Source organism: Streptomyces sp. NPDC085927 (assembly GCF_044540975.1).
GTDB classification, from domain to species: Bacteria; Actinomycetota; Actinomycetes; order Streptomycetales; family Streptomycetaceae; genus Streptomyces; species Streptomyces hirsutus.
Genome location: NZ_JBITSN010000018.1, coordinates 55,794 through 113,464 on the forward strand (window position 1 = coordinate 55,794; position 57,671 = coordinate 113,464).

The following is a 57,671-nucleotide window of genomic DNA, read 5'->3' on the forward strand; positions in this document are numbered from 1 at the left end:
CCGTCATCACGGAGTCGACTCCGAGCTCGACGAGGGGGCGCTTGACCTCCACTTCCGCGGGGTCGAAGTTGAGCACTCCGGCCACCTGTTCGCGCACGTCGGCGGTGATCCTCTCGCGTGCCTCCTGCTCCGGAAGGCCTTCCAGAGCAGTGGTGAAGAGCTGGTCGCCCGTGGGGCCGCCCGTCTCGCCGGAGACGGGCAGGTCACGGAACACCGGCAGGCGCGGCGTGTGCGCGGGGGTCGGCACCACCCGGAGTATGGCCTGGTAGTCGGACTGGAACCGGTCGCCGAAGGACCACGCGCCGAACGCCTCGGACGCGGAGACGGCCTCCAGGCCCCGCGAGTTGGCCTCGAACATCGTGGTGTCGATGTTCGAGGACATGCCCAGCCCCCGCCAGGCCGTCCAGCCCAGGCTGACGGTCTCGGTGTGCTCTCCCGCGTTGCGGTGGCTCGAGAGCGTGTCGAGGAACGAGTTGGCCGCGGCGTAACTGGCCTGGCCCGACAGACGGGCGAACTGGCCGCAGGAGGAGAACAACACGAAGAAGTCGAGGTCACCGGGCGGGAAGAGCCGGTGCAGCACCATGGCGCCACGGACCTTGGGCGCCAGCACCTCCCGCAGTCCCTCCAGGTCGACCTTGTCCACCAGGGCGTTGTTGACGACACCTGCCGCGTGCACGACTCCCCGCACCGGCGGCAGACCGAGCGCTCCCGGTGCCAGCGCCGCCGACACCTGGTCGACGTCCGTGATGTCCAGCGCGAGCACCCGGACCGTGACGCCGAGTGCCTCGAGCGCCAGCACGCCTTCGATCCTGCGCCTGGTCTCGGCGTCGGTGACGGCAGGCCACTGGGCACGGTCGGGCAGGGCACGGCGGCTGACGAGCACGAGCCGGCGGGCGCCCCGGTCCACCAGCCACCTCGCGACCTCCAGCCCCAGAGCGCCCAGGCCGCCGGTGATCAGGACGGTGCCCGAGGGCGAACACTGCAGCGGCGTACCGTCCGCACTGCGGTCGATGCGGCTCAGCCGGGCGACCTCGGCTCCCTCGCCCGTCAGCGAGATGACGTCCTCCGAACCGGCGGCACCGTCCAGCAGCGCGACCAGACGCGCGCCGATGCCGTCGGCCGACGGCCCGATGTCGACGGCCCCGCCCCACAGTTCGGGATGGTCTCCCGCGACGATGCGAGCCAGACCCCACAGCGGCCCGTGCGCCACGGACCGCTCGTCCCGGGCCCCGCGGACGTCGCCGGTGACGCACCACACCCGCTGCGCCGCTGTGTCCCCGGCGACCTCGGCCCGGATCTCGGCCACACGTTGCACGGTCCGTACGAGCAGCCACGACACGCGCTCCGCCTCCTCCTCCGGCGCCGTGCCCGAACCGGCCAGGGCGGGCGCGACGACCACCGCGCCCGGCCGGGCGAACAGGTCGGGCCGCAGCCCCGTCTCCGGTGAGCCGCCCACCTGTACGCAGGTCATGCCGGCCGACTCGAGGTGTTCGGCGAGAGGAACGGTGGCCTCGGGATCCCCGACGAGGATCACCTGCTCCACGGGCGCCTCCCCGGCGCTCCCGTGGCCCTCCGGGTCCCAGGGGCGCCACACGATCTCGTGCACCAGTTCGCTGGGCAGTACCGCGGCGCCGATGTGCTCGACGGCCGCGAATCGCAGCCCGACGACCTCGCAGACGACCTCCCCCCGTTCGTCGGCGACCCGCACGTCGACCGTGTCGTGCGGTGACCGGGGCGAACGGGTGCTGTGCACGATGAGCCTGGCGGGGGGCTCACCCGACCACGTCACCTGCTCGATGGACCGGGACATCCACAGCACGGTGGCGTCCCCCGGGGAGACCACCATCGCACTGATGGTCAGCGCGCCGTCGATGACATGCGCCCAGCTGGTCGCTCGCCGGGCCGGCGAAGGCTCGATCCGCAGCACGGCGAGCTGCTCACGGTGGTCGTGGCGCAGCTCCTCCAGGTCCCAGGGGAAGGCGTAGCCCTCGACCCCCATGCGCTCGAACATCTCGTCGGCCCGGGTGAGCGATCCCTCCGGGAGCCGGGAGCGGACGGCTTGCGTGTCCAGCCGCCCGCCGGCCGGGCGGACCCCCGGCGTGACGGCGGCCGTGGTGTGCGTGATCCACTCGCTCCCGTCGGCGTCGGCGTCGGCGTCGTCGGCCACACGGGTGGCGAGCGACAGCGACCTGCCTTCGCGTACCACCTGGACCACCCGAGGCGGTTCCACCGCCAGGGGCGTACGCAGCACGATGTCCGTCAGAGCCGACGGACCGTCCTCCTCCACGGCTGCGGCGAAGGTGTTGATGATGGACGCCGCAGGGGTGACCTCGACGCCGACGAGCCCGTGGCTCTGCGGGTAGGGCCGGCTGTCCATGTCGAGCCGTGTCTGCCACACCTGCCGGGTCGGTGAGCCGCTGACGGTCATCCGGCCGCCCAGCAGGCTGTGGCTCGCGGGGTCGTGCCCACGGCCCAGACCCGCGTCGGCGGTGGTCTCGGGGAAGATCCAGTAGGGCCGGTGCTGCCACACGGCCGCCGGCAGTCCCACCAGCCCGCCGTCGGTGTGGTGGCGCGCCCAGTCGACGGCCATGCCGTGGCAGTGCAGTTCGGCGAGGTTCTCCAGCAGCGACTCCACCTCGTCGGTGTCGCGCCGCAGCGTCCCGGCCACCGCGGCGTCCTCGATGCCGAGGTCCAGAAGCGTCTCGCTGACCGAATGGGCCACCACCGGGTGGCTGGACACCTCGAGGAACAGCCGGTGGCCGTCCTCGGCGGCCGCGCGGACGGCCTCGGTGAAGCGGACCGGCCTGCGCAGGTTCGCCGTCCAGTAGCCGCTGTCGCGCGAAGCCCGCGACCGCGGGTCGCTCAGCGCCGTCGTGTACAGGGGGACGGCCGGCGGCCGGGGCGTGAGCCGGCGTGCGGCCGACTCGATGTCGCCGGTCACCTCGTCGACGTGGACGCTGTGGAAAGCGATGTCGGAGTCGACGGTCCGCGTCCACACGTCCGAGGCCCGCCACTCCTCGGCGACGCGCAGGACCGCCGAACGGTCACCGGACAGGACCGTGGAGTGCGGTCCCGCCGAGATGGCGGCCTCCACGTCCCGCCTGCCGTCAAGGCGCACGGCCGCCTCCTCGAACGCAAGCCCGACCATGACCATGGCGCCCCGCCCGTCGAGCCGCTGGAGCGCCGACGCACGGCGGCACGCGAACCGGGCGGCCTCCTCACGGTCGAGGGCCCCGGCAACCACCGCGGCCGCGATCTCACCGACGGAGTGCCCGATGACCGCGCCCGGCCGCAGGCCCTTGCTGCGCCACACGTCGGCCAGCCCGATCTGGACGGCGAAGGTCAGTGCCTGGACATGGGCGGCGGTCCACGGTCCGCCCTCGGTGACCGCCTCCCGGGGAGTCCAGCCGAGTTCGTCGCGGAACACCTCGCCCAGCGCGTCGAGGGCCGCGGCGAAGACCGGCTCGCTCGCCAGCAGCCGGCGGCCCATCCCGGACCACTGGGCACCGTGCCCGGAGAAGACCCAGACGGCGTCGTCGGCGCGTCCGGCACCGGTGCGTGCCGACGCGATGCCGGGGCCGTTGCGTCCCTCGGCGACCTCGCGCAGCCGGTCGACGAGCTGCCCGGCCGAGTCCGCGACGACCGCGGCACGCTGGGCGAGGTGCGAGCGCCGTTGAGCCAGGGTGTGTCCGACCGACGGCAGCGGGGTGTCAGGACGAGAGGCCACCCAGCCGGCGGCCCCGTCCGCCAGCGCGCGCAGTCCCGCCTCCGAGGCGGCCGAGAGCGGGAAGAGGGCGGGCGTCCCCACGCCGGCGGAGGCGTCGGCGGACGAGGCCGCCGCCGGCACCGGGCTCTCCTCCAGGATCACGTGGGAGATCGTGCCCCCGACGCCGTAGCTGGAGACTCCCGCGCGCCGGGGCCGCCCGCAGGAGGGCCACTCCTGCACCTGCCCGACCAGGCGCACCCCCCAGGCGTCCCAGTCGACGTCGGTGCGGGGCCGGTCGTGGAGGGTGGGGGGGATCAGCTCGTTCCTCAGCGCGAGAACGGTCTTGATCACACCGGTGATGCCGGAGCCGCCCTCGACGTGACCGACGTTGGGCTTCACCGATCCGATCAGGCACGGGGCATGGGGCGGCCGGCCGGCTCCGAACACCTTGGCGAGGGCGGTGATCTCCTCACGGTCACCGGTGGGTGTTCCCGTGCCGTGCGCCTCGACGTAGTCCACGGTGGCCGGGTCCACCCCCGCCCGGTGGTACGCCCGCCGGAGCATGTGCTCCTGGGCGTCCCCGTCCGGCGCCATCATGCCGTCGGAACGGCCGTCCTGGAAGACACCGCTGCCACGAATGACCGCGTGGACGGGATCGTTGTCGCGCCGTGCGTCGGACAGCCTCTTGAGGACGAGGACCCCTGCCCCCTCACCGCGTCCGTACCCGTCGGCGTCCTCGTCGAAGGCCTTGCTGCGGCCGTCCGGGGACATGGCTCCGGCGTCGTCGAGGGCCACGTTGAGGGAGGGCGTGGACATGATGTTGAGGCCGCCGACGATCGCCAGGGGCGTTTCCCCGGTCAGCAGGCTCTGGCGGGCGAGGTGAAGGGCCGTCAGCGCCCCGGCGCAGGCCGTGTCGACCGCCATGCTGGGGCCGTGGAGGTCCAGGAAGTAGGAGACGCGGTTGGCGATGCCGTACAGCGTCGTGCCGTTCACCGCATAGGCGCCGGTACGCGGGATGTCCTCCAGGAGCCGCCTGCCGTAGTCGTTGGAATTCGCGGCGGCGTACACGCCGGTGTCGGTGCCGCGCAGTGTCAGCGGGGGAACACCGGCGTCGGCCAGGGCCTCCCAGGCGAGCTCGAGCATGAAGCGCTGCTGGGGATCAAGGAAGTCGGCTTCCCTGGGCGAGATTCCGAAGAACTCGGCATCGAAGCCCTCGATGTCCTCGAGGAACGCGCCGCGGCGAACGGTGTCCCGCATCGCCGCGGTCGCCTGCGGGCTGCCCGATGCGTAGGGTTCCCACCGCTTGTCGGGCATGTCACCGACGGTGCTTCTGCCCTTGACGAGGAATTCCCAGAACTTGTCCGGCGAGTCGAGATCGGGGGCATACCTGCAACTCATGCCGATAATGGCGATTGCTTCGTCGGGTGCTGCGTATTCCGTCAAGTCCTCGCTCCTGTTCAGTTCACCGAACGGACACGACACGAATCGGGGCCGACGATCGCCTCGTCCGGCAGCCGTGTCTGCGAAGCCGCTCTGCCCCGCTGCCTCTGCTCGGGAAGAACCCACGCGAGGGTGAGCCGTCCCCATGAGCGACAGATTCGGCCCGTCCGTGACACCCGGACAACTTCTGGCGTGCGGCCTGTGCGGACGTCCCCGCCGCACCGCCTGATCCAGCAATCGGTGAGACGACCTCGGAGCGGGGCGTCCCTAGGCTTCCGGAGCAGGAGTTCAGCGGCCGTGGCGGGTGCCGGCCCCGGCACCGGGCCCAAGGGCCCGGCGGGCGTCAGTCCGCCCGGAGCCGCCGAGGTCGTCATCAGCCGTGTCCGGTACCCCGGCTGGCACAACAGCCTACGGAGCAGTCATGCACGAGACAGCAGCAGCACCGGCCCGCGCAGGATTCGTCCCCTGGCCCGACGACGTGGCAGCCCGCTACACGGCCGCCGGCCACTGGGAGGGACGCTCGCTGGGGACCCATCTGGCCGAGGCCGCACGGAAGGTCCCGGACGCCGTGTGCCTCGTCGACGGACCGGCCCGCATGAACTACCGCGAGTTGATGGCACGCGCGGACGGGGCGGCCGTCCGCATGAGAGGACTCGGCATCCGCGCGGGCGACCGCGTGGTGGTGCAGCTGCCCAACTGCTGGGAGCACGTGGTCGTGACCGTGGCGTGCCTGCGGCTCGGCGCCCTGCCGGTCTGGGCGCTGCCGCAGTACCGCCACCGCGAACTGTCGGGCGTGGTGGCTCACGCCCGGGCCAGTGCCGTCGTCGTGCCCGACGTGTACCGGGAGTTCGACCACCAGGCGCTGGCGCACGAAGTGGCGGGGGAGCAGCCGGCTGTCGGGCACGTCCTCGTGGCGGGGTCCGACGTACGGCCGGACAGCGTCGACCTGCGCGCGCTGTGCGAGCCCCTGGACGCGGACGAGGCCGCGCGGGCCGCGGCCGAGCTCGACCTGTCCGCGCCGCGCGGTGACGAGGTCGCGATGCTCAAGCTGTCCGGCGGAACGACCGGACTGCCCAAGCTCGTGGCCCGCACGCACAACGACCTCAGCTACATGATCAAGCGCGCTGCCCAGGTGTGCGGCTTCGGACGCGACACGGTGTACCTGGCCGTCCTGCCGCTCGGCCACGGCTTCCCCAACACCGGCCCCGGAGTCCTCGGCACGCTCCTGACCGGGGGACGGGTGGTGATGTCCGGATCGCCGGCACCCGAGGCCGCGTTCGCGGCGATCGGGCGGGAACGGGTGACCGCCACGTCCGTGGTGCCGGCCATCGTCGTGCGGTGGCTCCAGTACCGGGACGAGAATCCGGGCGCCGACCTGGGGTCGCTGGAGCTCCTGCAGGTGGGGGCCTCGCGGCTCGAGCCGGAGGTGGCCCGGCAGGTGGGACCGAAACTGGGCTGCAGGCTGCAGCAGGTCTTCGGGATGGCGGAGGGCCTGCTGTGCCTGACCCGCCTGGACGATCCGGACGACGTGGTCCACCACACCCAGGGACGGCCGATCAGCCCGGACGACGAGATCCGGGTGGTGGACCCGGAGGGCAGGACGGTGGGGGTGGGCGAACCCGGGGCGCTGCTCACCCGGGGCCCGTACACGCCGCGCGGCTACTACGACTCGCCCTCCGCGAACGCGCGGGCGTTCACCCCCGACGGCTGGTACCGGACCGGTGACCTGGTACGCCGGACGCCGGACGGCAACCTGGTCGTGGTCGGCAGGGAGAAGGACCTCATCAACAGGGGCGGCGAGAAGATCAACGCCGAGGAGGTGGAGGGCTTCGCCATGCAGGTGGACGGCGTGCTGCAGGCGGCCGCCGTCGGCCTGCCGGACAGCGGACTCGGCGAGCGGATCTGCCTGTTCGTCGTGCTGGCCGACGGCGCGCGGGCGGAACTGGCGGACGTCCGGAAGGTGATGGAGAACGCCGAGACGGCGTCGTTCAAGCTCCCGGAGCGCCTCATCACGCTTCCCGCCCTGCCCACCACACCGATGGGCAAGATCGACAAGAAGGCACTGCGCGCCGCCGCCGGTCGGACCTCCGCAGCCTGACCGGCCGCGCGAAGGGCTCCCCGCCGGCTGCACCGGCGGGGAGCCCTTCGCGTATCGCGGTCACGGTCCGCAGCGATACAGCGCCGCGTCGCTGAACCCCGGTACCGGCAGCTGGGCCTGTTCCTCGTCGAAGGGCTCGCCGCCGTAGGCGCCGGGGTCGACGAGCCGGCAGTTCTCGCGCACCCAGGCCACCCGCTTCTGCTGCACGCTGCCGCCCATCCCGGCCATGCCGCCCAGCCGCGCCTCGCCGGGATGGGCGGTGAGGACGAACCTCAGGTCCCCCCGGTCGACCCACTCGCTGAGCTGGTCGACGGTGGGCGAGTCGTCGGCGCCCAGGAATCCGCCCATGCCCACGACCGGGGCACCGGTCTCGATGATGAACGACGACGAAGCGAGCCCGCCGCCCTCGACGGCGAGTGTGACGCCGGCACCGCCCGAGTGGCGTTCGGCGTACTCGAGGATCCGCCGATTGTCGGCGGACAGGTCGGAGCCGCCGAAGCCCTTCCCGCTCCGGGCGCCGGACGAGGCGGCGTTGTCGGCACCGGACGCCGGGAGTCCATCGGGCAGCTGCATGCCCTCGGGCATCTGCGCACCCCCGGGCAGCTCCAGACCGGGAGGCAGTTCCATGCCCTCGGGCATCCGGCCCCCGCCCGACGGCATGCCGGCGGGCGGCGCCATGCCGTCGGGGAGTTCCCCGCGCAGCAGGGCGCTGAACGCGTTGTTCGGCGGACCCGCCGTGGGGAAGCCGCCGTTGTCGGCGGCCACGGCCGCGGTACCCACGGACCACACGCCGGGGCCCAGCAGCACCGCTGCCGCCCCGACGACCAGCCCGGCGTGCCCCAGGGGACGCCGCCCCGGCGACAGTTTGGCCACCACCAGGACGACGACCGCGAAGGCGGCGAGCCCCAGGGCCGCCCACCTGGTCCAGCCGTGCCACGAGGTGTCCCTGGAGACCAGGACGAAAGCCCAGAGCGTCGTGAGCGCGACCGCGGCCGGCAGGAGCAACCACTGCCGGCCGGAGGGCCGGCAGTATGTCCGCCAGAGCAGGGCGATACCCGCCGCGGAGACCGCGGCGACGGCCGGCGCCAGCATCGTCGTGTAGTACGTGTTGAAGATGCCCTGAGTGAAACTGAAGACCCCGCCGACGAGCACCAGCCATCCGCCCCACAGGAGCCAGCCCGCCCGCTGCACGGGATCACCCGGGGTTCGGAACCACAGGCGGCGGTAGCCGGCGGCTCCCACGACGGCCAGCACCAGCAGGCTGAGCGGGAGCAGCCAGGAGATCTGGTCCCCGACCTCGGCGGAGAACATGCGGGTGACCCCGGGCATTCCGCCGGAGAGCCCGACCATCGCGAGGGGCACGTTGATCCCGGAGCCGCCGGGCTGCTGGCCGGTGCCGAACAGCGCGCCGAACCCGTTGTAGCCGAAGACGAGCTGGAACGCGCTTCCGTCCGTGCTGCCGCCCATGTAGGGCTTGTCACCCGGCCACAGATCGTGCAGCGCGGGCCACCAGAACGAGGAGACGACCAGGACGGCACCGGCGGCCAGGACATCGTTGATCCTGCGCCTCACCGGGCTGGTGCTGCTGAGCAGGAACGCGAGAGCCAGTACCGGCACGATGATCCAGGCCTGCAGCATCTTCGCCGTGAATCCGCAGCCCACGAAGAAGGCGCACAGCAGCAGCCACGTGGTGCGGCCGCGGTCCGTCCCGGCGTGGATCGAGCGGGTGAACGCGTACGCCGCCGCGACCAGCAGCATCATCAGGAGGGAATCGGTGTTGTTGTCGCGGTTGATGGCGACGGTGATGGGGGTCAGCGAGAGGATCAGTGCCGCGAGCAGCGCGACGCGTTCCCCCGCCCACGGGCGGACCGCGCGGTGCAGCAGGAACACGGTGACCACGCCTTCGACGGCCTGGGGGAGCAGCATCGACCAGCTGTGGTACCCGAAGACCGCCACCGACGCCGCCTGGGGCCAAAGTGCCAGGGGCGGCTTGTCGACCGAGACGGCGCCGTACGGGTCCGCGGCGCCGAACAGGAAGTTCGTCGGGCTCTCCGTCATCGAGCGCACTGCGGCGGAGTAGTAGGCGTTGCCGTAGTTGCTGGAACCGATGAGCCACAGGTAGAGCAGGCCCGCGAGCCCGCAGATCCCGGCCAGTGCCCATGCCTTCGCCCGGCTCCGGCCGTCCCGGGCGAAGGGCACCGGATCCGGAGGGGACACGGTCACCGACGGGGAGCCCTGCATAGCGGAAGACATGCGTTTCTCATCCCTTTCATCTCTGGTACGCCCCGTCGGCAGCTGATGAGGGGGCATGCGGAACACCCTCAGGCCCCCTTGAGCAGGGTCCCCTTGATCGAGTCGAACTCGGCGTTGGCGCGGTCGTAGTCGTCAGGGCGGCCGATGTCCAGCCAGTACCCGTCGAAGGGGTACTCCGCCGGCTGGAATCCGCGGGCCAGCAGGTCGAGGACCAGGTCGTCGAAGCCGAACGGCATGTGGGACGGGTAGGTTTCGAGGGTGGTGCGGCTCAGGCCGTAGACCCCCATGCTGACCCGGTAGTCGACCGTCGGCTTTTCCACGAAGTGGACCACCCGGTTGCTGGTCGTCGTCAGCACGCCGAAGTCGATGCGCACCTCGCGCGTGCAGGTCGCCACCGTCAGCGGCGCCTCGCCCCTGGTGTGATGGGCCAGCACATCGGCGTAGTCCAGGTCGGTGAGGATGTCACCGTTCATGACCAGGAAGTGTTCGGGCAGTTGGTCGAGGATGCCCAGGACCGGGCCGATCGTCCCCCGGGGCGTGTCCTCCGAAGCGTAGGTGATGTGCATGTTCCACCGGCTGCCGTCGCCCACGAAGGACCTGATGAGGTGGCCGAGGTGTCCGATGGCGAGCGTCACCGTGTCGAACCCCCGCTGGGAGAGCTGGCTCAGGACGATCTCCAGGATCGAGAACTCGTCACCGATCGGCACCAGAGGCTTGGGCAGCCGGCTGGTGTACGGGCGCAGCCTCGTCCCCTTGCCGCCCGCCAGGATCACTGCGTGCATGGTCCGCGTCCCCCTCAGCGGTTGTAGTGGTTGTGCCGGTAGCCCGCCCGGTTCACGGGATCCCGGAACCATTCGACGGTCCGTCGCAGGCCGTCCTCGCGCTCCGTCCGGGGACGCCATCCCGTGCGCGCGCGCAGTCTCCCGGCGTCGCAGACCAGGCGTACGACCTCGGAGTCCTTGGGACGCAGACGCTGCGGATCCTCCCTGATCGAGGCGTCGGCACCCATCAGCCGCAGGATGTCCGCGGCGAGCCGTCCGATGGACACTTCCGTGCCCGTGCCGGCGTTGAAGACCTCCCCGGTCACTGCCGACGCCGGAGCGGTGCCGACCGAGACGAAGGCCTCCGCGGTGTCGGTGACATAGGTGAAATCCCGGGTGGGCGCCAGGGAGCCGAGGGTGATCTGCGGGGCCCCTGCGACGAGCTGGCTGATGATGGTGGGGATGACCGCGCGGGCCGACTGACGGGGGCCGAACGTGTTGAACGGCCGCAGGGTCACCGCAGGCACACCGTAGCTAAGGTGGTAGGACTCGACGAGCTTGTCCGCGGCCACCTTCGTCGCCGCGTAGGGGGACTGGGCCTGCAGAGGGTGCTCCTCCCGGATCGGCACCGTCCTCGCCGAACCGTACGTCTCGCTCGTCGAGGTGTGGACCAGCCTGGGTGTCCCGGCGGCACGCACGGCTTCCAGCACATTCAGCGTGCCCATGACATTGGTGTCCAGGTACGAACGCGGCGCCTGGTAGGAGTACGGAATCGCGATCAGGGCCGCCAGGTGGTAGACGACCGAGGCCTGCTCGATCAGTTCCCGTACGGACGCCGGGTCGCGGACGTCGCCGGGGCACACCTCCACGTGGCTCATCACCTCGGCGTCGAGCCGGTCGAGCCACCCCCACGAGGCGAAGGAGTTGTACTGGACCATGGCCCGCACCCGGTGCCCCCGCCGCACCAGCGTCTCGACGAGGTGTGATCCGATGAATCCCTCAGCCCCGGTGACCGCTACGAGTCCGGCCATGGATCCTCCTGGGTCTGTACACCGAGAACCTGCCGGGCGGCGGGGCCGGACACCGCTGTCCCCCCGCTCGCGAGCCCCCCTACGGTCACACACGCCACCGCGGTTCCGCTTCTTCCAAGGTGCGGGCCTGACCCGGAGGCGCTCATCGGCCCGGTCGCACGGACGCGGCCGCACGCCTGGCCACGAAGGTCCAACGACCCTGGTTGTTGCCGATGTTGGGCCGCACCCGGTGACCAGACAGGCCGGCCCGCCGTGCCCGGGCCGTCATCTCGGCCTCGTCGAGCCGGGTGAGGCCGAGCCGCCGCCGACGACGCGCGTAGGGGGAGAACGCCAGCCGCACGAGGGCCGGCACCGCCTCCCCGAGGAAACCCTCGCGCAGGGCGAAGCGCAGCAGCTCGGCCGTCTCCGCCACCAGCCCCGTCCCCGGGGGGACGAGGTCCCCGACGGCGAGCAGTCCGTCGGCGCCCAGCAGCCGGTGTGCCTCCCGCAGGAGGGCATCCAGTTCGTCCGCGCCGAGATACTGCACCACCGAGTGCACGACCACCAGGTCGACCGACCCGTCGGCCAGGTCCGCGAGTTGCCCCGGCGAGATGACGCGGATGGCCGGATCGTCCGCGAACCGGTCCGAGATCCGGGCCCGGATCGTCTCCGCCGCCTCGCACAGGACCACTTCCTCACAGGCCGCGGCGATCCGCGGGGCGGACAAGGCGTCTCCGGGACCGAAGTCGAGCACACGCCTGCCTCCTTCCGGAAGCAGACGGACGATGTCGCGCGCCACCGCACGGAAGTGCCGGTCCCGGTGCCGGTCGCCGACGTAGACGTCCTGCCTGCTGTTCCATTCCTCGAGCCAGGCGGACATGGCGGCTCCTTTCCGGCGGACCGCACGTCACGGCCCGGCCGTGTGCGGGGGGTGGGCCGTGCTGCGGCACAGTCTGGCCGACCACCGTGGCCGGGCCGTCTTCCTGGTTGCGGTGCAGAGCAACCGGCGCAAGCGGGAGGATGCTGCCGGCCGCTCGTCAGTCCGACGCTGGGACCCTCCACCGTCCGATGCGCGCGCGCCGCGTGGCCATTGAGAGGCAGCGTCCATGACCGCGACCGCCGAAGAGTCCGCCGAACTGACGCGAGTGTCCCTGACCGAGATCGTGATTCCGGTGCGCAACGAGGAGAAGGCGCTCGCACGGAACGTGCACCGGCTGCGCGACTATCTCGTCCGGAACTTCCCGTATCCCTTCGTGATCACCATCGCGGAGAGCGGCAGCGCCGACAGGACCCGCGAGATCGGTGAGGAACTGGCCCGTCAGCTCGCCGAGGTACGGTTCGTGAGCTTCGACTCCAGGGGCCGGGGCCTGGCGCTCAGACACGTGTGGGGAACGAGCCGGGCCGACGTGGTCAGCTACATGGACGCCGACCTTTCCATCGACCTGGACGGGTTCCTCCCGCTCATCGCTCCGCTCGCCTCGGGCCACAGCGACTTCGCCATCGGCACGCGGCACGCACGCGGGTCGAGCGTGCAGCGGTCACTGCTGCGCGCCACGCTCTCCCGCACGTACAACCTGATCCTGCGCGTGGTGCTGGGGGTGCGCTTCTCCGACGCCCAGTGCGGTTTCAAGGCCGGCCGAAGGGAGGTCGTGCAGGCCATACTCCCGACCGTCCAGGACGACAAGTGGTTCTTCGACACGGAACTGCTCTGTGCGGTGCAGCGCCAGGGGCTGCGCATCCACGAGGTCCCGGTCGACTGCCTCGACGACCCCGACACCACGGTCGCCATCGGCCGTACCGTCGTGGACATGCTCCGGGGCGTCGTCCGCGTGACGGGCCGCCGGATGAGAGGCGCTTTCGGAACGCCCCTGCCCTCACACCTGCAGCGCCTGGGCGTGCCCGTCGCCCCGGCGCGCAGGTTCTTGCGCTTCGCCGCGGTCGGAGCGGCGAGCGGACTCCTGCACGCCCTGTTCTACCTGCTGTTCACCCCGGTGATGCCCGCGTTGGCGGCGAACGCGCTCGCTCTCCTCCTCGCCACCGTCTTCAACACCGCGGCGAACCGCCGCATCACCTTCCAGGTGCGCGGGCGCCAGGACGTACTGCGCCATCAGGCCAGAGGATTCCTCGCCTTCCTGCTCGGTCTCGCCTGCACCAGCACGGCGCTGCTCGCGGCCGGCCCGGAAAGCGGCAGGGCCGTCGAACTGACGGTTCTGCTCGCCGGAGACGTTCTTGCCTCCCTGGTAAGGTTCGCCCTCCTGCAGCACTGGGTGTTCGCCCCCTCCCGGAGCCGCGACGGCAAGGAGACGGACCGGTGACGGAACGGCTGCTCGTCGTCAATGCCGACGACTACGGTCTCAGCGAGGGAATCTCCCGGGGCATCCTGAGGGCGCACGACGCGGGAGTCGTCACGAGCGTCTCGGTCCTCGCCGTCGGACCGGCGGTGGCGCGCTCGGCCGCCTGGCTGCGGGACCGGCCGGCCCTCGGAGTCGGCGCCCACCTGGCGGCGGTGGGAGAGGACCCTCCGCTGCTGAGCGCGCGTGAGATCCCGACCCTGGTCGGCCGGCGGGGTCTGTTCCGCAGGAACTGGCGGACGTTCATGACCGCCGCGCTCACGGGGCGCGTCGACATGGCGGACCTGCACCGGGAGTTCCAGGCGCAACTCGACCGCCTCGTCGACGAGCTCAACCTGACGCTGAGTCACATCGACACCCACCAGCATCTTCATCTCTACCCGCCCGTCGCGCAGATCGTGACACGGTTGGCCGCGGACCGGGGGATCGGTGCCGTGCGGGTGCCGACGAGCGCCGCCCCGGGGCTGCGAGGACTCGTGGTCCGTCACTGGAGCCGGGCTCTGGCGTCCCGGCTGGACGCCGCGCAGCTGGCGTTCCCGCAGGCGTACGGGGGACTCGACGAGGCGGGTGCCCTGACCCTCCCGCGCCTGGAAGCCCTTGTCGACCGCCTGGCCCGCGGCGAGGCCGGCGTCATCGAAGTCAACTGCCATCCCGGTGAACCCACACCGGGCGACCGGGCCCGCTACGCGTGGGGATACCGGTGGGAGGAGGAACTCGCGGGCCTGACCTCCCCGTTCCTGCGCGCGACGCTGCAGCGGCTGGAGCTGCGCCTCGGCAGGTTCAGCGACCTTCCCGCGCCCGGCATGCGTGCGCCGCGGGCGGAGGGGGACGAACCACCCCGCCGCACCGGGTGACGAAAGACGGACCGCACCACGGCGGGAGCCGTGGTGCGGTCCAGGGAGGAAACGTGCCGCGCCGGAGCAGTGGGCAGGGCGGATCCGCCGATCAGTTGAAGGAGATCGGCACACCCCCCGGGCCGTTGCCCGCAGCGTCCGAGAGGCCGACCTGGCAGGCCTCGGTGGTGCAGTCCACGGTGCCCCAGCGGGTGCCGTCGAAGAGGAAGCCCTCGAAGGAGCGGCGCACCGTCAGCGACGTGCTCGCGGAGCCGTTGGCGTCCGCGGTCACGGAAGTGAAGTCCGCCGGGTTGCACGCCAGAACGCCGGTGTCCACCCACGCGCACTGACCGACGTCGTAGGCGGTTCCGGCGTCGAGGCCCGCACTGTCGACCTGGACCACGGCGCCGTCGGACAGACCGGACGACGGAGTCACCGTGGCCGTCGGCGCCGCGGCCACGGCCGGGTTCTGGAACCCTACGGCGAGCCCCAGCACCGCCGCCGAGCCGACGGCGACCTTCGCTACTCGATTCCTGATGATGGAAATTGGGACCACTCCTTTGTCGATACATGGGGGAATTCGAAGGCAAAGCAAAATGCCTTCGAAGGCTGCGTCAATGAGATTACATAGCGCCCCTCATTAGTGTCAATAAATATAAAAGGCATTCTGAGAGAAGTGCCCGAAGCGGCACGTGTGTACAATCCGGCCCTCTCGGCAAGGGAAAGCATTGAATTCCCAGCCCTTCGTCCTCCCTGTTTCCGCAGCCGGTCACCGCGCCGGATCCGCAGCATGACCAGGTAAAACCTGGCTCCGAACGGTGTCCGGCGAAGCGCGTTCCGCCATTCCCGGTGAGCGTGTCGCCCCTCGCCGGCGTACGGCTTTCCGATGCGCGTGGGAGAGTCCGGCCGTCTTCTTGATCATCGCTTCCGGGTGGGTCATACGGATGCACGACCGGCGAAAGGAGCGCGCCAGTATACACCGTGAACATTCAATGCATATGCCGCATAAAAAGTGGGTGGCCGCGGGCGGTGGATATTGCCCCGGCCGGGGCCGCGGCGGGACCCTCCTGCCGGCCGACTTCTTTGGTATTGCCGGGCCTCGCCGAAGATCTTGCTGAGCTTCGAAGGCCGGTACTAGCGTGACGGCGAGTTGGAGACCCGATTCTTCGACCGCCCTGGTCGACGCCGGTCACGGCGCCGCGGAAACGCCGTCAGGGCGCAGTCGTCATCGGTCCATCCCTCCATCACGGCACCGAGGCGTTTACGCCGCGCTGCCCCTGACCGGCGCGGCACGCCTGCCGCGTCACCACGGCGTTCGACCAGACGAAGGAGCTTTTCCATGCGGCCGTTTCAGGTCCAGATCCCCCAGGCCGACATCGACGACCTCAAGCGCCGGCTGAGCGAGACCCGCTGGCCTGAGCTCGTCGACGTCGGCTGGTCCCGTGGCGCCCCGCTGTCGTACATCAAGGAGCTGGCCGAGTACTGGCGGGACGGCTTCGACTGGCGCGCCGCCGAACGCCGCATCAACCAGTACCCGCAGTTCACCACGGAGATCGACGGGGCCACCATCCACTTCCTGCACGTCCGCTCGCCCGAGCCGGACGCCACGCCGATGGTGATCACGCACGGCTGGCCCGGCACGCCGGTGGAGTTCCTGGACATCATCGGCCCGTTGACCGACCCACGGGCCCACGGCGGCGACCCCGCCGACGCGTTCCACCTGGTCATCCCCTCGCTGCCGGGCTTCGGCCTCTCCGGTCCGCTCAAGACCGCCGGATGGGAGCTGGGCCGGATAGCCATGGCCTGGTCCAAGCTGATGGCGAGCCTCGGCTACGAGCGCTACATCGCCCAGGGCGGTGACATCGGCGCCTTCACCTCCCTGCTGCTGGGCGCGATGGACCCCGGCCACCTGGCCGGCATCCACGTCAACCTCCTGCAGACCAACCTGAGCGGGGAACCCGGTGAGCTGGAGACGCTGAGCGATGCGGACAAGGCCCGCCTCGCCGTTTCCGAGCGTTTCCTCGACGACCTGTCCGGTCCCATGAAGATGCAGTCGACCCGGCCGCACACCATCGGCTACATGCTGAACGACTCTCCGGTCGCGCAGCTGGCGTATCTGCTCGAGATGTTCAAGCACTGGGCCCAGACCGAGAACGTCCCCGAGGACGCGATCGACCGGGACCTGATGCTGACCCACATCTCTCTCTTCTGGTTCACCGCGACCGGCGGTTCCGCGGCGCAGGCGCACTACGAGCTGAAGCCGTTCCTTCCGATCACCAGCCTGATCGGCCGGTCCCCGACACTTGACGTCCCCATGGGCGTCGCGGTCTACCCCGGGGCGCTCTTCCAGCCGGTCCGCAGCCTGGCCGAGCGTGACTTCAAGCAGATCGTGCACTGGGCGGAGCTCGACCGCGGCGGTCACTTCTCGGCCATGGAGGAGCCGGACCTGTTCGTCGACGACCTGCGCACCTTCAACCGGACACTGAAGAAGCTCTGACCCGTACACGGGCGGCGGGCCGGGGAATCCTCGAAACAGGAGGCCCCGGCCCGCTTCGGCGTTCCGTGTGACGCCTCGGGAACCCTGTCGGACGTGCCCGGCCGCGCCCTGAGGGCGCGTCGTGGACCGCGTCCCCGGCGCGGGTCCGCGGATCGGGCGGCGGGAGCATGCGCGTGCGGCACGCACGCAGAACGCCGGGGGGGGGGGGGGGGGGGGGGGGGGGGGGGCGCCCCCCCCCCCCCCCCCGCCCCCGCCCGCGGGGGGGGGGGGCCCCCCCCCCCCCCCCCCCCCCCCCCCCCCCGGCAGGGAGCGAGCCCGGCGGATGCGGCCGGCCCCGGCCCGCCGTCACTGCCGCCGCAGGCTCCTCACGGGGTACCGCACGGGCGGGGTCACTCCCCGAAGAACTTCGCCAGCAGCGGTGCGCCCGTCTGCTGGTTGAACAGGTGCCCTTCGCCTTCGATGCGCAGCAGACGGGCCCGGGGGATCTCCTCGGACAGCGTCACGCAGGCCTCCTGGATCCACGGAGCGCTCTCGGAGCCGCTGAGGACCAGCGTCTCGACAGCGATCTTCGGCAGCAGCGCGTGGGGGATGGAACCGTACCGGTCGTTGATGATCGCGTCGTAGACACACGAGGGCGCCATGGACTCGAACGCCTGCCAGGCAGGGTGCTGCTTGAACCTCTCCAGCGTCTCGTCCGTCATGAACTTGACGATCTCCTTGCCGAAGAGGGTCACCGCCTCTTCGCGGCGGTCCTCGGCGAGGAGCATCTTCAACCGGTCGACCTCGTCGCCGTTGAGCGGGGGAGAGGAGTACGGCGGTTCGTAGAGCCCCAGCTTCACCATGGGGACGCCGGCCGCCGCGGCATGGATGGCGATCATGCCGCCGCTGCAGTTGGCGAAGACGTGGCCCGGTTCCCCGATGGCGTCGAGCACCGCGACCAGGTCCTCGACCTCACGGTCGATCGTGTACTGCTCCGGGTCCCCGTAACCGCTGCCTCCACGGCCGCGGCGATCGTAGTTGAACACCGTGAACTGCTGGGACAGGCTCTGGGCGAGCGGTGTGAACATGGCCTTGTCGTTGAGCCCGCCCCCGATGATGACGACGGGCGGGCCGCTTCCCGACTTCTCGTAGGCGATCGTGGTGCCGTCGGCCGACACCACGGTCTCGACCGGGAGGTCCCGCGGTCCCGCGTAGTCGTCGCCCAGGGGCAACCCGCCTCCCACGACGCCGGCTTCGGCCGTCGCTGCTGAATCCACCATCGGCAGTCTCCTTGTACGAGGGTTCACGTCGCCCGGCGCGTCCGCGCGCATCGGCGAACGGCGCGGCGCGACGGGCATGGTCGAGTGGCCGGTCCCGGCCTCACCGGGCGAGAGCCGCGGCCCTGCCCTTCAGGTGCACCGGCAGACTGGCGTGGCCGTTGACCACGAAGCTTCCCTGGCCCTTGAGTTCGTCGTGGCGGACCGCGAGTTCCATGTCGGGGAAGCGCTCGAACAGTGCGGGGATGCCGATCATCCAGGCGTGCTTCGCGAGCCGCGCGCCGAGGCAGTAGTGGACGCCGTGGCCGAACGAAAGGTGCGTCTTGTCGGACCGCAGAGCGTCGAACTCGTCCGGGGCGTCGCGGTGTACGGCAGGATCACGGCCGATGCCCGCGAAGTCGACCAGCAGGGGGTCGCCCTTCGAGACCTTCACCCCGCCGATCTCGAAGTCCTCCGTCGCGTAGCGGAAGGGCAGGTGCGCCACGGGCGACTCCACGCGCAGCGTCTCCTCCCAGACGTTCCCCCAGGGGATCTCGCCGGAAGTCACCTTCTTGCGCAGGCCGGGGTCGACGAGCAGGGCCAGGGAGGAGTGGGCGAGGGCGTTCACCAGCGTCTCGGAGCCGGCGCCGAGCAGCAGGTGCAGCGTGCCGATCAGCTCCGAGTCACTCAGCCGCGAACCCTCGTCCCTGGCCTCGATCAGTGCACTCGTGAGGTCGTCACCGGGGTGATGGCGCTTGTACTCGACGAGGTCGGAGATGGCTTCCTGCCACTGTCCGAGGTTGGCTTCCGCCGCCTCGGAGGAGATCCGGGTGTCGATGTTCTTGTGCCCCCCGGCCAGCACCTCGGCGCGCCTCTCCTCCGGCACCCCGAAGAGGTCGCACATCAGCCGCGTGGGCAGCTCGGCGTGGAACATCGCCTTGATGTCCACGATCTCGTCGTCGGCCTTGGCGGCCATGGTGTCGAGGAGTTCCTTCACCGTCTTCTCGATGTGCGGCCTCATGGACTCGACACGACGCTCGGTGAAGGCCTTCAGGAGCAGCTTGCGCAGACGTGCGTGGTCGGCGCCGTCCTGGGTGGCCATGGTGTCCATGGCGACCCAGGTGATCAGGGGCCAGCCGTTCGATATCTCCCCGTTGATGTACGCGGGCCAGTTCTTGCGGGGATTCTTGGAGAAGCGCTCGTCGGCCATGATCTGCTTGGCGACCGCGTAGTCGTGCACCGACCACGCAAGCACGCCGTCCTGGAGTTCGACCCGTGCGATCGGGCCCTGCTCGCGCAGACGAGCGGTCTCCCCGTGGGTGTCGGCGCCCTCGGGGTCAAGACGGTAAGGGCACACAGCCTCGGTCATGGACACAACCTCCAGCAGGGTCTGTTGTAGCGGAACAGGCGTCAGGCGGCTTTCGGCGGCTGAAGACGCAGGGGGGCCGCCACAGGGCACGCGGCAGGCACCGGTGCACGCCGGCGCGGGCGGCTCGATCGTTGTTCACGCTAGTCTCACGGCCCGTCCACGGCGTCTTCCTGGTTGCGGAGAGCGGGGCCGGAGTCAGGTGTCCCCGGGTGCTGCCCGACAGGACGTCGGCGGCAGCTGTAGACATGCCCGGGCCCCGCGCGGTGTTCCTCCGCGCGGGGCCCGGGGGGTGTGTGCAGGGGGGTCAGGAACTCATGACTCCGACGTTGTTGCCATCGGGGTCGGTGAAGACGGCGATGCGGCCGGTGGGGGTGTCCTGCGGCGGCATCCTCACGGAGGCGCCGAGCTTCTCCGCCTGCGCGAGGGCCGCCTCGACATCGGCAACCGGGAAATAGGGAACGACTCCCACGTACGGGCTGTCGGGGCCAGCCTGACCGATTCCGCCGGAGGGCGGGCCGTCCCCGGAGCTCACCATGGCGTAGGTGTCGTCCAGGGCATTGATCGTCCAGCCGAAGATTTCCTGGTAGAAAGCCCGCGTCCGGGACGAGTCAGGAGTGGAGATGTCGAACCAGCCAGGCACGGCGGGAAAGTTTGTCTTTTCTTTGTCGTCTGCCATGTTTACACCGTACACAATCTGAGATCCGCCGGGCAACCCGGACTTGCCACAGTTGATGGAAATGCTTGATTCCCTCTCTTGTTGTGTTTTCGGAACTGCCGGAGACTCCGGGTCAGCGTGTCTGGGCCACGATCTCGGAGGTCGGGTCGCGCAGTGCCGGGTCCACCCGTTCGAAGAGTGCCATGACCAGGACACCGCCGATGATCATCAGCGCCGCTCCCACCCGGAAGGCCAGGACGTACCCCGACGTCACCGCGGTCTCGACAGGGACACCGGCCTGGATCTCACTGGTCGTGTACCGGATGGCCAGGGGCACCAGAACGGCGAGCCCCAGGGCCCCTCCGATCTGCTGCATGGTGTTCTGGACACCCGAGGCGAGGCTCGAGTTCTGGTCGGTGACCTGGTGCAGGGCGGCGCTCGTCGCGGCCGGCATGGTGGCGCCCGCGAACACGCCGAAGACGACCATTCCCGGCAGGATCCCTCCGGCGTAGCGGGTGTCGACATCGACCGTGCTCGTCAGCAGGAGCCCGATCCCGGCGCCGATGAAGCCCATCGCCACGACCGCCCGCACTCCGATGCGCGGGGTCAGCGCGGTCCCCACCCCGATGCCGATACCGATGCCGAATCCGAGGGGGAGGTACGCCAGGCCGGTCTCGAGCGGCGAGTACTTCAGCACGTGCTGCTCGAACAACGTCAGGATGAAGGTGTACGAGATGAACGCCGCCATGAAGAACAGGGAGGTCAGGTTGATGACCGACCTGGTCCGGTTGGCGAAGAAGTCCAGCGGGATGAGCGGGTTCTCGACGCGGCGCTCGATGATGACCATGGCGAGCAGCAGGGCGATGCCACCGGCAAGCGGCAGCACCACGGAGGCCGACTCCCAGGGGTGCTCGGCGGCCTGCAGCAGTCCGTAGACGATGGCCACGAGCCCCGCGGTCGAGGTGACCGCGCCGGCGATGTCGAGTCCCTGGCCCCTCTCGCGCTCCATCCGGCTCTCGGTGACCATGCGCGGAATGACCAGCAGCACGACCAGGGCCACCGGCAGGTTGATGTAGAAGATCCAGCGCCAGGACGTCAGGTCGGTCAGCACGCCCGAGACGATGTACCCCAGGGTCCCGCCGAGCGCCACGAGCCCGCCCCAGATGCCGAGGGCCTTGTTGCGTTCCTTGGGGTCGGTGAAGAGCAGCGCGATCAGTCCGAGGGACGCGGGGGCCGCGATGGCCTCGGCGGTTCCCTGGGCGAACCGGCCCACGACCATCATCCCGGGGACGACGGCCGCGCCGCACACGGCCGAGGACGCCGCGAAGATGCCGACGCCGATCAGCAGCAGGCGCCGTCGGCCGAAGACGTCGGCCAGGCGGCCACCGAGGATCAGCAGGCCGCCGGCCGCCAGCACGTACCCGTTGACCACCCAGGTCAGGCCGGCCTCCGAGAAGCCAAGACCCTCCTGGACGAGCGGCAGCGCCACGTTCACGACGGTCATGTCCAGAAGGATCATGAACTGCAGGCCGGAGAGCAGGGCCAGCACCCACCAGCGCCGAGGATCCGCCTTCGCCCGGGGGGCCTCGGCGCCGTCCGCGGCCACATCCGGGTTCACCGTGGTCACGCGTTTGTCTCCCTTGGTCGTGGATGCCGTGAAGCCGGCCCGGTGCCGAACGGCCGAGGGACGCCGGGAGCGGCGGGGAGTCCCCCGGCCGACCCGTGCCGCCCGCCTCGGCCACCTGACCGACTACCCGATGTATACACTGTGTACATCGGTGATGCTCGCACCATATAGTTTTTGGCGCCCAAGGGAGCCCCGGACGGCGAAATCCCGGGTGAAGTTTCACGGCCCGGCACCGCGGGCCGGCGGGCTGCCGCAGCCGGAGGCCGGTCCCGTTCACGCTTCCACACCCGGGCGGGCGCCGCCTTCTTCCGGATTGCTCGATGTGCGGACCGTTCGGCGTTTGGTGCAGAACCGGCCGAACGCGTACACTGTCCACATTCACCGTGCCGGAATTCCGGAAAAACCACGGAATCGGGTACGACGCACATATCGGAAGGCGCCCGTACGGGACCCGTCCGCGAAGTGCGCGCCACCGACCCGGGCCGGACCGTCACCGCCGGAGTCGACTGTTCGACCGCACTGCGGCCGGGAGGCAGGGACACACCATGACCCGTGACGCGCATCCCTATCACCGCCCCGGCCTGAGGTCCGCGCTCATCGAAGCCGGTCTGAAACGCGCCCGGAAGGGCGGCGCCGACGCACTCGGGCTCCGGGAGATCACCCGGTCCGTGGGGGTCACGCCGAACGCCGCCTACCGGCATTTCGCAGACCGGCGCGAGCTCGTGCTAGCCGTCGCCGCCCGGGCACAGGACAAGCTGGCGCAGGCCATGCTCGACCGCATGCAGGAGGACGTCGCGGACCAGACGGACCCCGCTGCTCACGCGGTACAGCAGCTGCGCGGAGTCGGCCTCGGCTACATCCACTTCGCACTGTCCGAGCCGGGCTGGTTCGAGCTCGCGATCCTGCTCCAGGAAGAGCCCGGCGGCGAGTCCGAGGCGCGCGTGCCGCCGCCCTACCAACTCCTGCTCGCCGCCCTCGACGGCATGGTCGAGGCCGGCGCGTTGACTCCCGGGAGACGCGTGGACGCCGAGTGGGTCTGCTGGTCGGGGGTCCACGGATTCGCCGATCTGGCGACCCGCGGCCCGTTGCGCCGACAGGACCGCGCAGTCGTGGACAAACTCGCCGTCCACGTCGTGAACACCGTCATCAGCGAACTCAGAGCCTGACGGCCCACGCCCGCCGACGCGTCCTCGTCCGTACCCGGCGCACCGGACAGCCGGCCGGCCGTGCGGTACGGCAACGAGCGCACACGGGAGTATGTACCGGCCGTCCCGCGGCCACCACCATGGACCGAGCCCCCGGGACGGCTGCCGACGCGGGCGGAACTCCCGCGCGTGCGAGCGAAACGGGTCCGCGGCCCGGCCCACGGCAGCGCGGCCCGGGACGCCGCGTCACACAGAGACGCGTGCACCCATACCACCGAAACTGCATGGAGTTGTCGTGGGCGAAGAACCCGTGGTGTGCCGAGTGGCACCTTCAAGGACCAGGCAAGAGCGGCCGGACCCGCGGGGAGTCGCCTCGTGACCGGCGTCCTGTCCCTGTCCGGTCCCTTCTCCCGGCTGGACCTGCCGCCCCTCCGCGGGACCCTCAGCACCCGCGGAGGCGACCTCGCCGCTGCGGCGCGGGACTTCGGCAACCGCGTACACCTCAGGCCCGTGGCCGTGCTGCATCCCGCCGACGCCGAGGACGTCGCGGCGATCGTGCGCTTCGGCCGGGAGAACGGCATCGCGGTGGTCCCCCGGGGCGCGGCCTGCTCGGTGGACGGCCAGGCGCAGACATCGGACGGGATCGTGGTCGACCTCTCCTCGCTCTCCGCCGTCGGTGAGCCGGCCCCCGGCCGCGTACGCGTGGACGGCGGCGCCCGATGGCCGGCGGTCCTCGACGTCACCCTGCCGTGCGGCCGGGTCCCGCCCGTGGTGCCCGACCACCTCGGCCTGTCCGTCGGCGGGACGCTGTCGGTCGGCGGGATCGGCGGCACGAGCCACCGGTACGGCAGCGTCGCCGACAACGTGCTCGAACTCGAGGTCGTCACCGCGGGCGGCGACCTCCTCACCTGCTCACCCGTCCGGCGCCCCGAACTCTTCGACGCCGTCAGGGGGAGCCTGGGCCGGTACGGAATCATCACCGGTGCCACCCTCGCGCTCACCGGGGCGAGGAGTTCGGCGCGCACCTACCGACTCGTCTACCACGACTGCGCCGCATTCCTCGCGGACCAGCGACGGCTGGTCCACGAGGGACGGTTCGAGCACGTGGAGGGACACGCCCACCACTTCGGAGCGTCGGGCTGGAGGTTCGTCCTCGAGGCGATGCAGTCCTTCGACCCACCGCACGAGCCCGACGACGCCGCGCTGCTCGCGGGCCTCGCACACCATCACGTCGACACGGTCGAGACCGTCTCCTACCGCGACTTCCTGGGCCGGGTCGCGCCGCTCGAAGCCCGGCTGAGAGCGCTCGGCTCGTGGCAGCACCACCCACACCCGCGGTGCAACGTCCTCCTGCCGGGCCTGGACGCGCAAGCGCTCATCACAAGGACTCTGGCCGGTCTCACCGAGGAGGACATCGGACCGGGAGGGAGCGTCCTCCTCTATCCCATCCCCACCGCCCGTCTCGCCGCGCCGAATGTTCCGAAGGCGCGCGACGCCCTGACCGTCGTCTTCGGGCTCCAGCGGACGGCACCTGCAGACCGGCCCGAACTGCTGGACCGCATGGTGCGCGACAACCTGGCGCTGCGGGCGGCGGCCAGGAAAGCGGGGGGCGCCGACTACGCGTACGCGGCGACGCACTGCGAAGCCCCGGACACCTGCGAGCCGTTCGGCCGGACCTCGCACTCCTGACTCCTGTTGACGCTGATGCCCCGTACCCGGGTACGGGGCATCAGCGTCAACAGGAGAGGGCCGGCTAGGACGACCGCAGCGCGCGGGCGAACGCCCGCAGGTCGGAGACGAACAGACCGGGCTGCTCCAGGGCGGCGAAGTGACCGCCGCGCTCGAGCTCCGCCCAGTGCACGATGTTGGGGAAGGCGCGCTCCGCGAACCGGCGCACGGGCTTGGCCGAATCGGCCGGGTACACCGCGACGCCCAGCGGCGTCGGCAGCGGCGGTGCAGCAGGGGGCGGAGTGGGAGCCGTCGGCAGCACGTCGGAGATCTCGTAGTAGAAGTGGGCGCTCGAACCGGCGGTCGCGGTGAGCCAGTAGATCATGACGTTGGTCAGCAGCCGGTCACGGTCCACGGCGTCCTCGGGCGCCTTGTCCGTGTCCCCCCATTCCATGAACTTCTCGACCACCCAGGCCAGCTGCCCCACGGGCGAATCGGTCAGGCTGTAGGAGAGGGTCTGCGGCCGCGTCGACTGGATCTTCATGTACCCGGAGCCCTCCGCGCCGAACTCGGCCAGCAGCTGCAGGCGCGCGAGGTCCTGCTCACCGAGTCCCGCGAGGTCCGCCGGGTCACCCGAGGGAGGAGTGATCAGGAAGTTCACATGCGTCCCCACGACGTGTTCGTGGTCGACGCCGGAGAGCGTCAGGCTGGTCCAGGCACCCAGATCGCCGCCCTGGACGGCGTACCGGGAGTATCCGAGGCGCCGCATCAATTCCGCCCACGCGGAAGCCACCCGGGGCAGGTTCCAGCCGGGTTCCGGAGCAGGCCCGGAAAAGCCGAATCCGGGCAGGGACGGAATCACCAGGTGGAATGCGTCGGCCGGATCGCCCCCGTGCGCCCGCGGATTGGTCAGGGGGCCGATGACATCGAGGAACTCGGCGACCGAACCCGGCCAGCCATGAGTGATGATCATCGGGAGAGCGTCGGGTTCGGGGGAGCGGACATGCATGAAGTGCACATTCGTGCCGTCGATTTCGGTGGTGAACTGGGGGACCGCGTTCAGGCGGTCCTCGGCTGCGCGCCAGTCGTAGCCGTCGCGCCAGTAACCGGCCAGTTCCTTGAGGTAGTCCAACGGGACGCCGCGGCTCCAGCCCGTCCCGGGGATCTCGCTCGGCCACCGAGTGGCATCCAGGCGCCTGTGTAGATCGTCCAGATCTGCCTGCGGAATCGCTATACGGAACGGCTCCATGAAGAATAGCTCCCTCTGAATTCTCTAGAGCGCCGGCAAGAGCGAGAATCCGCGTGATACCAGGCAGAAGGAGCCAGGCCGCGGAACCGCTTCCCCGTCACGTTAGGAAGCCGCTCGGCACGGCGGCAAGAGCCACTCGTGCAGTGAGCACACAGGAAGAATTACGGCGACCTCCGCGCCGCTACTTTTCCTTACGCACAGACCCGTTCCGCATGTTTCGGAGGACCCATGATGAGTGGCTATGTCGGAGATCGTGCCGTGGTCCTGGGAGGCAGCATCGCGGGGTCCCTGGCGGCACGCGTACTCGCCGACGCCTACCGCGAGGTGACCGTGGTCGACCGGGACGACCTCACCGACCGTGCCGAGCCGCGACACGCCACCCCCCAGGGGCACCACATCCACGCGCTCCTGGCCCGCGGTCAGCAGATCCTCGATGAGCTCTTCCCCGGCTTCACCGACGAACTGGTCGGCCTCGGAGTGCCCACCGGTGACTTCGGCACCAGCCTGACCTGGTATTTCAAGGGAATCGCGATCAAGAAGGCAGAGACGGGGCTGACGTGTGTGGCGGCCGGCCGGCCGCTCCTCGAGAGCCGGATCCGGCACCGGATCCGGCACCTGCCCAACGTCACGCTGCGGGAGCGGACGGACGTCCTGGGGCTCGTGACTTCACCGGACCGCCGCACCGTGACCGGGATCCGGGTGCAGAGCCGCTCGCACGGCTCCGCCGAGGAGGTGCTCGCCGCGGACCTCGTGGTCGACACGACCGGGCGCGGCACGCGGACCCCGCGATGGCTGGCAGAGCTCGGCTATTCGCACGTCCCCGAGGAACGGGTGAAGATGGACCTGACCTATACGACCTGCCACTTCCGCGGTCCCCTGCCGTTCGACCCGATCGGCGACGACATCGCCCTCCTGCCGGTCGCCACCCCGGCCATCCGGCGAGGAGCGATCTTCGCCCGGATGCCCGACCGCTACTCACTGTCGCTCACGGGGGTCCTCGGCGACCGGCCCCCCACGGACCACGAGGGGTTTCTCGCCTACGCCGAGTCCCTGCCGATTCCAGAGGTGTACAAGGCCCTGCGGGACGCGGAACCGCTCGGTCCGCCCGCCTCGTTCCACTTCCCGGCCAGCATCCGCCGCCGCTACGAGCGGCAGGCGCGCCATCTGGGGGGACTGCTCGTGATGGGCGACGCGGCCTGCGTCTTCAACCCGGTCTACGGGCAGGGCATGTCGGTGGCCGCGATCCAGTCGCTCGTCCTGCGCGACCACCTGCTCCAGGGACCGCCCGAGCCGCGCGCCTTCTTCCGTGATCTCGCCGGCGCCATCGACGGTCCCTGGGACATGTCCGCGGGAGCGGACCTCGGTTTTCCGGAGGTTCAGGGGCGGCGAACGGCGAAGACCCGGCTCGGCAACGCCTACGTCACACGCCTCCAGTCCGCTGCGGCCGCCGACAGCGAGCTGTCCAGGGCCTTCCTGCGCGCCGCCGGGCTCGTCGACCCGCCCCAGGCACTCATGCGGCCGCGGCTGATCTCCCGCGTGCTGCGTGGCGCCCGGTAGTACGACAGAGGAGAAACGAGGCGGCCGGGTCCCACGGCCGCCTCGTGCCCGTTCCCGGGCCCGAGACCGGCGCGGGAACCGGCCGGAACCGTGTCTTCAGCGTGCGCTCACACCACGGCCTCGGCGAACTGACCCGGTGCACGGCCTTCCCCCGCGGGGCCGCGGTAGGCCTGAGCGACATCCAGCCAGGCCTCCGCGTCGTCGCCCGTCGCCGTCAGCCGGAGATCGTCACGATGGCGGCGGCGCGTCGCCAGAAGGCAGAGGTCGTGCGCCGGGCCGCTGACGGTCTGGGCGGCGTCCTGCGGCCCCTCGGTCCACACCTCGCCCGACGGCGCCGTGAGCACGAAGCGGAAGGGATCGGCCGGCGGCGTGATGCCACGCGCCTGGTACCCGAAGTCCCGGGTGAGAGAAGCGAAGCGCACCAGGTGGCGCAGCCGGCCGGTGGGCTCCCTGCGCACCCCCAGGGCATCAGCGATGTCCTGCCCGTGACCGAAGACCTCCATCATCCCGGCGCCGGCGAGCACCGCCGGCGGCAGCGGACGGACGAGCCAGGGAACGGTCTGGTCCGCGGGAACAGCGGTCAGGGCCTTCAGCGAGGCGTCCCCCTCGGCACGGAACCGGGCGAGCAGCTCACCCGGAGGGAACGCGTTGAACTGGGCGAGGGCGGCGTTGACCGCGCCGTTGAAGTCCTGCGCCGCGGCGGCGGTCATCGCGCGGAAGCGGTCCGGCGCCGCCGCCGCGTTCTTGGCCAGCGTGAAGATGAAGGTCAGGTGTGCCACCTGGTCCGCGATGCTCCAGCCCGGAGCAGGCGTGGGACGGGACCAGGTCTTGTCGTCCAGGCCTTCCACAAGACGGGCGAGCTCGTCGATGTCGGCGGCAAGGTCCTCGAGCACTTCGTTGGCGGTGGTCATCTGCGTCTCCTGGGCAGGTCGGCGCTCGGGGCGCCGACGTTCTGGTTCCTCGGACAGTTCACGGGGCCGGGCGGACGCCCCTGGGCCGTCGGGCGACGGCCGGTTCGGCGAGGTCGGACTCGACGCCTGCCGTCAGCTGCCCACGGGGCGGGGCAGCAGCGGAAGGACCTGCCGCAGACCGCTCACGGAGCCGCTGGGCGCCGGCGCGCCGTAGCTGACGCGGATGCCACGGTCCTGCGCGGCCTCGACGATTCCCGGCACGGCCCGTTCGGCGAGGGCCGAGATGGTCAGGGCCGGGTTGACGGTCAGCGCACCGGGAACGGCGGACCCGTCCGTGACGAAGATTCCGGGGTGCCCCCGCAGCTCGTTGCGGTCGTCGAGCGCGGACGTGTGCGGATCGTCCCCCATCCGGCAGGAGGCGAGGGGGTGCACGGTGTACGCGCCGACCAGGTCGTTGGTCCACGGCATCACCTGGGCCAGTCCGTCCTTCTCGAGGATCTCCTTGACCTCCGCGTCGGAGGCGGCCCAGGCGTTGAGCGTGTTCTGCGTGGGCGCGTACCGGAGGGTGCCGCGGCCGAGCAACTGCTGCGAGATGCGGTGGGCGTTGCCCGTCGCCGGCGGTGGGCCGAAAACCCCCTCGTTGTCGTCCTCGATCATCGAGAAGACCGTCAGCCAGGAGGTCCACCGTTTGAGGATCTCCTTCTTCCGGGCGCCGAACCAGGAGGGGCCGGTGCCGTGCGGCACTTGGGCGAGGATCGTGCCCAGGCCGGGCGGGAAGTAGAGCTGCTCCAGCGAGTAGCGGGAGTACTCGGGCAGGGAGCCGTCCAGGCGGTCCCAGCTCGCGACGGTCGGTCCGCGGCCGATGTGGTTGGCGCCGTACGCCGACCCGGTCCCGCGGTCCAGGCCGAGTACTTCGGCCGCCTTGTCCTCGTCCACCACGGCGGTGTTGAGCCGTTCGCCGTTGCCCGAGAAGTAGCGTCCCACCGCATGGGGCATCCGGCCGAGCAGTCCCTCGCTGCGCTGCAGGATCACCGGCGTCGCCCCGGCACCGGCCGCCAGCACGACGATCTTCGCCTCGATCACCCCACTGCCGGCGGTCGTGCGGTAGTCCTCGCCGTCGATGACGTTGTAGTGCACGCGGTACCCGCCGTCCGCGTTCCGCTCCAGGTACTGGACCTCGTGCAGCGGACGGATCTCGGCGCCGTGGGCGAGGGCCGCGGGGAGATAGTTCACGAGCAGCGACTGCTTGGCCTCGAAGCGGCACCCGGCCATCATCCAATTGCAGTTGACGCACTTGGCGGTGTCGATGGCCACCGGGAGGGGGTTGGCCGTGCGGCCCGCGTGGGAGCAGGCCGCAGCCCACAGGCCGCCGGAGTAGCTCACGTCCCCCCACCCCTGCCGGGCGACCGACAGTGACTCCTCGACCCGGTCGTACCAAGGGTCCAGGGTGCTGCGGCTGACCGACTTCGGCCACATGCGCCGGCCGATGGAGCCCTTCCGGTCGAAGACGAAGCGCGGTGCGCGCGGCATGGCGGCGAAGTAGACCACGCTGCCCCCGCCGACGCAGTTCCCGCCCAGCACGCTCATCCCGTCTCCGACCACGAAGTCGAAGATCCTCGTGTAGGAGGAGCCGAGCTTGTAGTCGTGCTCGAACTCGCCGTGTCCCAGCCAGGGACCGCGCTCCAGCACGGTCACCTTCGCGCCCCCGGCTGCGAGGTGGTAGGCGCTGATCGCGCCGCCGAACCCGCTGCCGACGACCAGGACCTCCGTGCGCTCCGCGCCGCCGCTCATGCCGGACTCCCGGTGGAGGTGGTTTCGGGATGCAGACGCGCCAGCTCACGGCCGTAGCCGAAGTCCTCGAAGCGCCACAAGCCGTCGTCACCGGGAGCGGTGATGCCCATGGCCTGCAGGCCCGGATGACCGTCGGCGATCGCCTCGGCGGTGTGCAGGTGGGCAGCCGAGTCGAAGGCCATGTTGCAGAAGAGGGACAGGAGGACCCAGAACTCCTTCTCCGGGTGCCCCGGAGCGGTGAGCCGGCGGATCAGCTCCACGCGGTCCTCGTAGGGCAGGGCCACGAAGGGCGGCACGGACCTGTCCGGCTCAAGCCCCGTCTCCTCGGCGTACGCGCGGGCGTGGCCGTTCGCGAGGTCTGCCAGGTCCTCGAGGTCGTCGTGGATGCCGGTGGCGTCCCAGCGCAGGAGCCGGACGGCACCGGCGGTGACGGCGCCGCCGCCCTCCGAGACGCCGGCCACGGCCCTGTCGCCCGGCCAGCGCTTCTCGCCGGGGACGATCGAGTCCGCGTAGGCCTCGAGCGTCAGCACGGCACCGGCCGTGATTCGGACTCTGCGCTCCGGCCCGTCATCTCGTTCCGCTTTCTGTTTCTGCACCTGAGCCTCCGTTCCCCTGCTATCGGCGTTGCCCTGGCGATGTGGAAAGCAAAATAAACCTGGTCGGTCTTTTCAAACAACCGATGGAAGTGTTCGCCTGAACAGTGGGTTCATCGCACAGTTGCCAAAGTTGCGACTTCGCCGCTCGCCCCCTCGCGATGAAAACGGAAGGCGGATACCTTCTCCCGAAGGAATGTTCCTTTCCCGTGCCAGGAGTCTTGATATGGGAAGGTCCTCGAGCACGTCTGAACTTACGGGGGAGTGAATTGAAAAGCACTGAAGGTACCCCGGAATCGCTGACGGACCTCACCGACTGGGTGAAGGTGGACACGTTGCTGCCAGCGGATTCTCCGCGACTGAATGGCCTTGATGAGCAGCACGTCAAACAACTGGCAGACGTCTATCCGACGCTGCCTCCGATTCTCGTGCACAGCAGAACGATGCGTGTGATCGACGGGATGCACCGACTGGCGGCCGCACGACGCAACCGCCTGGACATCGTGGCGGTGCGGTACTTCACGGGAACCGAGGAGGAGTCGTTCCTGCGCTCCGTATCGGCCAACGTCGCCCACGGTCTCCCGCTGTCACCCGACGAACGCAAGACGGCGGCGCACCGCATCCTGGACATGTTTCCGGAACTCTCGGACCGGGCCGTCGGCGCGTGCACGGGCCTGTCGCCCAAGACGGTGGCCTCGGTCCGGTCGCGTTCAACTGAGGATTCCACCCGGTTGAACGTGCGGGTCAGGAGCAACGGCAAAGCTCATCCGCTCGACCGCACCGCCGAGCGTCTGCACGCGGCCCAGCTGATGATCGCCCGGCCCGACCTCCCGCTGCGGGCGGTCGTCAAGGAGACCGGGCTCTCACTGGGGACGGTGCACGACGTCCGCCAGCGCCTGCTGCGCGGGGACGCACCCGTGCCCGCCAGCCGCCGGCGGTCACCTCGCGTCCAGCCTCCGGGCACCGACGCCCCCGCATCCCGGCGCAGCCTCGGCCCGGAACGCCCGGACCCGCTCCACCGCGCGCCCGAAACGGTCCCAGGGCGCTCACGCACCTCCCTGGAAATGCTACGCAAACTCGCTTCCGACCCGGCGCTGCGGCACTCGGAATCCGGCCGGCACTTCTTGCGCTGGCTCCACGACCACTTCGTTGTGGATGATTCCTGGCGCCAATGGGCGGAAGCTGTTCCACCTCACTCGGCGGCCACACTGGCGGATCTCGCCCTCCACTGCTCACGCACGTGGAAAAGGTTCGCAGAAGAGCTGACCAGTCGTCGGCTGACCGGCGTCCAGCTCTCCGAAGAGTTGCAAGCGGACTCGAAGTGACGGATTTAACAGAACGTCTGTGGATTGAAATAGCTCACGAGAGGGAGACACCATGACTTCCGCTACCATCGAGCACGCAGTTCACCGGGTCATCAGCAATATGCGGGCCAATCTCGGGCAAGACCTGACGATCGACGACATGGCGCGCACCGCTATGTTCAGCAAATTCCACTTCACTCGTATATTCAGGGACGTGACCGGGACCTCGCCCGGCAGGTTCCTTTCGGCTCTGCGCATCCAGGAGGCCAAGCGCCTGCTCGTGCAGACGCAGTTCGGCGTCGCGGACATCAGCAGCCTGGTCGGCTACAGCAGCGTCGGCACCTTCAGCTCCCGCTTCAAGGCGTGTGTGGGCGTCTCCCCGAGCGTCTACCGCGAACTGGAGGGCTTCGCCGCCGGCATCGACCAGGAACCGTGGCCGGACTCTCCCGCCTCCCCGGCCGGCGTCTCCGGCATCACCCTGCGAGGCCACGTCACGCTTCCCGAGGGGCGTGCCCCCGGGCCCTGTTACGTCGGCCTGTTTCCCACCCAGGTTCCTCAGGGGCGGCCGGTGAGGTGCTCCGTCCTCAAGGGATCCAGCGCCTTCGAACTGCGCAACGTTCCCGTCGGCACCTGGTACCTCCTGGTGCACTCGGTGCCCTACGGCAAGGAGCACCTCGTCTCCGGCGCCGCCGGTGACGCAGACGGCGACATCGTCTCCGTCGGACGCCACGGCCCGCTGACGGTGCAGGCCGAGACGGTGCCCCTGCCGGTCGATGTCGCGCTGCGACCGCTGGAGGTCTTCGACCCGCCGGTGCTGATGGCACTGCTCGACCTGCGCACCGGCACCCTGGAGAGCGCCACGGGCTGACCTGCCGCCCGGCCGCGGCACGTGCCGCGGCCGGGGCCGCACGTCCGTGGGCCGGTCCGTCACTGCACAGGCCGAACCGTCATGGGAAGCCCGCCCCGCATGCGCAGGGACATCATCGGCTCGGGCGTCCTCTCGCCGCCGGGCACCACCTCCAGGACCAGATCCCGTGTCAGGAGGGCGGTGACGAAGACCGCCTCCATCATCCCCAGGTTGCTGCCGACGCAGAATCGGGGACCGGCACCGAACGGGATATAGGCGTAGCGGGGGCGGTCGGCGACGCGCGCCGGGTCGAACCGCCCCGGATCGAACCGCTCCGGCCGCTCCCACAGACCCGGATGACGGTGCAGGGTGTACGGGCAGATCAGGACGTCGGCGCCGGCCGAAACCGAGTACGGTCCCACCTCGTCGGACTGCCGGGCCACCCGGGGCAGGATCCACACCGGCGGATACAGACGCATCGCCTCCTGGACGACCTGCGTCGTGTACGTCAGTTTGCGCAGGTCCCCGGCGTCCGGGGCCCGGCCGTCCGCGAGCACCCCGCGGGCCTCCTCGCGCACCAGATCCCTCACGTGCGGATGACGGGCGAGCAGCAGCAGGGTCCACCCCAGCGTGCTCGCCGTGGTCTCGTGCCCGGCCAGGAGCAGCGTCACCAGTTCGTCGCGCAGCCGCCCCTGCCCGGCCCTCGGACCGCCCTGCCGGCGAGCAGCCGCAATCATGAGGGCGAACGCGTCGTCGTCCTCCTCTCCGTCCCTCATGCGGGCGCTGCGGTCGGCCACCAGTTCGTCGACGGTCCGTACGAGTTCCCGGCGGGCTCTGCGGAACCGCCGCTGCGTGGCCAGCGGAGCCCACGTCGGCACCATGTTCTGGGTGACCATGTCGAACATCGCCTGGTCCTGCACCGCTTCGAAGGCGTGGGCGATGCCCCCGTGCCCCCCGAGGTCGGTGTCGAGCACGGTCCGGCCCAGCACACCGAGGGTGAACCCGGTCACCTCCTGGAGCACGTCGACGGGTCCGTCGGCGCCCCGTCGCGCCAGCAGGTCCCGCAGCTTCACGGTCTCATCCGCCACCGCGCCGGCCTGAGCGGCCACGTGCGCCGGTCTGAACGCCGGCTGCACGGTGCGCCGCTGCTCGCGCCACAGGTCGCCCTCGCTCGTCAGGAGACCGTCGCCGAGCATCTTCCGGGACTCGACCAGACCGATGCCCTTGCGGTAGTTGGCGGCGTTGTCCGCCAGCACGTGCTTCGCGTAGTCGGGCCGGTTGAAGACGAACAGCTTCTTCGGCCCCAGGGAGACCAGCACGGCGTCGTCCAGCGCCGCCGCGTCACGCACCATCCCGAGCCGGTCGACGGCGAGCTTGCGCAACAGGCCGGGCAGCGACCGCAGCGGAGGGGAGACCGGACGCCGCCCGTTCATGCCGCACCCTCCTGTCGCCCGTCGGGCAGGCGGCGGAACCGGCCCCGGTGGAACAGCAGCGGCTCCCGGTCGGGAGACTCCCTCAGGGTGAGCACCCGCCCCACGCATATGGTGTGGTCCCCACCGTCGTAGGCACGCCACGTCGCGCACTCGAAATGCGCGGCGGCGCCGGCGATCAGCGGAGCGTCCGCCGACCGGCCCGGCACCCAGCCGATGGTTTCGAACTGGGCCGGGCCCCTCGGCCGGGAGCGGTCGGCGAAGTGCCGGGCCACCTCCTCCTGCCCGGCGTCCAGGACGGACACGGAGAAGGTGTCGGCCTCGGCCAGGAGACGGTGCATCACCGTGTCCCGGCCCAGACACACCAGCACCAGGGCCGGGTCCAGGGAGACGGAGGTGAAGGAGTTGGCCGTCATGCCGTGGGGCGAGGAGCCACCGACCGTCACCACGGTCACGCCAGTGACGAACGTCCCCAGCGCGCTGCGCAGCCGCTGCGGATCGGCCGCTCCCCCCGCGGGCGAGGAGAGCGCGGCGGCGAGTGTCCTCATGCCGTCCGCCCTGGCAGTGCCCGCCTCTGTGCGCCGTACGGCTCGAGGGCCCGGACCAGTGCCTCGGGGACCAGCGAGGGCACTGTGTCGGTGTTGGGCCCTCGCATGCAGGCGACCCGCTGCCGGCCCCTGGCGACCAGGGCCTCGCCGCCGTCGTCGTCCACCTTGACGTAGTCGAAGGTGAACTCCAGCTGGGTCTGCCCGAATTCGGACAGCCGCATCCGCACGGACAATTCGTCGAAGGCGGTGATCTCGGCGAAGAACTCACAGTCAACCTTGAGCGTGAACAGCTTGAGGTCGTCCTGTACGTCCGCGAGGACCTCCGGTGCCTTCTGCTTGAGGAACAGCTCCCGGCAACGTCCCTGCCAGCGGAGGTAGTTCACGTAGTAGACGTTGCCGACCAGATTGGTTTCCTCGAAACCGACCGTGTGCCGGTACTCGAAGTAGTCATCCGACATAGTCCGGGGACCGCCCTTCCAGCAGTTGCGGGGTGCGCGTCAAGAATGCGAAGACGGCGGGTTCCAGAGCGTCCCGCAGGACCGTGACGAAGGTCGCGATCCGCAGGTCGCCGGCGGTGAAGACCACCCACGCCTCCTTCTTCTGCGGCAGCACGGTCAGCGGTGTGCCCGCCGCGGCGCCCGCCTTCCTCAGGCACTCGACCGCGCTCCACACCCGGGTGGCGGCCGTGTCGGGAGCCTCGCCGGTCTCCCGGGCGACGAGTTCGGCGACTGCGGCGTGCTCGCCGAGCAGCCCCCGCCACTCGCCCGGCTCCCGCATGCTGACGGCCTCCATGTCGCAGGCCACCTCCGCCCGGGCCACGGCGCTCACGGTGAGTTCCAGGCCGTGGGAGGCCGAGACGTGCCACCCGCCGTCCATCTCCGGCCGCCCGTCGGGCCGGTGGCGCACGGTCACGGGAGCCCCCAGGGCCCGGGAGGCCGCGACGGTGGTGAAGGCCCGGCGTTCGGCGACCGACCCGGCCGGGCTGTCGCCGTGGGGTTCGACCGTCACCGCGATGCGCGCACCGAGCACCTCCTCGAGCGTCCGCTCCAGGTACGGCCCCAGCAGGGGCGCGACCCAGGGGCCGGAGCCGTTGGTCTTGCGCACCGCGTGCAGGGTCAGGCCTTCCCAGCGTTCGACGACGGTGCCCTCGGCGTCACGTACCGCGATGTCGTACACGTACGTGTCGCCGTCACGGCTGCGCTCGACCGCGCAGTAGCGCAGCTGGTCGGGGACGTCCCCGCCGGCGCCCAGCGGGTGGACACGCTCGACCCCCGAGGGAAGCAGCGTGGCGTCGGGCACGCACACCTGGTTGCCGTGCATCAGCGCATCGCGCATGCCGGGGTCGGCCAGAAGCATCTGCGCGGGAAGGAAGCCGGCGAACCAGCCCTCCGGCCGCCGCACTGCCACGTCGGCGTCCACGTGCCGGGCCGCCATCCGGTGGAATCGCCGCAACCGCTGGAAGCGGGAGCCCTGGAAGAGGATGCTGCCGTAGAGGTCGCCCGCAGGGTCCAGAGGAACCTCCGGGGTGCCGGCGCCCGTCTGCGACGGCGGTCCCTCCGGGACACCGGCGCCGGAATACACCAGCCGGGCGCGGAAGTGCTCCGCGGCGAATCCGGTGTCCCTGGCGTGGACGGCGACGTCGACCGTGTCCGGTCCGGTCACCGTCGCGGCGACACGGATGGTGGTGCTCCCATCGGGTGGAACCACGATGGGGCGCAGGAAGCGCGCGCCCTCGATGACCGGTGTCCCAGGCCAGCCGGTGGCCGCGGCCGCGACCTGGACCATGGCTTCCATCCCCATCACCGCGGGCATCAGGAGATTTCCGTCCAGCAGATGGTCGCCGAGGTAGGGGTCCGTACCCGCGTTCAGCTCGACCTCGGTGACGAGCTCCACACCGTGGTAACGCACCAGCGGGGTACCGGTGAACCGGAGAAGCGGCAGGGGCGGCAGATCGCGGCGCACCGTCTCGATGCCCTCGGTACGGCCGCTGACGACCGTCACCACCGGCGCGCCGGGGTCCCGGATCAGCCGCAGGAGGATCTCCACCCCCTGATTCGGGGAGACCGGGACGATGCCTTGGCGGGAGAGCGACTCGACGACCGAGAGCTTCTCGCCCATCCCGACCCCGGACCACACCGACCATTCCACGCAGCGGGCGCGGACCTGTGGATGCGTCCGTGCGATCTCCTCGGTGCAGTCGGCCAGCCACTCGTTCGCGGTGGCGTAGTGCGCCTCGCCCCGCAGTCCGGCCCGGCCGATGATGCTGCCGAACGTGACGAGCAGTTTCAGTTCCCCGGCGTCCACTGCCCCGAGCACGGTCCGCAGGCCGTCCACCTTGGGAGCGAGGGCGCGCCGGAAGTCCTCCGGCTCCAGCGCGTGCAGCGGACCGGGTTCGTTACGTCCGGCCCCGTGCAGCACGCCGGTGATCGGACCCAGCACGCCGCGCAGCTCGGCGACTGCCGTCCGGACCTGCTCCGGGCTGGTGACATCGGCGCGGGCGTACCGCAAGGTGACGCCGCCGTCCTCCATCCGCTTCAGGTTGTCGGCCAGTTCCCGGTCCGTGGCCGGGTCGGAGCGTCCCAGCACCGCAAGCCCTGCGCCGCTGTCCTGGGCGATCGCCAGGGCGCACTCGGCGGAGATGCCCTTGCCACCCCCGGTGACCAGCAGGACGTCGGATGCGCCGAGCGGGTTGTCCTGACGCTCGGGGCTCACGGGCAGGGCCCGCAGCGTGGGGACGCGGCGGACTCCGTCCGCGCCGTAGTGCACCTCGGAGAACCGGATCGTCGCCGACACCTCGGCGACCACCCGCTCCACCGTCTCCTCGGTGAGGGGGGTGTCGACGACAGTCGTCACCAGGTGGGACGCCTCCTGGTGGAGGGTCTTGACCAGGCCCGCGGCGGCGCGGCCGTGCTGCACCAGCACGAAACGGCTGTCCTTCGGGGCGGCGAGCGCCCGCTTCGCCGCCGCGAGCGCCAGGTCGATCCCGTCGGCGGAGCACCGGGGCGGCAGACAGACCAGGACCCCGGAACCCGTCTGGGCGTCCTGAAGCGCCGTGCGCAGTGTCCCGGCGATCCCGTACCCCGCCGGCGCGAACAGCTCCCAGGTGCCGCGAGCCGCTGCCGGACCGGCCGGCGGCCGGGCGACCTCGTCCAGGTCCACCGCGAAGGGACGCACCCACGGCGCCGCCCCGGCGATGAGCGAAGCCGCACCGGCACCGGCCGGGCCGCCGGTAGCGGCCAGGCTCTCGAGCGCCTCGGCCAGTTCCGCCAGAGTGGCAGTGGCGAAGTTCGTCGGCTCCTGCGCCGCCGGGGCGATACCGAGTTGCGCCATGGCCTGGTTCACGATCTGGCCGACGGTGATGGAGCTCAGGTGCAGGTCGTCCAGGAGCTTGCTGTCCGGGCCCACCAGGTGGGCCGGGAGTTCGGCGCGCTCGGCGACCAGGGCACTGAGGACCTCGATGGCCTCGGCGCCGCTGCTCTCCTCCTTCCTCTCCTCCTCCTGAGGTGTCCGCCCGGACCCGGCGGCGGAAGCGGTGGACGCGTCGTCCGAGGCCAGGGAGTCCAGTGCCGGCGCAGGTGACACGGCCGCGGACTGCGGCTCTTGTGCGCGAACAGCAGGTACGGCGGACGGCTCGGCGGACTGGGGCGCCACCGGCACGGCCGTCGCCGGTGCCTGTTCGCACGGGCTGGCCAGGAAGGAGAGTTCCTGGCCGATCCGGAGCGGGCGTGTCCAGCGGTCCCGGAAGAGGCGCTCGAGGGCGACGGGCGCGCCGACGACGAACGCGGCGCCCACCACCTGCAGGAGCGAGCGCAGGGACTCGTCGTCCGTGTCGAGGGAAACCGCGGGAACGTTGGTCGCCGCCCCGGCCAGGTGGCCGAGCACCCGGCCGGGGCCCACCTCGATGAACAGGTCGACGTCCTTGGCCGCGGCCCGGACCGCGTCGGTGAAACGTACCGCAGCGGTGATCTGCTCCCGCAGCAGCGCCGACAGGTCGGTGCCCGGTGTCAGCTCCGCCCCGGTGACCGTGGACACCACACGTCCGGCGGGCTCGCGGAAGTCGACGCTCTTCAGCCAGTCGCCGAACGACTCGGCGGCGGACGCCACGAGCGGTGAGTGGAACGCGTGGGACACGGCAAGCGGCGTACACGTCACGCCGGAGCGAGCGGCCCGCCTGCGTACCTCCTCCACTTCGTGCACCGGACCCGAGACGACCGTCTGCTCCGGACCGTTGTAGCCGGCCACGACCACGGAGAGGGCGCCGATGAGCTCCTCCGCCCGCTCCGGTGCGGCCCCCAGTGACGCCATGGTTCCCGACGCCCCGTGCTCCGCCATCGCCCTGCCGCGCACGCCCGCCGCCTCGATCAGGACGTCCTCGTCGAGAGCCCCGGCCCAGCACAGGGCGGAAAGCTCGCCGAGGCTGTGCCCGACACCGACGGACGCCTCCACACGCAGCTCGTCCAGAACACGCAGACCCGCTGCCGAACCGGTGACGATGCGCGGCTGGGCCACTTCGGTGGCCACGGTGTCCGAGCCCGGCGCCGACGCGGCGCGAGCCAGCACCTCGGCGGCCTCGGGGAAGCGGCGGCTCAACGCACCGCCGCCGGTGCCGCGTCCGGAGCCCTGGCCGGGGAACAGCAGACCGATCCGTTTGCGGCCGGTGGCCTTGCCGAGGAGGGTCCGGCCGTCCGCGGCCCAGTGCTCCGTCTCCCCCCGGTCCACAAGGTCCACGAGGCGGCGCAGCCGGTTCTCGGCATCGTCCGGAGACGTCACCACCGCCGCCGCCCGGTACGGAAGGCCCCGCAGCTCGCGCTGGAGGGTGGTGGCGAGGTCGGCGATCTCCCCGTACGAGAGCCGCACGACGTAGTCCGCGACCTCGGTCAGCCTGTGGCTCAGCTCTCGGGCCGAGGCCCCCTCGAACAGCAGGAGTTCGCTGTCCTGCAAGGAGTCGGCCAGGGGGGTGAGCCGGCGGACGGAAGCCGGCCGGCGCCGGCCGGACGGCTCGTCCAGGACGACGTGCGTGTTGATGCCGCCGAACCCCATGGCGGTGATGCCCGCGCGGCGCGGCAGCTCCCGGGGCCAGACCTCCGCCTTGCGCAGCGCCTTGAGGTTGGCCCCCGGCTCGGTGAGCAGCTCATGCGGGTCGGAGGTGCCGATGGAGGGCGGGACGGTCTGGTTGTCCACCGCCAGGGCCGCCTTGATCAGACCCGCCACGCCTGCGGCCGCCTTGGTGTGGCCGATCATGCCCTTGATGGAACCGATGGCGGCGACGGGCGCCTGCGGGTCGGCTGCCGAGCGGGCCTTCATCAGCGCCGTCAGCTCCGTCGCGTCACCCACGGCCGTTCCCGTGCCGTGGCCCTCGAAGAGGGGGACGGTCTCGATGCCGAACCCGGCACGCGCGTAGGCACGCTCGAGGGCCAGGCGGTAGCCGTCGACCTCGGGCCGGGTGATCCCGCCCTGGCCGTCCGAGGACACCCCCCAGCCTGCGACGGTCGCGTAGATGCGGTGGCCGCGTGCGATCGCGTCCTCTTCCCGCATCAGCACGACCACTCCGCAGCCCTCGCCGGGCCAGAAGCCGTTGGAGCCCTTGTCGTACAGCTTCATCTCCCCCCGGGCCAGAGCACCGGTCTTGGCGAAGCCGATGATCTCGAACGGGTCGATGGACAGGTCGACCCCACCGGCGACGGCGACGTCCAGGTCGCCGTTGGCCAGAGCCGTTCCGGCGGTGGTGACCGACAGCAGCGAGGAGGAGCAGGCTCCGTCGACGGTGTATCCGCCGCCGTTGAGGTCGAAGTGGTTGCAGATCCGGCCGGCGATGGTGTTGGAGAGCCCGCCGGCCAGGGTGTCCTCGTCGACGGCCGGGAACGGCGCCTTGTAGGAGGTCTCGACCTCCTCGAGGAACGCGGTGATCCGGGCCTCGTCCCAGTCCTGCTGTCCGGCGAGCGCGGCCGCCATCACTCGCCGCACGTACGGCCAGCGCAGCCGCATGACGTTGGCACGGGTGAATTCACCGGTGAGCGTGTTGCCCATGACGACGCCGGTCCGCTCGTGCGGCAGACCCTCGCCCGCCGGGAACCCGGCGTCGGCCAGCGCCCGCCCGGCGGTGTCCAGGGCGAGCCAGTGCGTCATGTCGGTGGACCTGAAGGTACTGCCGGCGATCCGGTGGGTGACGCGGTCGAAGGAGTACCCCTCCAGCACGGCCGCGTTGCGGGCGTAGAAGGTGTCGGGTGTGGACGGATCGGCGTCCCAGTAGTCCTCCAGGCGTATGCGTTCCTCGGGCAGGCGTCGAAAGGCACGGCGTCCGGCGACGGCGTTGGCCCACAGCTCGGCGGGGGTGGTGGCGTCGGGGTAGTGGCAGGCCATGCCGACGATGGCGATTCTGGTCATGCCGACACCACGATCCTGCGGTCGTCCGCCTCGCTGTCCTTCGGGTTCCCGGAGCAGGAGCAGGCCCCTTCGGCGCAGCCGTTCACGCACGGGAGTGCTGCCGAGTGCTCGGCCGGGGTGCGCTCGACGGGGGGCTTGTCGGGGGTCAGGCCGACCGCGGCAACGGCCAGGGCCTCCTCGGCGCGCCGGCGGGAGACGATGTCGCTGACCCACAGGAAGCCACCGCGGATCCCGCAGACCAGAGCGGTGGCGAAGAAGATCCCGTAGGCGACACTCAGCGCCGTCAGGAGGCCGTAGGCGGCGGCGACACCGCCGCCGAAGGCGATCTGGCCCCACTTGGAGGACGGCGTGGTGCCGGGGTCCGTGATCATGTAGTTCGTGAAGAGCACGAACGCCACACCGGTCATCATCGCGAGGGCCGCGGGTATCGACGTGCCGAACAACAGACCGCGCACGACCGCCTGCACGGCGAACCCGCCGACCCACGCGACGATGAGCCACATGCGTTCGGTGAGCTTCGCGTTGAGCATGGTGCCGAGCGTGAGGATGACGGCCGGCACGAGCCAGTCGATGCCGCCGTCCACGTACTCGGTGAAGTGGTACGGCGGGGCGATCGACGCCCAGGGGAACAGCAGCAGGATGACCGCGATGCCGAGGTTCGAGGGGTTCATGAAGTGGCGCATGCGGCCCCTCACCGGAGCCCGCAGCACCCACTTGGCGCCCACCGCCACCACGACGCCGAACACCATGACCCACACCTGGTCGTTGACGTAGGTGAGCATGTTCACCGCGAGGGCCGTGATGTGTGCGGGGTAGAGGAATTCCATCAGCCCTCGGAAGCCGCCCCCGCGGAAGCGCGGCGTTCGCTTCTCGGCGCGTGCACCGACGGCCTCGAGCGTGAGCTCCACGGTGTAGGCCGTCGCCAGCGCGATGAAGGGCCAGACCCAGGGCTGTTCGAAGCCCAGCACCGTGTAGCCGACGATGTTGAGTACGGAGATCGAGATCGCGAAGCGGCGGAGGGCGGTGACGACCTTCGGATTGTGGCGCGGTCCCGCCGTCTGGGCCAGGGGCTGTGCTGCGGACATGGTCACTTCTCCTTGAGCTGGCTGCCGAGCTCGAAGCTGTGCCTGCCCGGCGCCAGCCTCACTTCCTGCTCGTGGACGTCACCTTGGCGGTCGCGCCAGGTGACCGTCCCCGAGACCTCGCCCTGGACCTCCTCGCCCAGGCCGATGTGGACATCGGTGCTTCGTTTGCCCGAGTGGCCACCGCCCCCGTCGACGCGGGCGACGCTCTTGCTCCCGTCGGGCAGTTCGACGCGGACTTCGGCGCCGACCGCCGGAGCACCGTCGGGGTGCGTGAGCACGAGCTCCAGCCAGGAGCCGGGCTCGGGGGAGGTGTTGCGGTAGAAGACGGGCTCGTCCCACTGGCGGGCGACGGCGATGTCGAGGCGGCCGTCGCCGTCCACGTCACCGGTCGCGATGCCGCGGGTCGGCACAGGATCCCCGAGGCCCAGCGCCGTGGAGAGGTTGATGTAGCGGCCGGTGTCCTGGTCCTTGGCGAAGAACCGCATCCGCTGGCTGCCGGCGAGATCGTCTCCCTGCCTGACGTTCGGCCACCAGGTGGGGTTGGCGATCAGCGCGTCGTTGGCCGTGGCGAGTTCCTGCAGCTGCGGCCAGCGGTTGTTCTTGCCCTTGACGAAGCCGAGTGCCTGGGTGATCTCCAGATCGCCGTTGTTGTCGAAATCGCCCATCTTCACGTCCCAGCCCCAGCCGGACCAGGCCAGGCCGAGGTCGGTCGACTCGTCCCGGTAGGGCGCCTCGCCGTTCTCGAAGCGGGACCGCAGGTCGGCCTTGTCGTCGGCCTTGTTGATGAAGGCGAAGTTCGACTCCTGGATGCCGAACGACGTCGTGATGTTGCTGACGAACATGTCGTACAGGCCGTCGTGGTCCAGGTCGCCGAAATCGACACCCATCCCCTTGAACGAACTGCGTCCGATCTCCTTGGACTTGGGAACGGTGCCGGAGTGGACCGCCTTGACCTCGCGGAACTCGATCCGGCCCGGCCGCGAGGTGTTGTGCAGCAGCGCCGAGGTCCCGAAGTCGTGGGCGAGGAAGATCTCGGGAAGACGGTCGCCGTCGAGGTCCGCGGCGGACGCACCGAGGGACCAACCCTTGTTCAGGCCCTGCGGCAGGGCGTCGTCCGTCTTCTCGAAACCGGACTCGGTCCAGCGGAAGAAGTGACCGCCACCGCCGTTCTGGGCGTGCGACAGCGAGTCGTTCATGGTCACGTCGCCGTCCTTGGACGGGTCGAGGACCGGGCTGTCGGGGAAGTAGTTCCCGATGTAGATGTCGTCGTGCCCGTCGCCGTCGAAGTCGGCGACGGCGGCCGTGTTGCTGTTCCACAGCGGACCCGTGTACCGCGCGCCGGGTTTGCCCGGCAGCAGCTCCGTGGGCGTGAACGAGGCAGCGGTGAGCGGCTCACCGCGGCCGCCCTCGTTCTGGAAGATCACGGGGGTGCGGCCCCAGTAGTAGACGAGCAGGTCGATGGCGCCGTCCTCGTTGAAGTCACCGGGCACGCACCCCATCGGAGCCATGGTGTCGCTGGTTCCCAGGGGAGCCGGCTCGAGTGCGAACGGTTCGTAGGCCTTGCCGCGGGAGGGGGCCGGGGTCACCACGGCCTGGTCGATCCGGGGGTCGGTCAGGCACAGATCGTTGGACAGGCCGTCGCCGTCCATGTCGTTGAGGGCGATGCCGGCGCCGACCGACGAAATCCAGGCGTCGATGTGCTCGTAGGCCTTGTTGACCTGTCTGATCTTCTGGGTGGGAAATCCTCCCGGCATGGCTATGGTCATCGGCTCGAAGGCGAAGTCGGCTGCCGTTTCCCTGACATCGGCGGCAGACGGTTCAGGGAGGCGGACGACGTAGAAGACGCTCGCCATGAGGGTGAGCGCGACGATTCCCGGAGAATTCCTGCGTAGCCAGTTCTTCGCCATGGTTACTGATCGGCACCTTTCCGGAGAGTCGATTCGGAAGCGAGGCGGGCAGAAATGTCTCTGCGCCAGTTCTCATAGGCCGGAAGCGCATTCCGGGAGGCAGCGGAGGGCCTGAGGCCGTTGCACATCCGGGACGCCTGCTCGACGGAGACACCGCATACGACACGGGCGGCCAGGTGGGTGTGCTCGCTCACGAGCCCGGCCCTGACCCGGGCCTCGGCCGCGAACGCCGCCCCCTGGGCCAGCGCCCAGCGGTGTTCACCCGCCTGCCGTGCGAACAGGGCGAGTTCCTGCTCCGTGGCGCCCCCGGCGTAGGCGCAGGCGAGACCCGCGCCGGCCCACAGGTCGGCGTGACGGGCTTCGGAGTAGGAGCGGATGAGACCGGCGACCGTGTCCGGGTCCGTGCCGCCGACGAACCACAGCGCCCGTCCTATGCCTTGGTCGATGGCGTGGGCGGTGTAGTGGTTGTGGCCGCCGTTCCAGCGCAAGGGGGCGGGCGGGGAGGGGTCGCGCACGTATCCGGCGGTCTTGAAGTACGCCTGGTGGAAGCCGAACCCGTCCAGGGCCAGCCAGCGCAGGAGGGGATCCGTGGTACGGATGTCCGGCCACAGGGGACGCGGCAGCCGGGCCATCGCCCAGCCGATGCCGACATGGATCATGTAGTCGTGGTGCCGGCCGCGGCCGGACAGCAGGCCCGCGAGCCGGCCGCCGTGACCGGGGAGCGCGTCATGGATGACGGCGCCCATCGCGGCACCCTCGTAGGCGAAGCCGCGGAAATCCCGCGGCACCGTCTCGAGGAGTTCCTCGGCCTCGGCCGGCGAACCCGCCTCGACGGCATAGGCGTACCCCTGAAGGAATGTCTCTCCGACTTGCTCGAGACGCTTCTTGGATTCCGTGTTCTTCACATGGAATCCGCGCACCTTCATTGTCGTCTCGGAAATCGGAGGTGTGAGTAGCCGGCGCCGAAGCGCACCGAATGCAGTAGACACCGCGATAGACCGCCCCTCGTGGCCGAACAATTCCGCGACGAATGTATCCGTGGTTCCGGAACGGCCGTCTACTCCGAGCGTGCTCAGACGGAGACGGCGGAGACCCGTTCGCGCACCCTGCGCCGCCAGATCTCGTAGGCCGGTACGGTTCCGCTCTCGGCCGCGGGGACGGCACAGTCGTCGGCGAGTTCGGCGGCCGCCCGGACCTCGAGGCCGGTGAGGGCGTGCACGGCGGCCCGCGTGTGCTCGGGAACGTGCCCGCAGTGGTGGCGCGCCTTGGCGGCGAAGACCGCTCCCTGGGCCAGGTGTCCACCGTGCGGGCCGGCCTTCCGGCGCAGTGCCGTCATCAGAGCAGGAGCGCCGCCGGCGAAGGTGGCGGCCAGGCCGACACCGCTCCACAGGTCCGCCTGGCGTCGTTCGGCGAATGCGGAGACGGCACCGGTGACATGGTCGACGTGGGTCCCGTGGATGAACCACAGGGCGCGCCCGATGCCCTGGTCGACGGCGCGGAGGAAGTAGTCGGCGTCCCCCTGCCAGGCATACGGCCGCGGACGTCGTTGCCGGCCGGCCCAGCGTGCCGTGTCGAAGTAGGCACGGTCGAATCCGTAGCCGTCCACGGCCAGCCAGTTCATGGCGGGGTAGTACTCGGCGCCCGTGAGCGGGGGCAGGATTCCGCGCCACAGGGGCCGGGGCAGGCGTGCCATGGCGAATCCGATGCCGATGTAGTTCAGGAAGATGTGGGGTCTGCCTCCGTCACCCTGCAGGAGGTCCCGGGTGCGGTGGCCTCGCCGGGGGCCCATCGCGTCCCTGACCGCGCACGCCATCGTCGCCCCTTCGTAGGCGAAGCCCCGGACGTCGGCGTCGACCATGGACAGGCGGCGCTCCGTGTCGGCCAGCGAGCGGTCCCCGATGGCCCATTCGAAACCGCAGACGACAGCCTGCGGGACGCCTTCCAGACGCCTGGTTTCCTCGGTGGAGGTGACGGCGAAACCCCGGCCGGCGAAACTCACTTCGGTCAGCGAGGGCGCCATGACCGCTCTGCGAAACGCTCCCATGATGGACATCACGATCCGCCGCCTCCTCCTCCAGCCGCCCGGTCGGGACGGAGGGGATCATCGTGGGGCGAAGCCTCCGCACAGGGCATCTCCGGTCGTGCGCTGCCGCTCCGGTCACCGCACGTGCCGCATCGTCACTTCCCCGTCACCGACTTCGTGACCGCAGCGCGAACAGCGCAGCTCGACGTGGACGGATCCGTCGCACCCGCGGTGCTCGGCCCTGCGCGGGGGCCCCAGGGGGGCGGGCACGTTCCGGTCGCCCCACTGGATGAGCGCGATGACCGACCGCGTGAGGTCGTGTCCGGCGGGAGTGAGCACGTACTCGTGACGCAGGGGTTTGCACTGGTAGGGGACTCGCTCCATGAGCCCTGCGTCGACCAGTCGCGCCAGCCGGTTCGTCAGGACGTTGCGGGCGATGTCCATGCTGCCCAGGAAGCCGTCGAAGCGGCGGACGCCGAGCAGCGCCGAACGGACGATGAGCAGTGTCCAGCGTTCACCGATGACTTCGAGGGCCCGGGCCAGGCTGCAGTCCTGCCCCTCGTATGTGTGCTTCAGCATGGTTTCACCATGGGTGTCGCCTCCAACCGCGCAGGAGCTGACGTTGTGAGGGTAGAGCCGTCGGGAGGGGAGCGGACCTGTCCGGTCAGGCGGCCTCGGGCCTTTCGGCGGCCGACAGGTGTCCGATCCTGCCGTACGCGTGGGCCGCGGACACCAGGGTCATGTGGTGGTGCCAGCCCGGGTAGGACCGTCCTTCGAAGTCGAGCAGGCCGAAATCGCTCTCCATACGGCGCACCGCCTCCTGGCTGCGGGTCAGCAGCCGCGTCAGAGCGACCACCTCAGCCGCCCGGGCGTGCGTCAGGCTGGTGAGCCACATCTGTACCGGACGTCTGCTGTTCTCCGCGGCCACGGTGAACAGTGAATAGGTGCGCGGGGGGAAGGAGGGGTGGGTGTCCGGCAGGTAGACCCGGAGGGACTTGACCTCCAGGCGCTGCATGTGCGCGTCGGCGGCATCGACCGTCTCGGTGCGTGTGAGGCCGGAATCGAATTCGAACAGGCTCCGGGCGGCCAGGGCCAGGCCACGGTCGTTGGCATCGGAGGGATTCTGGAGGTGCAGGTGCCGACCGAGAACCACCTTGAAGCCGGCCGGCACGGCGATGACGAAGTCACGGTTGCGGGTCGCCAGACCGCGGACGAGCGTATGGGCGCCCGGCACGGTGGCGAGATCGGCGACGACCGGGCCGGCCGACCTGCTGTTGCCCATGAGGAAGTCGGTGAGGGCAAGGGCGTGTTCCTCGACCGGCTGGGGACCGATGTCTTCGGGGATGCGCGCACGCAGCCGCCTGAGGGGGTCGTTGGCCCAGGAGCCGGGCAGCAGCAGGCGCCAGTCGACCGGAACGGCCGCATCAGCGGTGGCGAGAAAGGCCCCCACTCCCACCTGGCAGGTCGCGGAGCGGCCCGTGGCCGGATCGAAGCGCCGGTGCACACCGCAGGAATGCTCCCCTCGCTTGCGTATCACCGCGAAGTCCAGAAGCCAGGCCTGGGGGGTGAGCCTGGTCTCGGCCCAACGTGCTATTTCCTGCCGTACCGGCATCCAGTCCCAGGGGCTGGCGTTGACGAACTGATGCAGCGACTGGGAAACGGTCGGGGAGTCGGACACGGAGGCGGCCAGACGCCGGACGGTCTTCTTTCCCTGAGTGATCAGCAGGGCTTCGAGGTAGGCCCTGGCCCACTTCCGCTGGTCGGCACGTGGCAGGTGCTCGAAGAGCTGATCCGCGTAGGCCGGTATCGAGTACCGGGCGTCCGACGAGGCGTTCGTCCCCATGGCGCGTCCCCTCCCAGTGATGGCCGGCGGCACCTCGGAACAATAGCGAACGTCCTCTTTTTTTCTGACAGTGATTCAGGCATCCCTCCACTTCGCCAAGTCGGCACGGAGATCGAGGACGAGGACCACCTGCGACAAAGCTGATGCGTCTTGGGCAAGTCCCCCTTGGCTGCCGTCGGGCAGAGGTCCAGCATCATCCTGCTGACGCCATGGAAGGCGAGACGAGCAGCTTGCACCGGTGCTTGGCAGCCGTGCACCCCCCCATGCGTCCGTCCACGTGCAGGCATTCGGAGGCAGCATGGTGAGACAAGAACGAGCTGTACGTACCCGCGCGGCCGCGGTGCGTACTACGGCCGCAGAGATCGACCTCAAGGGCTATGACGGGACGTCACTCTCAGCGATCAGCAGGCTCGCAGGCATGTCCGTGGGGGCACTGACCTTTCACTTTCCCTCGAAGAGCGACCTGGCAAATGCCGTCTGGCAAGCGGGGCAGTCCCGGCTGAGGGAGGCGGTGGACCGTGTGGCGGCCAACCGGACACCGCCGTTGCTGAGGGTGATCGAGCTCGGCCTGGTCATCGCGGACCTCATGGAGAACGAGACCACCGTGCGTGCCGCCATCCGGCTGTCCCGGGAGTCGCATGCCCCGTCCCACTGGTCGGACTGCTGGCTGCCGGAAGTGCGAAGGCTGCTCGGCGAGGCCCACCGCGAGGGCCAGCTCAGCGACGACACACCGGTCGAGGACCTCACCGTCCTGGTGCAGTACCTGGTCGACGGCACCGAGGCGTACCTCCGGACCCGGCTCACCACGGGAGAGGGGCGCGACAGCGCCGTGACCCAGCTCGAGCGCCTGTGGGCACTGGTCCTGACGGGGGTGCAGGACACGGGAGCAGTCGGCAGGACCCCGCCGCCGGCCCGGCCCCGACGACCGGCGGACCGCCCGGACTCCGGCTGAGAGCATGCGACCGGATCAGGGCGTCACCGTCCGTGGCGACATGAGCGACCGGTACCAGGGGGCGGCCTCCTCGATGCCGCGCAGAGGGCCGTGTCCCGGTGAGCAGCCGGCCACCCGCCAGACATCCTCGCTGTCGAACCAGTTGTCGCGGGCAACGAGTGCGAACTGGCGCTCACTGACAACGCAATCGGCGCAGCGCAGGCGCCGAAGGCACTCCTGCCAGGACAGCTCGCCCACCTCCGCGAGCGACGGCAGCAGCTCCAGCCGGGCGAGGCCCCTCAGTAACTCGCCACACCGCAGGGGCGCCGGATGGCTCGCGTGGAACACCCTGCCGCGGGAGGGGCGACCCGTGCCGGCCAGACCGACGACGAGGCGGGCCAGGTCCTCCACCGCGACCATGGAGACACGGGCCCGTCCTCCGTCCCACAGGCCGGGGACCGTGTCGAAGAGCTTGGCCACGGCCGGGACCACCCAGCGGTCGCCCGCTCCGACCACCAGGCCGGTGCGCAGCACGTCGGCCCCCGCGGCGAGGGCGGGGGCCTCGCCGGCGAGCCGCGAGCGGCTCACGGCCGAGACGGGCGCTGGCACGACCTCGCCGACGGCGATGCCGCGATGAGGGCCCGGCCCGTAGACGGCGGCGGTCGACAGGTGAACGACACGCTCGACCCCATGACGGACCGCGTCTTCCATGAGCGCCGCCGTGCCGACCGAGTTGACCTTCTCGCACATGTCCGGGTCCGGACCGACGAACGACGCCAGGTGCAGCAGCACGTCGGCCCCCGAGCAGGCCCCTGCCAGGGTCTCGGGCCGGGCCAGGTCCGCGTGCACCCACTCGTCGACGAGCGACGTGTCCGGCTCTCGGCGCCCGAGCGCACGGATGACAAGAGGTCCGGCGCCGGCGCCTCCGGATCTGCGCGACCGGGCCAGTTCACGCAGTGCGGCAGAACCTGTGAACCCCGTGGCCCCGGTGATGACCACGCGCAGTGGAAGGCTCACGTCGCCGGGGTCCTGTCCGCCTGCTCGAACCGCAGGGAGGCCCGCGTCCGAGGGGGCGTGAGGCCGGGCAGCAGATAACGCCACAGCAGGACGATCCTGCTCTGCAGATCCGCACGAGCGCTGGAAACGCTTGAGAACAGCTGGCCGCCGGTGAACGCGCTGACCAAGACGACGGCGAAATCGTGTTCGTCTACCTCCGGGAGCAGTTCGCCCCGCTCGCGCGCCTCCAGCAGGTAGGTCTCCACCAGGGCCACCCACTCCCGGTAGGCGGTGTCGTCGCTGACGCCGAACTCTCCCTGCTCGACGGCGAGCCGGATGCTGGCCCGGATCAGGGGGTTGGTCTGGAGCTCACGAGCGAGGTGGAAGGTGAGGTCGATCACCCGCTGCAGACCGGCACCCTCCGAGGGGAAGGCGATGAAGGTCTGCTGACTGCTCATCACTGCCAGGGCCAGACACTTCTTCGACTTGAAGTGGAAGTACATGCCTCCCTGGGTCACACCGGCGCGGTTCAGGATTTTACTGATGCTCGCCCCGCTGTAACCGCACTCGTCGAACACCTCAGCAGCGGCACGGAGGATCAACTCCCGTGTCCTCGCAGCACGTTCCTGCTTCGGTTCGGCCATCGTTCGACCTCGGAATCATCATCTCGACAAAAAAAACGAACACCCTTATTTTACAGAGCGGATCCTTCGGCCGGTAGATCCGGAGGGCATACGTACGCACGCCCCAGGGGGGATAGGCATGCTTGATACGGACGACCGTCCCGGCCCCGTTGCACCCACGCTGACCACGACTGTTGCCAAGGAGTACGTGCACAGGGCCGCGCTCGCGGAAGTGTTCCTGACGGGCTGGAGCAGGACCGGCCCCGACTCGTTCCTGGTCAGTGCCCAGTGGCCGCGCTGTCACAGCTTCTACAGCTCCGAACACGGTGTCCACGACCCGCTGCTTCTGTGTGAAAGCCTGCGCCAGTGCGGCCTGCTGCTGACCCACGCGGCGTTCAAGGTCCCCTTCGGCTACCAGCTCAGCTGGTCCAGCCTGCGGTACTCGGCCAATCCCGAGGCGATGCGTATCGGCCGCGCTCCCGCCGACATCGAAATGCACGTGCAGTGCACCGACATTCGCTACCGGCGCTCCCTGCCCGTCGCGATGACCATGCGCATCGAGGTGGTGCTCGACGCGGCCCTTCTGGCCGTCGCCACCATCACGTTCGGCCAGCACGCCCCGGCTGTGTACCGCCGCCTGAGAGCCGGACGGTCCGACGCAGCCGGTCTGTGCGCGAACGCCCCGGCCCCGGCCCCGCCCGTCCCCGCGTACGTGGCCGGACGCACCAGGCAGGAGGACGTGGTCCTGTCGCCCACGGAAGACCAACTGCGCTGGCGGCTGCGGGTCGACACCAGCCACCCGGTGCTCTTCGACCACCCGGTCGACCACGTTCCGGGCATGCTGCTCCTGGAGTCCGTACGGCAGGCGGGCCATGCTCTGCATCCGTCCGGCGGCATGATGCCGACGTTGATGGACGTTTCGTTCAACCGCTACGTGGAACTCGACGAACCCTGCTGGATAGAGGCGGAGGCGATGCCTTCGACTGCCAGATCGCGAAAGGCGACACGTGTCAACGCTCTTCAGGGCGGGAGGCTCGCTTTCACGGCCGTCACGCAGATGACGAACATAACCGGCTCCCCTCCCGGCTGAGAGGGGAGCCGCGCTCCGAACGACCGGCGGATGCGGGCGCGCCTCGGCGGGCGAGGACCTCTGCCGGCCAGGGAACGGTGCGGCGGGGAACGCCGGGCCCCGGAACACCTCACGGGGCGTGTTCCGTCAGGACGGTCGCCGCCTCCGTGTCCGAATCGGCGAGTCCTGCCTGCTTCGTCGTCGGCCCCCGCTGAGGCGAACCGGCGGCACCGTCCCGCCGCTCGCCGGAATCGGCCGCCGCGTCCGCGAAGGACAGCCTGACGCTTCGCCGCTCACGCCACAGGTGGAAGACGGCGACGGTGAGGATCGCCGTACCGACGAGGTTGGCCACGAAGTGCCACCAGACGCGGTACGTCGTCAGGGCCGAGCCCGGGGGGATGGCGCCGAACCAGGTGGAGAGTCCGATGGCGCGGTCGGCGCCGAGCGCCACGGAGACCGTCAGCGCGACGTGCTCGAGCCCGTGGATGCCCTGCATCCAGACCCCCATCCGCGCCCACCGGCGGGACTTCAGTTCCGTCACCGCCCGGCCCGTGATCAGCATGATGCCGACCAGTCCGGCGAGGAAGACGTAGTTGCCCGTCAGGTGCAGGATCTCCATTCCCAGCGTGGGGTTGTCCGGGTCGACGACGCCCATGCCGCGAGCCAGGCCGTCGCCCCATGGCGTCATCCAGGCGGGTGCGTCGGGATGCGCTATCCAGTAGGCCGCCTGGGCGATGTGTTCCTGGAAGTGCCCGACCTGGCCGATGACGCCGAGACCGATCACTGCCACCGAACCCCGGTACAGCCAGGGCCGCACCGGGCCTCTGTTCGCCCAGGCGAGGAGGCAGACGGCCAGCCACATCGCGACGGTCCACAGGACGAGGAACACGGCACCCGCGACATCGACGGCGCTCGCGACGGCACTCATGCCCTCCGCGGTGCCCGCCGGATGCGGTGCGTGTGAGGAATGGTCCATGTCTGTTCCTCCGAGAGTCGAGAGTCGAGGGCCCGCGTCACCTGCACTGCCGAGGCGTCCGCGGACATCGATCCGGACAGGACGTCACTGCGCCCACGGGGCGACCGGATACCACGGCAGAATCTCCCTGCGGGCCAGGAGCCGGACGTCCCAGTACAGAAAGGTGAAGGCGCCGGCCACGACGAGCGCGGCACCGGTGACGAGAGCCGCCCGGCCGGGCTTCCTCGCCAGCCAGGCGTGATGGCGGCGGCCGGCGGCCGAGGACAGCAGCAGGAAGAGCACCGCCAGCACGGCGATGTTGCCGACGGACTGCAGCACGAACGCCATTGCGCCGTAGAAGGGGTTGCCGCTCTCCGCCGCGTCCCGGAACAACTGCCGGAACAGCGGGTAGGGCCGGCCCACGAGGAAGCCTCCGACCAGGACGCCGAGAAAGAGCGTCCGCGCATGGACGAAGCGCGCCGACACGCGGGCGAGGGGATCGGGCAGGTAGCCCAGGGCGGCCAGCCCCATCCACAGCATCGCCAAGCCGATGAGGCCGAAGACCACCATCGACTGCACCGAGCGCCCCGACAGCGTCCCTGGAACGTTCTCGGCCTGGGAGAACTGCGGCATGGACGTCCCCACCAGGCCGACGACCGCGCCGTACAACGCGGACACCGTGACCATCCCCAGGGACATCCACCCCAGGGGGACCAGTGAACGGCGCGTGCGTTCCCACCGTGTCCCCGCGGCGTCCATCATCGGCGTGACGGCGCCGAACGCGGCGATGTTGCAGGCCGTGAAGGTACCCGCCAGCCCGGAGACGAAGGCGAACACGGCGCCGGTCAGCACCGAGGTGAGCGGCGCCGCCTCGGGACTGCGCCCCAGCACGGCTTCGGCGACATTGCCCCCGACCGTCTGGTCGACGAACTCCGCGGACCACACCACGGTCAGAAGAAAACCGGCCAGCACACTGAAGGCCAGGACCAGCCCCCGGCGCCGCCGAGAGGCGGACAGGGGATCGAGGGGATCCCCTGCACGCGGCCCGGCACCGATGACCGCCGCCTTCTCCGTTCTTACCACAGCCGGGCCCCTCTCGCTCGCAAGTCGCGTCCATGCACCCCAGGGGACAAATCCGGCATACGGAAGACGTCCCGACGCTCACGAACTGTAGGAACGGTCACGGCCCGGTGGCTTCTTCGAAACTGCGGACGTCGGTACGTCGAACGCCCGGCGCACCACGACTCCCCGGCTCGGCCCGCTACCCTGCGCTTGCCGATAACCTCATCCGCCCTGGTCGGAGCTGGTGTGCGAGGTATACGGGATGTCGAGTGCGGTCGGTCGAGTCTGTGCCGTCGCGCGGCTGTCGATCAACGCGGCATGATGACCGACCGTGCTGCTGCGACTGGCCTACTTGGGCATGGCGAACGCGTTCGCCAAGCAGCGCCTGCTACCGATGAGCGATCGGGACAAGGACATGGAGATCCTCGCCCTGCGCCACCAACTGTCGGTGCTGGAGCGCCAACTCGGTAAGGAGAAGGTACGCTTCAGCCCGAGTGACCGGGCTTTCCTGGCGGCGCTGCTGTACCGGCTGCCGCGGGACGTGCTGCGCAGGCTGCGGCTGCTGATGCGGCCGGACACGGTGCTCCGTTGGCACCGCGACCTGGTCGCCCGCCGCCACGCCGCCAAGTCCAGGCCGAAGCGCCCGGGCCGGCCCCGCACCGTGCGCTCCATCCGCGCCTTGGTGCTGCGCCTGGCACGGGAGGATCCCGCGTGGGGCTACCGGCGCCTGCACGGCGAGCTGCTGGTGCTGGGCGTGAAGGTCGCCGCCTCCACGGTCTGGGAGACTGCGGGAGGCCGGGATCGACCCGGCGCCCGAGCGGACCTCCAGCACGTGGGCCGACTTCCTGCGCTCCCCGGCCGACGCGCTGCTGGCCTGCGACTTCTTCGAGACGGCCACCCTGACCGGGGCACGACTGTACGTGTTCGCCGTGATCGAGCACGCCGGCCGACGGATCCGGATCCTGGGCGCGACCGCGCACCCGACGGCCTCGTGGGTGGCGCAGGCCACGAGGAATCTCGTCATGGACCTGGAGGATGTCAACTGCCGGGCGCGGTTTTTGATCCGGGACCGGGACGGGAAGTTCCCCGCCCTGTTCGACGCGGTCCTCGCCGATGCGGGGATCGAGGTCGTGCTCAGCGGTGTCCGGATGCCGCGGATGAATGCGGTCATGGAACGCTGGGTGCAGACCTGTAGGCGCGAACTGCTGGACCGGACCTTGATCTGGGATCAGCGCCACCTGCTCCACGCCCTGCGGGAATTCGAGCGTTTCTACCATGTGCACCGGCCCCATCAGGGCATCGCGAACGCCCGCCCGTTGAACCCGTTGCCCCCGCCGATCGTCGATCCGGACCAGATCGCCTGCCTCGAGGTACGACGACGCGATCGCCTCGGCGGCCTTCTCCACGCGTACGAGCATGCCGCCTGACCTGCCCGGACGAGGATTTCGGCAAGGGCAGCCTCAAGCGCACACGTAACGTAAGCGTGTGGTCACTTTCCAGGCGAGCGAACACGCACCCCTCGTGGCGGACGGCACCCTGTCAGCGGAGCACCGGTGGTGCGATGCTGGAGACAGCAGCGATCTCCTGTCGGTCCATGGGATGAGGAGTTCAGCCGTGCTGCGTGTCGCCGTCGTAGGTTCCGGACCGAGCGGGTGCTACACCGCACAGAGTCTGGTCCAGCAGGACGCCCAGGTGCGCGTCGACGTCCTGGACCGACTGCCGTGCCCGTACGGACTGGTCCGCTACGGCGTGGCACCGGACCACGAGAAGATCAAGTCGCTGCAGAACAACCTCCGCGCGGTCCTGGAGCACGAGCGGGTGCGCTTCCTCGGCGGGGTGGAGGTCGGCCCCTCAGGAGTGTCGGTCGCCCGGCTGCGGGAGTTGTACCACGCGGTGGTGTACTGCGTGGGCGCCGCCACCGACCGGCGGCTGGGCATCCCCGGTGAGGACCTGCCGGGGAGCTGGTCGGCGACCGAGTTCGTGTCCTGGTACAGCGCCCACCCGGACTCCCCCGGGCAGGGAGGCACCCCCACCGACGACGGGTTCCTGCGCGGGGTCAGGTCGGCCGTGGTCATCGGCGTGGGGAACGTCGCCGTGGACGTCACACGGATGCTGGCCCGGGGGGTGCCGGAGCTGAGCCCGACCGATGTGCCGCACGCCGCCCTGACCGCGCTCGGGGTGAGCCGGGTGACGGACATCGCCATGGTGGGCCGGCGCGGTCCGTCCCAGGCCCGCTTCACCACCAAGGAACTGCGCGAGCTGGGCATCCTGCCGGACACCGGGATCGCCGTGGACCGGGCCGAGTTGGCGCAGGATCCGGCCTACGCCGATCCCTCCGGGCTGCCCGCCCCGCAGCGCCGCAACGTGGAGGTGCTGCGCGGCTGGGCCGAGACCCCCGCACCGAGTGCCCGGCGGCGGATCCGGCTGCGTTTCTTCCTCCGCCCGGTCGAACTGCTCGCCCGGGACGGCCGCGTGGGCGCGGTGCGCTTCGAGCGGACGGTGCCGGACGGGCACGGTGGCGTGACGGGCACGGGAGCGTACGAGGACATCGAGGCGCAACTGGTGCTGCGTTCGGTGGGGTACCGCGGAGTGGCGCTGGAGGGTCTGCCGTTCGACGCCTCGGGCGGCACGGTGCCACATCTGGCCGGGCGGGTGCTGCGGGAGGGTGCCGTGGCGCCGGGCGAGTACGTGGCGGGCTGGATCAAGCGGGGCCCGACGGGTGTCATCGGTACGAACCGGCCGTGCGCCAAGGAGACGGTGGCCTCCCTGCTGGCGGACACGGCCGCGCTGGTCCGCCGGGACGTGCCCGGGGATCCGCTGGTGGCGCTGCGTACCGAGGGGATCGAGCCGGTCGAGTGGGCCGGGTGGCGGGCGATCGAACGGGCCGAGGCGGAACTCGGCGCCTCGCTGGGCCGGAACGTGGTCAAGCTGCCCGACTGGGCCTCGCTGCTCGATGCGGCGCGGAGGACGGGAGCGTAGCGGCTCGGCGGGCGCCGCCACCTGGCCGACCCCCAACGACGGCCAGGGCTCGCGGCCCCCGCGGAACATCCCGATTGTCCGGGACAGCGACAAGCCGCCGTCTCAGGTACCGCCCACACGCGCGCGTACCTCCCCGGTCAGCTCCCGCTGATAGTCGGCGTACGCGGCCCGCAGCGCGTCAGGCGTTGTCACGTTGGCTGACCGGCCTGGGATGATCTTGGAGTTGGTCGTGCCGGGGAGGGGGTCGTTCGTGTCGTCCGCGCCGCCGTCGTACAAGGGCCACCGGTACCCGGTGGAGATCATCTCCCACTGCGGGTGGCTGTACTTCCGGTTCCCGCTCAGTTTCCGTGAGGTGGAGGAGCTGATGCTCCAGCGTGGTGTGATCGTCTCGTATGAGACGGTGCGCCGGTGGTGTCTGAAGTTCGGCCAGGCCTACGCGAACGGATTGCGCCGCCGTCGGCCGCGGCCCGGGGACACGTGGCACCTGGACGAGGTCTTCATCAAGATCAACGGAGAGCGGAAGTATCTGTGACGGGCCGTCGACGCCGACGGCAACGTGCTCGACATCCTGGTCCAGAACCGCCGGGACACGGCCGCGGCCCGGCGCTTCTTCCGCACACTGCTCAAGAAGACCTGCTTGGTGCCGCGGATGGTCGTCACCGACAAGCTGCGCTCCTACGGCGCGGCCCACCGCGAGGTTCTGCCCTCCGTCGAGCACCGCTGTCACAAGGTCCTGAACAACCGGGCGGAGAACAGCCACCAGCCCACCCGGCAGCGCGAACGCGCGATGAAAGGCTTCCGCTCCGTCGGCGGGGCCCAGCAGTTCCTGGCCGCGTTCAGCGGCATCTCACCCCGCTTCCGCCCTCACCGCCACCTGATGACCGCCTCCGACCACCGTGCCGAGATGACCGTCCGCTTCGCGATCTGGGACCAGAT

The 57,671-nt window shown here is 70.4% G+C and carries 40 protein-coding genes and 3 pseudogenes (2 of these 43 cut by a window edge); 15 read left to right on the forward strand and 28 right to left on the reverse strand.

Annotated elements, in window-relative coordinates; all coding sequences use genetic code 11:
• A protein-coding gene (locus ACIF80_RS32680; protein WP_399811319.1) for a beta-ketoacyl synthase N-terminal-like domain-containing protein crosses the window boundary here: on the reverse strand, positions 1-5,149 show its 5' portion. Its footprint begins 164 nt before the window's first position; the window shows 5,149 of its 5,313 coding nt (coding positions 1-5,149); its start codon is at positions 5,147-5,149; its stop codon lies off the left edge, out of view.
• Between the two features lie 418 nt (positions 5,150-5,567).
• Here ACIF80_RS32680 and ACIF80_RS32685 point away from each other — a divergent pair, with 418 nt between their 5' ends.
• Complete coding sequence (locus tag ACIF80_RS32685; RefSeq protein ID WP_399811322.1) at positions 5,568-7,244, forward strand: (2,3-dihydroxybenzoyl)adenylate synthase; 1,677 nt, start codon at positions 5,568-5,570, stop codon at positions 7,242-7,244.
• 60 nt (positions 7,245-7,304) lie between these two features.
• On the opposite strand, the gene ACIF80_RS32690 is transcribed toward ACIF80_RS32685, so the two are convergent.
• The 4 genes from ACIF80_RS32690 to ACIF80_RS32705 form a co-directional block, all read right to left on the reverse strand.
• A complete protein-coding gene (locus tag ACIF80_RS32690; protein WP_399811325.1) occupies positions 7,305-9,497 on the reverse strand; it encodes an ArnT family glycosyltransferase in 2,193 nt (730 codons plus the stop codon).
• 68 nt (positions 9,498-9,565) lie between these two features.
• On the reverse strand, positions 9,566-10,279 hold the full coding sequence (locus tag ACIF80_RS32695) for a sugar phosphate nucleotidyltransferase (protein ID WP_399811328.1): 714 nt from the start codon (positions 10,277-10,279) through the stop codon (positions 9,566-9,568).
• Positions 10,280-10,293: 14 nt separating this feature from the next.
• Positions 10,294-11,289, reverse strand: a complete 996-nt coding sequence (locus tag ACIF80_RS32700; protein WP_399811330.1) for an SDR family NAD(P)-dependent oxidoreductase — start codon at positions 11,287-11,289, stop codon at positions 10,294-10,296.
• 142 nt (positions 11,290-11,431) lie between these two features.
• The gene (locus ACIF80_RS32705; RefSeq protein ID WP_399811333.1) at positions 11,432-12,148 is read right to left on the reverse strand and encodes a methyltransferase domain-containing protein; all 717 of its coding nucleotides are present in this window, start codon (positions 12,146-12,148) and stop codon (positions 11,432-11,434) included.
• 226 nt (positions 12,149-12,374) lie between these two features.
• On the opposite strand from ACIF80_RS32705, the gene ACIF80_RS32710 reads away from it, so the two are divergent.
• Positions 12,375-13,583: a glycosyltransferase gene (locus ACIF80_RS32710; RefSeq protein ID WP_399811335.1), complete on the forward strand. Its 1,209-nt coding sequence runs from the start codon at positions 12,375-12,377 to the stop codon at positions 13,581-13,583.
• A complete protein-coding gene (locus ACIF80_RS32715) occupies positions 13,580-14,473 on the forward strand; it encodes a ChbG/HpnK family deacetylase (protein ID WP_399811337.1) in 894 nt (297 codons plus the stop codon). The genes ACIF80_RS32710 and ACIF80_RS32715 overlap by 4 nt, the downstream gene beginning before the upstream one ends.
• A gap of 91 nt (positions 14,474-14,564) precedes the next feature.
• On the opposite strand, the gene ACIF80_RS32720 is transcribed toward ACIF80_RS32715, so the two are convergent.
• The gene (locus ACIF80_RS32720; protein ID WP_399811340.1) at positions 14,565-15,008 is read right to left on the reverse strand and encodes an enediyne antibiotic chromoprotein; all 444 of its coding nucleotides are present in this window, start codon (positions 15,006-15,008) and stop codon (positions 14,565-14,567) included.
• Positions 15,009-15,791: 783 nt separating this feature from the next.
• On the opposite strand from ACIF80_RS32720, the gene ACIF80_RS32725 reads away from it, so the two are divergent.
• Positions 15,792-16,949 carry an epoxide hydrolase family protein gene (locus tag ACIF80_RS32725; protein ID WP_271158211.1) on the forward strand — a complete coding sequence of 386 codons (1,158 nt, stop codon included), beginning with the start codon at positions 15,792-15,794 and terminating at the stop codon, positions 16,947-16,949.
• Positions 16,950-17,338: 389 nt separating this feature from the next.
• On the opposite strand, the gene ACIF80_RS32730 is transcribed toward ACIF80_RS32725, so the two are convergent.
• The 4 genes from ACIF80_RS32730 to ACIF80_RS32745 form a co-directional block, all read right to left on the reverse strand.
• The gene (locus ACIF80_RS32730) at positions 17,339-18,208 is read right to left on the reverse strand and encodes an alpha/beta fold hydrolase (RefSeq protein WP_399811343.1); all 870 of its coding nucleotides are present in this window, start codon (positions 18,206-18,208) and stop codon (positions 17,339-17,341) included.
• Between the two features lie 100 nt (positions 18,209-18,308).
• Positions 18,309-19,553 carry a cytochrome P450 gene (locus ACIF80_RS32735; RefSeq protein WP_399811346.1) on the reverse strand — a complete coding sequence of 415 codons (1,245 nt, stop codon included), beginning with the start codon at positions 19,551-19,553 and terminating at the stop codon, positions 18,309-18,311.
• 304 nt (positions 19,554-19,857) lie between these two features.
• Complete coding sequence (locus ACIF80_RS32740) at positions 19,858-20,229, reverse strand: VOC family protein (RefSeq protein ID WP_399811349.1); 372 nt, start codon at positions 20,227-20,229, stop codon at positions 19,858-19,860.
• 112 nt (positions 20,230-20,341) lie between these two features.
• Positions 20,342-21,835 carry an MFS transporter gene (locus ACIF80_RS32745; RefSeq protein WP_399811352.1) on the reverse strand — a complete coding sequence of 498 codons (1,494 nt, stop codon included), beginning with the start codon at positions 21,833-21,835 and terminating at the stop codon, positions 20,342-20,344.
• Between the two features lie 545 nt (positions 21,836-22,380).
• Here ACIF80_RS32745 and ACIF80_RS32750 point away from each other — a divergent pair.
• Both ACIF80_RS32750 and ACIF80_RS32755 read left to right on the forward strand, forming a co-directional pair.
• Positions 22,381-23,001, forward strand: coding sequence for a TetR/AcrR family transcriptional regulator (locus ACIF80_RS32750; protein WP_399811355.1), 621 nt, complete (start codon positions 22,381-22,383; stop codon positions 22,999-23,001).
• Positions 23,002-23,355: 354 nt separating this feature from the next.
• A complete protein-coding gene (locus tag ACIF80_RS32755) occupies positions 23,356-24,669 on the forward strand; it encodes an FAD-binding protein (RefSeq protein WP_399811357.1) in 1,314 nt (437 codons plus the stop codon).
• A 64-nt stretch (positions 24,670-24,733) separates the two neighbouring features.
• Here ACIF80_RS32755 and ACIF80_RS32760 read toward each other — a convergent pair whose 3' ends face one another.
• Entirely contained in the window at positions 24,734-25,897 is a 1,164-nt protein-coding gene (locus ACIF80_RS32760; protein ID WP_399811360.1) for an epoxide hydrolase family protein, read from the reverse strand.
• 231 nt (positions 25,898-26,128) lie between these two features.
• On the opposite strand from ACIF80_RS32760, the gene ACIF80_RS32765 reads away from it, so the two are divergent.
• Positions 26,129-27,454: an FAD-dependent oxidoreductase gene (locus ACIF80_RS32765; protein ID WP_399811363.1), complete on the forward strand. Its 1,326-nt coding sequence runs from the start codon at positions 26,129-26,131 to the stop codon at positions 27,452-27,454.
• Positions 27,455-27,561: 107 nt separating this feature from the next.
• Here the strand turns inward: ACIF80_RS32765 and ACIF80_RS32770 are convergent, their stop codons facing one another.
• From ACIF80_RS32770 to ACIF80_RS32780, 3 genes are all read right to left on the reverse strand, one after another.
• Positions 27,562-28,365 (reverse strand): TIGR03084 family metal-binding protein, encoded by an 804-nt coding sequence (locus tag ACIF80_RS32770; protein WP_399811365.1) that lies wholly within the window; start codon positions 28,363-28,365, stop codon positions 27,562-27,564.
• A gap of 132 nt (positions 28,366-28,497) precedes the next feature.
• On the reverse strand, positions 28,498-30,156 hold the full coding sequence (locus tag ACIF80_RS32775) for an FAD-dependent oxidoreductase (RefSeq protein ID WP_399811367.1): 1,659 nt from the start codon (positions 30,154-30,156) through the stop codon (positions 28,498-28,500).
• The gene (locus ACIF80_RS32780; RefSeq protein ID WP_399811483.1) at positions 30,153-30,683 is read right to left on the reverse strand and encodes a DUF5987 family protein; all 531 of its coding nucleotides are present in this window, start codon (positions 30,681-30,683) and stop codon (positions 30,153-30,155) included. The genes ACIF80_RS32775 and ACIF80_RS32780 overlap by 4 nt, the downstream gene beginning before the upstream one ends.
• A gap of 335 nt (positions 30,684-31,018) precedes the next feature.
• Between ACIF80_RS32780 and ACIF80_RS32785 the strand changes: the two genes are divergently transcribed.
• Together ACIF80_RS32785 and ACIF80_RS32790 are read left to right on the forward strand one after the other, a co-directional pair.
• Positions 31,019-32,074 carry a ParB/RepB/Spo0J family partition protein gene (locus tag ACIF80_RS32785; RefSeq protein ID WP_399811370.1) on the forward strand — a complete coding sequence of 352 codons (1,056 nt, stop codon included), beginning with the start codon at positions 31,019-31,021 and terminating at the stop codon, positions 32,072-32,074.
• Positions 32,075-32,126: 52 nt separating this feature from the next.
• Positions 32,127-32,921, forward strand: coding sequence for a helix-turn-helix domain-containing protein (locus ACIF80_RS32790; protein ID WP_399811372.1), 795 nt, complete (start codon positions 32,127-32,129; stop codon positions 32,919-32,921).
• A gap of 59 nt (positions 32,922-32,980) precedes the next feature.
• Here ACIF80_RS32790 and ACIF80_RS32795 read toward each other — a convergent pair whose 3' ends face one another.
• The 10 genes from ACIF80_RS32795 to ACIF80_RS32840 all read right to left on the reverse strand — a co-directional run bounded on the left by ACIF80_RS32795 (position 32,981) and on the right by ACIF80_RS32840 (position 48,120).
• Positions 32,981-34,333, reverse strand: a complete 1,353-nt coding sequence (locus ACIF80_RS32795; protein WP_399811374.1) for a cytochrome P450 — start codon at positions 34,331-34,333, stop codon at positions 32,981-32,983.
• Positions 34,330-34,878: a flavin reductase family protein gene (locus tag ACIF80_RS32800; protein WP_399811377.1), complete on the reverse strand. Its 549-nt coding sequence runs from the start codon at positions 34,876-34,878 to the stop codon at positions 34,330-34,332. The genes ACIF80_RS32795 and ACIF80_RS32800 overlap by 4 nt, the downstream gene beginning before the upstream one ends.
• Positions 34,875-35,336 (reverse strand): acyl-CoA thioesterase, encoded by a 462-nt coding sequence (locus tag ACIF80_RS32805; RefSeq protein ID WP_399811379.1) that lies wholly within the window; start codon positions 35,334-35,336, stop codon positions 34,875-34,877. Before ACIF80_RS32805 ends, ACIF80_RS32800 begins: the two co-directional genes overlap by 4 nt.
• Positions 35,326-41,262, reverse strand: a complete 5,937-nt coding sequence (locus tag ACIF80_RS32810) for a type I polyketide synthase (RefSeq protein WP_399811382.1) — start codon at positions 41,260-41,262, stop codon at positions 35,326-35,328. Before ACIF80_RS32810 ends, ACIF80_RS32805 begins: the two co-directional genes overlap by 11 nt.
• Positions 41,259-42,347, reverse strand: a complete 1,089-nt coding sequence (locus ACIF80_RS32815) for an enediyne biosynthesis protein (protein WP_399811384.1) — start codon at positions 42,345-42,347, stop codon at positions 41,259-41,261. Before ACIF80_RS32815 ends, ACIF80_RS32810 begins: the two co-directional genes overlap by 4 nt.
• A 2-nt stretch (positions 42,348-42,349) precedes the next feature.
• On the reverse strand, positions 42,350-44,200 hold the full coding sequence (locus tag ACIF80_RS32820) for a CRTAC1 family protein (protein ID WP_399811486.1): 1,851 nt from the start codon (positions 44,198-44,200) through the stop codon (positions 42,350-42,352).
• Between the two features lie 56 nt (positions 44,201-44,256).
• The gene (locus ACIF80_RS32825) at positions 44,257-45,243 is read right to left on the reverse strand and encodes a DUF1702 family protein (protein ID WP_399811387.1); all 987 of its coding nucleotides are present in this window, start codon (positions 45,241-45,243) and stop codon (positions 44,257-44,259) included.
• A gap of 83 nt (positions 45,244-45,326) precedes the next feature.
• Positions 45,327-46,307, reverse strand: a complete 981-nt coding sequence (locus ACIF80_RS32830; RefSeq protein WP_399811388.1) for a DUF1702 family protein — start codon at positions 46,305-46,307, stop codon at positions 45,327-45,329.
• Positions 46,308-46,412: 105 nt separating this feature from the next.
• Entirely contained in the window at positions 46,413-46,856 is a 444-nt protein-coding gene (locus tag ACIF80_RS32835) for a winged helix-turn-helix transcriptional regulator (RefSeq protein ID WP_399811391.1), read from the reverse strand.
• A gap of 85 nt (positions 46,857-46,941) precedes the next feature.
• The gene (locus ACIF80_RS32840; RefSeq protein ID WP_399811394.1) at positions 46,942-48,120 is read right to left on the reverse strand and encodes an IS701 family transposase; all 1,179 of its coding nucleotides are present in this window, start codon (positions 48,118-48,120) and stop codon (positions 46,942-46,944) included.
• A gap of 298 nt (positions 48,121-48,418) precedes the next feature.
• Between ACIF80_RS32840 and ACIF80_RS32845 the strand changes: the two are divergent.
• Both ACIF80_RS32845 and ACIF80_RS32850 read left to right on the forward strand, forming a co-directional pair.
• A pseudogene (locus ACIF80_RS32845) lies at positions 48,419-48,586 on the forward strand (TetR family transcriptional regulator); the annotation flags it as partial.
• Between the two features lie 45 nt (positions 48,587-48,631).
• A complete protein-coding gene (locus tag ACIF80_RS32850; protein WP_399811492.1) occupies positions 48,632-49,072 on the forward strand; it encodes a hypothetical protein in 441 nt (146 codons plus the stop codon).
• A 15-nt stretch (positions 49,073-49,087) separates the two neighbouring features.
• Here the strand turns inward: ACIF80_RS32850 and ACIF80_RS32855 are convergent, their stop codons facing one another.
• Positions 49,088-50,068: an NAD-dependent epimerase/dehydratase family protein gene (locus ACIF80_RS32855; protein ID WP_399811397.1), complete on the reverse strand. Its 981-nt coding sequence runs from the start codon at positions 50,066-50,068 to the stop codon at positions 49,088-49,090.
• The gene (locus tag ACIF80_RS32860) at positions 50,065-50,691 is read right to left on the reverse strand and encodes a ScbR family autoregulator-binding transcription factor (RefSeq protein ID WP_399811400.1); all 627 of its coding nucleotides are present in this window, start codon (positions 50,689-50,691) and stop codon (positions 50,065-50,067) included. The genes ACIF80_RS32855 and ACIF80_RS32860 overlap by 4 nt, the downstream gene beginning before the upstream one ends.
• Before the next feature lie 118 nt (positions 50,692-50,809).
• Between ACIF80_RS32860 and ACIF80_RS32865 the strand changes: the two genes are divergently transcribed.
• On the forward strand, positions 50,810-51,760 hold the full coding sequence (locus tag ACIF80_RS32865; RefSeq protein ID WP_399811402.1) for a ScbA/BarX family gamma-butyrolactone biosynthesis protein: 951 nt from the start codon (positions 50,810-50,812) through the stop codon (positions 51,758-51,760).
• 109 nt (positions 51,761-51,869) lie between these two features.
• Here ACIF80_RS32865 and ACIF80_RS32870 read toward each other — a convergent pair whose 3' ends face one another.
• Both ACIF80_RS32870 and ACIF80_RS32875 read right to left on the reverse strand, forming a co-directional pair.
• The gene (locus tag ACIF80_RS32870) at positions 51,870-52,667 is read right to left on the reverse strand and encodes a DUF6008 family protein (protein ID WP_399811488.1); all 798 of its coding nucleotides are present in this window, start codon (positions 52,665-52,667) and stop codon (positions 51,870-51,872) included.
• A 132-nt stretch (positions 52,668-52,799) separates the two neighbouring features.
• Complete coding sequence (locus ACIF80_RS32875) at positions 52,800-53,777, reverse strand: hypothetical protein (RefSeq protein WP_399811405.1); 978 nt, start codon at positions 53,775-53,777, stop codon at positions 52,800-52,802.
• Between the two features lie 310 nt (positions 53,778-54,087).
• On the opposite strand from ACIF80_RS32875, the pseudogene ACIF80_RS32880 reads away from it, so the two are divergent.
• From ACIF80_RS32880 to ACIF80_RS32890, 3 genes and pseudogenes are all read left to right on the forward strand, one after another.
• Positions 54,088-55,183: pseudogene (locus ACIF80_RS32880) on the forward strand (integrase core domain-containing protein).
• 187 nt (positions 55,184-55,370) lie between these two features.
• Positions 55,371-56,735 (forward strand): FAD-dependent oxidoreductase, encoded by a 1,365-nt coding sequence (locus tag ACIF80_RS32885; protein ID WP_399811408.1) that lies wholly within the window; start codon positions 55,371-55,373, stop codon positions 56,733-56,735.
• A gap of 211 nt (positions 56,736-56,946) precedes the next feature.
• A pseudogene (locus ACIF80_RS32890) lies at positions 56,947-57,671 on the forward strand (IS6 family transposase); it runs 34 nt beyond the window's last position.

Coding starts and splice junctions, on each gene's coding strand:
- ACIF80_RS32765 (WP_399811363.1), top strand. CDS start 26,129: ATGAGTGGCTATGTCGGAGATCGTGCCGTGGTCCTGGGAGGCAGCATC.
- ACIF80_RS32830 (WP_399811388.1), bottom strand. CDS start 46,307: ATGTCCATCATGGGAGCGTTTCGCAGAGCGGTCATGGCGCCCTCGCTG.
- ACIF80_RS32730 (WP_399811343.1), bottom strand. CDS start 18,208: ATGGTGGATTCAGCAGCGACGGCCGAAGCCGGCGTCGTGGGAGGCGGG.
- ACIF80_RS32695 (WP_399811328.1), bottom strand. CDS start 10,279: ATGCACGCAGTGATCCTGGCGGGCGGCAAGGGGACGAGGCTGCGCCCG.
- ACIF80_RS32815 (WP_399811384.1), bottom strand. CDS start 42,347: ATGTCCGCAGCACAGCCCCTGGCCCAGACGGCGGGACCGCGCCACAAT.
- ACIF80_RS32870 (WP_399811488.1), bottom strand. CDS start 52,667: ATGAGTGCCGTCGCGAGCGCCGTCGATGTCGCGGGTGCCGTGTTCCTC.
- ACIF80_RS32775 (WP_399811367.1), bottom strand. CDS start 30,156: ATGAGCGGCGGCGCGGAGCGCACGGAGGTCCTGGTCGTCGGCAGCGGG.
- ACIF80_RS32805 (WP_399811379.1), bottom strand. CDS start 35,336: ATGTCGGATGACTACTTCGAGTACCGGCACACGGTCGGTTTCGAGGAA.
- ACIF80_RS32700 (WP_399811330.1), bottom strand. CDS start 11,289: ATGGCCGGACTCGTAGCGGTCACCGGGGCTGAGGGATTCATCGGATCA.
- ACIF80_RS32790 (WP_399811372.1), top strand. CDS start 32,127: ATGACTTCCGCTACCATCGAGCACGCAGTTCACCGGGTCATCAGCAAT.
- ACIF80_RS32690 (WP_399811325.1), bottom strand. CDS start 9,497: ATGTCTTCCGCTATGCAGGGCTCCCCGTCGGTGACCGTGTCCCCTCCG.
- ACIF80_RS32835 (WP_399811391.1), bottom strand. CDS start 46,856: ATGCTGAAGCACACATACGAGGGGCAGGACTGCAGCCTGGCCCGGGCC.
- ACIF80_RS32710 (WP_399811335.1), top strand. CDS start 12,375: ATGACCGCGACCGCCGAAGAGTCCGCCGAACTGACGCGAGTGTCCCTG.
- ACIF80_RS32840 (WP_399811394.1), bottom strand. CDS start 48,120: ATGGGGACGAACGCCTCGTCGGACGCCCGGTACTCGATACCGGCCTAC.
- ACIF80_RS32750 (WP_399811355.1), top strand. CDS start 22,381: ATGACCCGTGACGCGCATCCCTATCACCGCCCCGGCCTGAGGTCCGCG.
- ACIF80_RS32810 (WP_399811382.1), bottom strand. CDS start 41,262: ATGACCAGAATCGCCATCGTCGGCATGGCCTGCCACTACCCCGACGCC.
- ACIF80_RS32860 (WP_399811400.1), bottom strand. CDS start 50,691: ATGGCCGAACCGAAGCAGGAACGTGCTGCGAGGACACGGGAGTTGATC.
- ACIF80_RS32865 (WP_399811402.1), top strand. CDS start 50,810: ATGCTTGATACGGACGACCGTCCCGGCCCCGTTGCACCCACGCTGACC.
- ACIF80_RS32795 (WP_399811374.1), bottom strand. CDS start 34,333: ATGAACGGGCGGCGTCCGGTCTCCCCTCCGCTGCGGTCGCTGCCCGGC.
- ACIF80_RS32820 (WP_399811486.1), bottom strand. CDS start 44,200: ATGGCGAGCGTCTTCTACGTCGTCCGCCTCCCTGAACCGTCTGCCGCC.
- ACIF80_RS32740 (WP_399811349.1), bottom strand. CDS start 20,229: ATGGCAGACGACAAAGAAAAGACAAACTTTCCCGCCGTGCCTGGCTGG.
- ACIF80_RS32735 (WP_399811346.1), bottom strand. CDS start 19,553: ATGACCGAGGCTGTGTGCCCTTACCGTCTTGACCCCGAGGGCGCCGAC.
- ACIF80_RS32760 (WP_399811360.1), bottom strand. CDS start 25,897: ATGGAGCCGTTCCGTATAGCGATTCCGCAGGCAGATCTGGACGATCTA.
- ACIF80_RS32770 (WP_399811365.1), bottom strand. CDS start 28,365: ATGACCACCGCCAACGAAGTGCTCGAGGACCTTGCCGCCGACATCGAC.
- ACIF80_RS32705 (WP_399811333.1), bottom strand. CDS start 12,148: ATGTCCGCCTGGCTCGAGGAATGGAACAGCAGGCAGGACGTCTACGTC.
- ACIF80_RS32685 (WP_399811322.1), top strand. CDS start 5,568: ATGCACGAGACAGCAGCAGCACCGGCCCGCGCAGGATTCGTCCCCTGG.
- ACIF80_RS32800 (WP_399811377.1), bottom strand. CDS start 34,878: ATGAGGACACTCGCCGCCGCGCTCTCCTCGCCCGCGGGGGGAGCGGCC.
- ACIF80_RS32725 (WP_271158211.1), top strand. CDS start 15,792: ATGCGGCCGTTTCAGGTCCAGATCCCCCAGGCCGACATCGACGACCTC.